This window comes from Salinisphaera sp. G21_0 (assembly GCF_017744115.1).
Lineage (GTDB): Bacteria > Pseudomonadota > Gammaproteobacteria > Pseudomonadales > Endozoicomonadaceae > Endozoicomonas.
On record NZ_JAGHQW010000025.1, the window covers coordinates 1 to 57,671 of the forward strand.

Annotated in this window: 51 protein-coding genes and 1 riboswitch (1 of these 52 running past the window's edge); of the genes, 29 read left to right on the top strand and 22 right to left on the bottom strand. The window is 49.1% G+C overall.

What is annotated here, in order from left to right:
- Window positions 1-98: 98 nt before the first annotated feature.
- Together J7439_RS12960 and J7439_RS12965 are read right to left on the bottom strand one after the other, a co-directional pair.
- Complete coding sequence (locus J7439_RS12960; RefSeq protein WP_209202214.1) at window positions 99-2,402, bottom strand: ankyrin repeat domain-containing protein; 2,304 nt, start codon at window positions 2,400-2,402, stop codon at window positions 99-101.
- Between the two features lie 296 nt (window positions 2,403-2,698).
- A complete protein-coding gene (locus J7439_RS12965) occupies window positions 2,699-5,164 on the bottom strand; it encodes an ATP-dependent helicase (RefSeq protein WP_209202215.1) in 2,466 nt (821 codons plus the stop codon).
- 170 nt (window positions 5,165-5,334) lie between these two features.
- On the opposite strand from J7439_RS12965, the gene J7439_RS12970 reads away from it, so the two are divergent.
- Window positions 5,335-5,922, top strand: coding sequence for a thymidine kinase (locus J7439_RS12970; protein ID WP_209202216.1), 588 nt, complete (start codon window positions 5,335-5,337; stop codon window positions 5,920-5,922).
- 87 nt (window positions 5,923-6,009) lie between these two features.
- On the opposite strand, the gene J7439_RS12975 is transcribed toward J7439_RS12970, so the two are convergent.
- A complete protein-coding gene (locus J7439_RS12975) occupies window positions 6,010-6,615 on the bottom strand; it encodes a MarC family protein (protein ID WP_209202217.1) in 606 nt (201 codons plus the stop codon).
- A gap of 354 nt (window positions 6,616-6,969) precedes the next feature.
- Here J7439_RS12975 and J7439_RS12980 point away from each other — a divergent pair, with 354 nt between their 5' ends.
- From J7439_RS12980 to J7439_RS12995, 4 genes are all read left to right on the top strand, one after another.
- Window positions 6,970-7,689 (top strand): sulfite exporter TauE/SafE family protein, encoded by a 720-nt coding sequence (locus tag J7439_RS12980; RefSeq protein WP_209202218.1) that lies wholly within the window; start codon window positions 6,970-6,972, stop codon window positions 7,687-7,689.
- 64 nt (window positions 7,690-7,753) lie between these two features.
- A riboswitch (SAM riboswitch) is annotated at window positions 7,754-7,829 on the top strand.
- 49 nt (window positions 7,830-7,878) lie between these two features.
- Window positions 7,879-8,931, top strand: a complete 1,053-nt coding sequence (locus J7439_RS12985) for a methionine ABC transporter ATP-binding protein (protein WP_209202338.1) — start codon at window positions 7,879-7,881, stop codon at window positions 8,929-8,931.
- Complete coding sequence (locus J7439_RS12990) at window positions 8,921-9,577, top strand: methionine ABC transporter permease (protein ID WP_209202219.1); 657 nt, start codon at window positions 8,921-8,923, stop codon at window positions 9,575-9,577. The genes J7439_RS12985 and J7439_RS12990 overlap by 11 nt, the downstream gene beginning before the upstream one ends.
- Before the next feature lie 74 nt (window positions 9,578-9,651).
- Window positions 9,652-10,476, top strand: coding sequence for a MetQ/NlpA family ABC transporter substrate-binding protein (locus J7439_RS12995; protein ID WP_209202220.1), 825 nt, complete (start codon window positions 9,652-9,654; stop codon window positions 10,474-10,476).
- Window positions 10,477-10,511: 35 nt separating this feature from the next.
- Here the strand turns inward: J7439_RS12995 and J7439_RS13000 are convergent, their stop codons facing one another.
- From J7439_RS13000 to J7439_RS13015, 4 genes are all read right to left on the bottom strand, one after another.
- Window positions 10,512-11,930, bottom strand: coding sequence for a hypothetical protein (locus tag J7439_RS13000; protein ID WP_209202221.1), 1,419 nt, complete (start codon window positions 11,928-11,930; stop codon window positions 10,512-10,514).
- Window positions 11,931-12,236: 306 nt separating this feature from the next.
- A complete protein-coding gene (locus J7439_RS13005) occupies window positions 12,237-12,947 on the bottom strand; it encodes a hypothetical protein (protein WP_209202222.1) in 711 nt (236 codons plus the stop codon).
- A gap of 361 nt (window positions 12,948-13,308) precedes the next feature.
- On the bottom strand, window positions 13,309-14,004 hold the full coding sequence (locus tag J7439_RS13010) for a hypothetical protein (RefSeq protein ID WP_209202223.1): 696 nt from the start codon (window positions 14,002-14,004) through the stop codon (window positions 13,309-13,311).
- Window positions 14,005-14,589: 585 nt separating this feature from the next.
- Entirely contained in the window at window positions 14,590-15,555 is a 966-nt protein-coding gene (locus tag J7439_RS13015) for a hypothetical protein (RefSeq protein ID WP_209202224.1), read from the bottom strand.
- 337 nt (window positions 15,556-15,892) lie between these two features.
- Between J7439_RS13015 and J7439_RS13020 the strand changes: the two genes are divergently transcribed.
- The 3 genes from J7439_RS13020 (at window position 15,893) to J7439_RS26525 (ending at window position 16,651) form a co-directional block, all read left to right on the top strand.
- Window positions 15,893-16,078, top strand: coding sequence for a hypothetical protein (locus J7439_RS13020; RefSeq protein ID WP_209202225.1), 186 nt, complete (start codon window positions 15,893-15,895; stop codon window positions 16,076-16,078).
- A gap of 53 nt (window positions 16,079-16,131) precedes the next feature.
- Window positions 16,132-16,290: a hypothetical protein gene (locus tag J7439_RS13025; RefSeq protein ID WP_209202226.1), complete on the top strand. Its 159-nt coding sequence runs from the start codon at window positions 16,132-16,134 to the stop codon at window positions 16,288-16,290.
- A 226-nt stretch (window positions 16,291-16,516) separates the two neighbouring features.
- Entirely contained in the window at window positions 16,517-16,651 is a 135-nt protein-coding gene (locus J7439_RS26525) for a hypothetical protein (protein ID WP_286196812.1), read from the top strand.
- 56 nt (window positions 16,652-16,707) lie between these two features.
- Here J7439_RS26525 and J7439_RS13030 read toward each other — a convergent pair whose 3' ends face one another.
- Together J7439_RS13030 and J7439_RS13035 are read right to left on the bottom strand one after the other, a co-directional pair.
- Complete coding sequence (locus J7439_RS13030) at window positions 16,708-17,520, bottom strand: hypothetical protein (protein ID WP_209202227.1); 813 nt, start codon at window positions 17,518-17,520, stop codon at window positions 16,708-16,710.
- Window positions 17,521-18,105: 585 nt separating this feature from the next.
- Window positions 18,106-18,981: a hypothetical protein gene (locus J7439_RS13035; RefSeq protein ID WP_209202228.1), complete on the bottom strand. Its 876-nt coding sequence runs from the start codon at window positions 18,979-18,981 to the stop codon at window positions 18,106-18,108.
- 337 nt (window positions 18,982-19,318) lie between these two features.
- On the opposite strand from J7439_RS13035, the gene J7439_RS13040 reads away from it, so the two are divergent.
- From J7439_RS13040 to J7439_RS13050, 3 genes are read left to right on the top strand one after another with little or no spacing between them, the layout of a single operon-like run.
- On the top strand, window positions 19,319-19,543 hold the full coding sequence (locus tag J7439_RS13040) for a hypothetical protein (protein ID WP_209202229.1): 225 nt from the start codon (window positions 19,319-19,321) through the stop codon (window positions 19,541-19,543).
- Window positions 19,544-19,578: 35 nt separating this feature from the next.
- On the top strand, window positions 19,579-19,845 hold the full coding sequence (locus J7439_RS13045; protein WP_209202230.1) for a hypothetical protein: 267 nt from the start codon (window positions 19,579-19,581) through the stop codon (window positions 19,843-19,845).
- A gap of 33 nt (window positions 19,846-19,878) precedes the next feature.
- Window positions 19,879-20,250: a hypothetical protein gene (locus J7439_RS13050; RefSeq protein WP_209202231.1), complete on the top strand. Its 372-nt coding sequence runs from the start codon at window positions 19,879-19,881 to the stop codon at window positions 20,248-20,250.
- A 240-nt stretch (window positions 20,251-20,490) separates the two neighbouring features.
- Here J7439_RS13050 and J7439_RS13055 read toward each other — a convergent pair whose 3' ends face one another.
- A complete protein-coding gene (locus J7439_RS13055; RefSeq protein ID WP_209202232.1) occupies window positions 20,491-21,624 on the bottom strand; it encodes a glycerate kinase in 1,134 nt (377 codons plus the stop codon).
- Window positions 21,625-21,881: 257 nt separating this feature from the next.
- Between J7439_RS13055 and J7439_RS13065 the strand changes: the two genes are divergently transcribed.
- Together J7439_RS13065 and J7439_RS13070 are read left to right on the top strand one after the other, a co-directional pair.
- Window positions 21,882-22,631: an SDR family NAD(P)-dependent oxidoreductase gene (locus J7439_RS13065; RefSeq protein WP_209202234.1), complete on the top strand. Its 750-nt coding sequence runs from the start codon at window positions 21,882-21,884 to the stop codon at window positions 22,629-22,631.
- 24 nt (window positions 22,632-22,655) lie between these two features.
- Window positions 22,656-24,137: a cryptochrome/photolyase family protein gene (locus J7439_RS13070; protein ID WP_209202235.1), complete on the top strand. Its 1,482-nt coding sequence runs from the start codon at window positions 22,656-22,658 to the stop codon at window positions 24,135-24,137.
- 57 nt (window positions 24,138-24,194) lie between these two features.
- Here the strand turns inward: J7439_RS13070 and J7439_RS13075 are convergent, their stop codons facing one another.
- The 3 genes from J7439_RS13075 to J7439_RS13085 all read right to left on the bottom strand — a co-directional run bounded on the left by J7439_RS13075 (window position 24,195) and on the right by J7439_RS13085 (window position 26,954).
- Entirely contained in the window at window positions 24,195-24,758 is a 564-nt protein-coding gene (locus J7439_RS13075; RefSeq protein WP_209202236.1) for a C2H2-type zinc finger protein, read from the bottom strand.
- Between the two features lie 358 nt (window positions 24,759-25,116).
- A complete protein-coding gene (locus J7439_RS13080; RefSeq protein ID WP_209202237.1) occupies window positions 25,117-25,959 on the bottom strand; it encodes a hypothetical protein in 843 nt (280 codons plus the stop codon).
- A gap of 137 nt (window positions 25,960-26,096) precedes the next feature.
- The gene (locus tag J7439_RS13085) at window positions 26,097-26,954 is read right to left on the bottom strand and encodes a hypothetical protein (protein WP_209202238.1); all 858 of its coding nucleotides are present in this window, start codon (window positions 26,952-26,954) and stop codon (window positions 26,097-26,099) included.
- A 172-nt stretch (window positions 26,955-27,126) separates the two neighbouring features.
- On the opposite strand from J7439_RS13085, the gene J7439_RS13090 reads away from it, so the two are divergent.
- Window positions 27,127-27,534 (top strand): hypothetical protein, encoded by a 408-nt coding sequence (locus J7439_RS13090; RefSeq protein WP_209202239.1) that lies wholly within the window; start codon window positions 27,127-27,129, stop codon window positions 27,532-27,534.
- On the top strand, window positions 27,531-28,562 hold the full coding sequence (locus J7439_RS13095; RefSeq protein ID WP_209202240.1) for an ankyrin repeat domain-containing protein: 1,032 nt from the start codon (window positions 27,531-27,533) through the stop codon (window positions 28,560-28,562). Before J7439_RS13090 ends, J7439_RS13095 begins: the two co-directional genes overlap by 4 nt.
- A 152-nt stretch (window positions 28,563-28,714) precedes the next feature.
- Here J7439_RS13095 and J7439_RS13100 read toward each other — a convergent pair whose 3' ends face one another.
- The 3 genes from J7439_RS13100 to J7439_RS13110 form a co-directional block, all read right to left on the bottom strand.
- The gene (locus J7439_RS13100; protein ID WP_209202241.1) at window positions 28,715-31,123 is read right to left on the bottom strand and encodes a M26 family metallopeptidase; all 2,409 of its coding nucleotides are present in this window, start codon (window positions 31,121-31,123) and stop codon (window positions 28,715-28,717) included.
- A gap of 407 nt (window positions 31,124-31,530) precedes the next feature.
- Window positions 31,531-32,844 carry an RNA ligase (ATP) gene (locus J7439_RS13105; RefSeq protein ID WP_209202242.1) on the bottom strand — a complete coding sequence of 438 codons (1,314 nt, stop codon included), beginning with the start codon at window positions 32,842-32,844 and terminating at the stop codon, window positions 31,531-31,533.
- A 91-nt stretch (window positions 32,845-32,935) separates the two neighbouring features.
- A complete protein-coding gene (locus J7439_RS13110; protein WP_209202243.1) occupies window positions 32,936-34,066 on the bottom strand; it encodes a DUF3080 family protein in 1,131 nt (376 codons plus the stop codon).
- Window positions 34,067-34,156: 90 nt separating this feature from the next.
- Here J7439_RS13110 and pdxB point away from each other — a divergent pair, with 90 nt between their 5' ends.
- On the top strand, window positions 34,157-35,317 hold the full coding sequence (gene pdxB, locus J7439_RS13115) for a 4-phosphoerythronate dehydrogenase PdxB (protein ID WP_209202244.1): 1,161 nt from the start codon (window positions 34,157-34,159) through the stop codon (window positions 35,315-35,317).
- Between the two features lie 32 nt (window positions 35,318-35,349).
- Here the strand turns inward: pdxB and J7439_RS13120 are convergent, their stop codons facing one another.
- Window positions 35,350-35,715 (bottom strand): YacL family protein, encoded by a 366-nt coding sequence (locus J7439_RS13120; RefSeq protein WP_209202245.1) that lies wholly within the window; start codon window positions 35,713-35,715, stop codon window positions 35,350-35,352.
- Between the two features lie 133 nt (window positions 35,716-35,848).
- The gene (locus tag J7439_RS13125; protein WP_209202247.1) at window positions 35,849-36,538 is read right to left on the bottom strand and encodes a hypothetical protein; all 690 of its coding nucleotides are present in this window, start codon (window positions 36,536-36,538) and stop codon (window positions 35,849-35,851) included.
- A 397-nt stretch (window positions 36,539-36,935) separates the two neighbouring features.
- Between J7439_RS13125 and nirB the strand changes: the two genes are divergently transcribed.
- From nirB to J7439_RS13155, 6 genes are all read left to right on the top strand, one after another.
- Window positions 36,936-39,473: a nitrite reductase large subunit NirB gene (gene nirB, locus J7439_RS13130; protein WP_209202249.1), complete on the top strand. Its 2,538-nt coding sequence runs from the start codon at window positions 36,936-36,938 to the stop codon at window positions 39,471-39,473.
- The gene (gene nirD / locus J7439_RS13135; RefSeq protein ID WP_209202251.1) at window positions 39,473-39,829 is read left to right on the top strand and encodes a nitrite reductase small subunit NirD; all 357 of its coding nucleotides are present in this window, start codon (window positions 39,473-39,475) and stop codon (window positions 39,827-39,829) included. The genes nirB and nirD overlap by 1 nt, the downstream gene beginning before the upstream one ends.
- Window positions 39,829-41,085 (top strand): NAD(P)/FAD-dependent oxidoreductase, encoded by a 1,257-nt coding sequence (locus tag J7439_RS13140; RefSeq protein WP_209202253.1) that lies wholly within the window; start codon window positions 39,829-39,831, stop codon window positions 41,083-41,085. The genes nirD and J7439_RS13140 overlap by 1 nt, the downstream gene beginning before the upstream one ends.
- A gap of 23 nt (window positions 41,086-41,108) precedes the next feature.
- The gene (locus J7439_RS13145; RefSeq protein WP_209202255.1) at window positions 41,109-43,811 is read left to right on the top strand and encodes a nitrate reductase; all 2,703 of its coding nucleotides are present in this window, start codon (window positions 41,109-41,111) and stop codon (window positions 43,809-43,811) included.
- Window positions 43,812-44,060: 249 nt separating this feature from the next.
- Entirely contained in the window at window positions 44,061-44,564 is a 504-nt protein-coding gene (locus J7439_RS13150) for a hypothetical protein (RefSeq protein ID WP_209202257.1), read from the top strand.
- A gap of 196 nt (window positions 44,565-44,760) precedes the next feature.
- A complete protein-coding gene (locus J7439_RS13155; protein WP_209202260.1) occupies window positions 44,761-45,465 on the top strand; it encodes a hypothetical protein in 705 nt (234 codons plus the stop codon).
- Here the strand turns inward: J7439_RS13155 and J7439_RS13160 are convergent.
- Together J7439_RS13160 and ddpX (J7439_RS13165) are read right to left on the bottom strand one after the other, a co-directional pair.
- Entirely contained in the window at window positions 45,462-46,358 is an 897-nt protein-coding gene (locus J7439_RS13160; protein ID WP_209202262.1) for a cation efflux transmembrane domain-containing protein, read from the bottom strand. The two genes, J7439_RS13155 and J7439_RS13160, sit on opposite strands and share 4 nt — an antisense overlap.
- 227 nt (window positions 46,359-46,585) lie before the next feature.
- Window positions 46,586-47,314, bottom strand: a complete 729-nt coding sequence (ddpX, locus tag J7439_RS13165) for a D-alanyl-D-alanine dipeptidase (RefSeq protein ID WP_209202264.1) — start codon at window positions 47,312-47,314, stop codon at window positions 46,586-46,588.
- A gap of 62 nt (window positions 47,315-47,376) precedes the next feature.
- Between ddpX (J7439_RS13165) and J7439_RS13170 the strand changes: the two genes are divergently transcribed.
- Together J7439_RS13170 and J7439_RS13175 are read left to right on the top strand one after the other, a co-directional pair.
- Window positions 47,377-48,321 (top strand): hypothetical protein, encoded by a 945-nt coding sequence (locus tag J7439_RS13170; RefSeq protein WP_209202266.1) that lies wholly within the window; start codon window positions 47,377-47,379, stop codon window positions 48,319-48,321.
- 129 nt (window positions 48,322-48,450) lie between these two features.
- Window positions 48,451-49,788 (top strand): protein kinase domain-containing protein, encoded by a 1,338-nt coding sequence (locus J7439_RS13175; protein WP_209202268.1) that lies wholly within the window; start codon window positions 48,451-48,453, stop codon window positions 49,786-49,788.
- Between the two features lie 46 nt (window positions 49,789-49,834).
- Here the strand turns inward: J7439_RS13175 and ddpX (J7439_RS13180) are convergent, their stop codons facing one another.
- Together ddpX (J7439_RS13180) and gltA are read right to left on the bottom strand one after the other, a co-directional pair.
- On the bottom strand, window positions 49,835-50,401 hold the full coding sequence (gene ddpX / locus J7439_RS13180; RefSeq protein WP_209202270.1) for a D-alanyl-D-alanine dipeptidase: 567 nt from the start codon (window positions 50,399-50,401) through the stop codon (window positions 49,835-49,837).
- A gap of 191 nt (window positions 50,402-50,592) precedes the next feature.
- On the bottom strand, window positions 50,593-51,885 hold the full coding sequence (gene gltA, locus J7439_RS13185; RefSeq protein WP_209202272.1) for a citrate synthase: 1,293 nt from the start codon (window positions 51,883-51,885) through the stop codon (window positions 50,593-50,595).
- Window positions 51,886-52,347: 462 nt separating this feature from the next.
- On the opposite strand from gltA, the gene sdhC reads away from it, so the two are divergent.
- The 5 genes from sdhC to J7439_RS13210 all read left to right on the top strand — a co-directional run.
- Entirely contained in the window at window positions 52,348-52,722 is a 375-nt protein-coding gene (sdhC, locus tag J7439_RS13190; RefSeq protein ID WP_209202274.1) for a succinate dehydrogenase, cytochrome b556 subunit, read from the top strand.
- On the top strand, window positions 52,716-53,084 hold the full coding sequence (gene sdhD / locus J7439_RS13195; RefSeq protein ID WP_209202276.1) for a succinate dehydrogenase, hydrophobic membrane anchor protein: 369 nt from the start codon (window positions 52,716-52,718) through the stop codon (window positions 53,082-53,084). Before sdhC ends, sdhD begins: the two co-directional genes overlap by 7 nt.
- Before the next feature lie 3 nt (window positions 53,085-53,087).
- Window positions 53,088-54,860, top strand: coding sequence for a succinate dehydrogenase flavoprotein subunit (sdhA, locus tag J7439_RS13200; protein ID WP_209202278.1), 1,773 nt, complete (start codon window positions 53,088-53,090; stop codon window positions 54,858-54,860).
- A gap of 13 nt (window positions 54,861-54,873) precedes the next feature.
- Complete coding sequence (locus J7439_RS13205; protein WP_101746869.1) at window positions 54,874-55,578, top strand: succinate dehydrogenase iron-sulfur subunit; 705 nt, start codon at window positions 54,874-54,876, stop codon at window positions 55,576-55,578.
- A 381-nt stretch (window positions 55,579-55,959) separates the two neighbouring features.
- Window positions 55,960-57,671, top strand: partial view of a 2-oxoglutarate dehydrogenase E1 component gene (locus tag J7439_RS13210; protein ID WP_209202280.1) — the 5' portion only. 1,123 nt of this gene lie beyond the right edge of the window; only the first 1,712 of its 2,835 coding nucleotides appear in the window; its start codon is at window positions 55,960-55,962; its stop codon lies off the right edge, out of view.

The following is a 57,671-nucleotide window of genomic DNA, read 5'->3' on the forward strand; positions in this document are numbered from 1 at the left end:
AAATAGAACCACTATTCACTAAAAATTTCCGACTTTTTATCCTCAATTTTCTGCCATCCTCGCTACGGGCGCTATTCTCGGTCAGCCTCCTAGTCCCGCTAATTGGTTGGCAGGCGTACCTTTTGCCAGGCCCCGTTTACTATCAGGAGTTCCATGCACGCGCTGTGGCCATTGCTGGCAGCTAAGCTCAGAGCTGTCCAGCCATCGTCAGTCTGCTCATTGATCTGGATGCCCGGAGTGGCCAGCAACGCTTCGACACACTCTGCGTTGCCGCATATTGCCGCTATGTGGAGAGCAGTCCTGCCTTCAACCTTCTCATTGACCTGGATGCCGGGAGCGGCCAGTAACATCCTGACGGACTCTGTACTATCGTATTTGGCAGCGATGTAGAGAGCTGTCTTGCCACTGTCAGTCTTCTTATTGACCAGGATGTCGGGAGCGGCCAGTAACACCCTGGCGGTCTCTGTACTATCGTATTTGGCAGCGATGTGGAGAGCTGTCCAGCCCTTGTCAGTCTTCTGATTGACCAGGATGCCGGGAGCGGCCAGTAATGCCTTGGCGGAGTTTGTCATATCTTCTTTGGCGGCAAGGTGGAGAGCTGTCCAGCCCTTGTCAGTCTTCTGATTGACCTGGATGCCGGGAGCGGTCAGAAGCACCTTGAGGGACTCTGCGCTGTCACAATCGGCTGCTAAGTGGAGAACCGTCCAGCCACAAACATCCTTCTCACTGACCTTGATGTCGGGAACGGCCAGTAACGCTTTGACGGACTCTGCACAGTCGTCTAAGGTAGCTAGCTCAAGAGCCGTCCAGCCATAAGCATCCTTCTCATTGAACTGGATGCCCGGAACGGCCAGCAACGCTTCGACACACTCTGCGTTGCAGTATTTAGCAGCGATGTGGAGAGCTGTCTTGCCACTGCCAGTCTTCTTATTGACCCAGATGGCGGGAGCAGCCAGTAACACCGCGAGGGACTCTTTACTGCCGTATTTGGCAGCGATGTGGAGAGCTGTCTTGCCCTTGTCATTCTCCTTATCGACCCGAATGTCGGGAGTGGCCAGCAATGTTTTAATGGACTCTGTACTATCGTGTTCGGCAGCGATGTGGAGAGCTGTCCAGCCCTTGTCACTACTCTTGTTGACCCGGATGCCGGGAGTGGCCAGTATTGTCTTGACGGACTCCATACTATTGTATGCGGCAGCGATGTGGAGAGCTGTCCAGCCCTTGTCATTCTTCTTATTGACCTCGATGCCGGGAGTGGCCAGAAACACCTTGAGAAACTCTGCACAGTCATAACTGGCCAAAAAGTGGATAGCCATCCAGCCCAGGTGATCGGTGACATTGATATTTGCTCCTGCGTCGAGCAGACATTTCAGATGCTCGGATTTGCCCCATAATGCGGCGATCATCAGGGGCGTGACGCCCTCGTTATCAAAGGCATTGATATTCACTTCGCTGTTAGCAAGCAGCTCTTTTATACACCCAGTGTCGTTTTCTTTTTTGCTGGTATAGTGTTCGAACATCCTGTCGTCATCGAAGCTTCCATCGATATTTCTGCCGATGGCAAGTTTTTGACGGGCCTCGATTATGCCGATTTTGGTGGCCATATGCAGGGGCGTTTCGCCGTTTTTATTGGTGGCATTGACACTTGCTCCATGTGTAACCAGCAGTTTCAGGCACTGGACGTTACCGTTTTCAGCCGCGATGTGCAGGGGTGTCTGACCATCCTGGTCAGCGGCATTGACACTTGCTCCATGGGTAACCAACAGTTTCAGGCACTGGACGTTAGGGTTCTCAGCCGCGATGTGCAGGGGCGTCTGACCATCCTGGTCAGCGGCGTTGAGACTTGCTCCATGGGTAACCAACAGTTCCAGGCACTGGACGTTAGGGTTCTCAGCCGCGATATGCAGGGGCGTCTGACCATCCTGGTCAGCGGCATTGACATCGGCCTGATGGTCGATCAGCGTTTGGGCGCAATCCATTTGGCCGCAGTCAATGGCGATAGCTAACGGGTGTGCCGGCTGACCGGTGAGCACCGAGCGGTACGTCCGACTTGCCAGACTGGCATCATAGACCAGCAGCTTGATCAGCGTTTTCAGATCCCCGGTACGGCAGGCATGAAGCATCAGGGATTCACAATAAGGTGATTCGTCTGCCAGGATGCGGCTCCCGTTCAGACGAACCAGCGGCAGTGCCGGTTGTTTGCATTCACAGCATTGGCGTTGATCGAGGCTTTTTCTATTTTGCTGGTCACCGTCAAGCCATTCGGTGATGCATTCCAGGTGGTAAATATGAGGTTTTGGTTGGCAGGAAGTTCCGACCAGTGTTTGCCCTGTGAACCCGTTGTTATCAAGGCAGATAGGACAGGTAAATGAGAAATCTGTGTTGTTGCTGACACTATTCATCGCTTTGAGCTGTTTTGATACAGATGCTGGGTAAGACTGAAAACAGCAGGGAAAATTCCATAAAACAGCATTTATGGACAAGGCGTTTCTGGATAAACGTTTTTAGTCGTATAAAAAGCAGTCACGAATTGCCGCGCTGGGCACACTATTCCCGGATAGCATCCAGGTGCAGCTAAGCTCTGATATACATACACAGGCACCTCCCACGGCCTCCGTGGGAATGCATACCCAAAACTCGCCGTCAATGCAAAGTTCACATTAAGTAGTTGGTTAACTACTTAGAGCCCCACGATAATTCAGACCGGGAGGACGCTGAACAGATGGCGAACCTCTTCAATTCTGGCAAACCGTTTGACACCGTGTTGGCGACTGTCAAAACGGATGGAGAAATTACGGTCATTAACCTCAATCACTTCTCCGCGACCAAAGATGGCATGATCAATAATGGCCTTGAGCTGCCATGGCGCGTCGGCGTCGGAGGCTATGTACCTGGCATTACTGGCTCCTGTGTTGGCAGAGCCTGTGGATTCGTCGTTTATCGCAAGGTTGGGCACTGCCTTCAGTCTTTCGGTCAGTGCCGGGCGAGCTGAGCAGACGTAACGTCTTGATACTGGCGTAAGACCAGTTTTATTGATGGCTTCAGCCAGGTCGTCATCGGCATCTTCATGGAGCAGGTTGCCCAGGGATAAGACATGGGGCAGGTTCATTTCCAGTAAAAAGGGGCTGATGCTGTCCTGGCGATCTTTTCCGGCCAGGGGTTGGTCATTAGCTGACCATAAACGTTTGCCGGAATCTTTTCTGGTGTCTTTTTTGGAATGAAAGGTAAGCTCGCCCTGCGCGGTGAACAGGTGTAATTGCTGTCTGGCACGGGTCATGGCGACATAGAGCAGGCGACGCTCAGACTCAATAGCATTACTGGTCCTGGCCGACAGGTTAGCTATTTCATCTTCCCTGAGGAACGGCCAGTATTGGCGGGTCAGTCCGGGGATTAACACAACCGGCCATTCCAACCCCTTGGAGCGGTGGCAGGAGCTGAGCTTGATGCCGTGACTGGATCGTTGTCTCTGATCTTTCTGTTGCTTCTGCCTCTCGATTAATTCAGCAATATGCAGGCAACAGTGGGCGGTGTCTTCGTTCAGCTGTTTGAGGAAGCGATGAAAACCTTTGATCGCCAGAATCTGTTCATCCGTTCTCTGTTCATTGAGGCTCATGGATTTGAGGCTGTCGTATATTTCGGATTGTTGAATATACCGGGCAATCAGCGTATGGGCCTTGTGTTTGTTGCCATTGTGCTCCAGCCATGAGAACAGCTCTGCCCTTTGTGTCAGTTTTCGCACCTGAAAGTCACTGATGTCTTTGATGTTGGCTGCCAGCTTGCCCAGGGTTTTACCCAATTGGTGGCTCTGGTCCTTCAGCTGCTGGCAAAGCCAGTCAATATACTGTTGTTTAAGGCCGATATGGGGCAGGGTCAGAAGTCTGGCCAACTTATGGTAACGAACCTCTGGCAGTAGCCCGGCAAAGCCACCACTGGCCAGGGTCATGGCGTCGATCAGTGAGGCAATTTCTGGCCTTTGAAACAGGGAGGGGCCATCACTGCTGTAGGGAAGGCCCATTTCCAGCAGGTTCAGCTCAATGGGAACGGCCTGGGCCCAGACCCGCACCAGAATGGCAATATCTTCCGGTGGTGTTCCGGATGCCAGATATTCGGTCAGCGCCTCAACCACAAAACGACTGTCGTCGGCACCCGGTTGGCTGATGCGTATCAGGGAGGGCGCGTTGTCCGGGTGGGCAATACAGAGCACATTTTTACGGGACCGGTTCTGGCTGATTAAATGGCTGGCAGCCAGGGCAATACTGTGACCATAACGGAAGGTGTGGGGCATGGTGAGTTCTTTAACGTCACCGGTAGTGCCATAGTCCTGCTGAAAATGGTTCAGAATGTTGTCGATATTGGCACCGGCGAATTCGTAGATCGTCTGGTCGGGATCGCCAACGGCAATCATTCGGGCCCGCTGTCCGGCAATCAGCCGGGTAAACTGATGCTGAAGGGTTGAGGTATCCTGGTATTCATCAACGATGATAAAGTCCATTTTATCAGCCACTTTGGGCTCCAGTTCCGGATGTGCCCGGATCAGTGTCACCGGGTCGTACAGCATATCGGTGAAGGTGATTGATCGCTGTTGATGGCGCCACTGCTCAAACTGATGAAACAGTTTGATGAAAAAGCGATAGTCATCGGTATAACCGGATTGCTCAAACCATAGCTCAGGGCTGGTTAAATGGGCTTTGACCGATTCAATAAAGCTGATGGCCGCTTCGATCAGACGGGCGGCATCCGAGCGCATCCGGTCCTTAATGGTTTCCGGTGCCAGTTTCAGGATCAGTGTCCTGACCTGTAGCTCAACGACTTTCTCCGATAACGGTTGTTTGTTGTAGGGGGTTCTGATTTGCCAGCCTTCCAGGGTTCTGAGCAGTTTCAGGCCTGTGGCGTGGTAGGTTCTGATTTCCGGGAGCTGGCGCTGGTTTTCCGGCAAGTCTGCTAACGGACCACTGGCCAGGGTGCGAAGCTTTTTGGAAAAGTCGATCTGGGCCGCTTTGTTAAACATCATCACCATCAATCGACGCGGGTCAGCCCCTTTGTGCAACAGGTTGCTGACCAGTTGTGCCAGGGTTGAGGTTTTGCCCGAGCCAGCCACGGCAATGCAGAGGGCATGGTCTTTATCGTGGTCGGCAACTGCTTGCTGGTGGGGCGTCAGTTTCATTCAGTCAGTTGATGTTGATAGCGTTTGGAAAGTGCAAGGCTAGCAAAATTTGCGCGACTTCTACAGATAGCGCACGCGTCATCTTCCGAAGCTGGGGTACGGAAATTTCGGTGGAGATAAAGCGACAATGACGGAATAATTAGGCCATCAACACCAAGGATCACCGTGTAATGGCTTCACTTTATTTCTATTTTTCTTCCATGGATTCAGGCAAGAGTACCTACCTTCTGCAGTCAGCTCATAATTATGAGAGTGCCGGTAAACGGGTGTTGTTGCTGGCTCCGGTGATTGATAACCGTTTTGGTGTCGGCAGAATAACCTCAAGGATTGGCCTGCAAAGTGAAGCGGTGGCCATTTCCCGGAATGATGACCTGAAGCAGCAAATCGCCAGAGAGCACAGTGAAGACTATATCGCCTGTGTTATGGTCGATGAAGCACAGTTCCTGACCCCGGAGCAGGTGTGGCAACTGTCCGATGTGGTGGATGTGCTGGGTATTCCGGTACTTTGCTTTGGCCTGCGCACCGATGCTTTTGGTAAGGCGTTTGCGGGCAGTGAAGTGCTGCTCAGTATTGCTGATGAACTTACCGAGCTGAAAAGCATTTGCAAGTGCTGTGAGAAAAAGGCCAATATGCAGCTGCGTCTTGACGGTGACGGTAAGCCGGTAAAAAGCGGCAGCCAGGTGCAGATAGGGGGCAATGACCGCTATCTTTCTGTTTGTCGAAAGCACTATAAGACGATGATGGGGCTTGGGAGCTAAGCGCTTCCCGCTGCCCGCAAAAGCATAAGCGGCTTGTCTTTTTCGGGCAGCGGGCAGCGGGCAGCGCTTATTGCTTATTGACCATTCCTAACCCATCCAGCGCTGAACCCCAAGAGCGGTCATCACCAGTTCTACCGACAGTGCCGCCAGTATCATGCCCATTACCCGGATGATAATGGCCGAGCCATTGTGGCCAATCACCCGAAAGATCCGGTCGGCAAACAGCATCAGGCCACAGGTGACCAGAAGCACCAGCGTCATGGCACCGGCGGTCATGGCCTGCTGGCTGAAGGTTTTGACGTGATTGTCGGTCAGTACAATCACCGCCATAATGGCCCCGGGGCTGGCAATGGAAGGGACCGCCAGAGGGAATACGGCCAGTTGATGACCGGGTTCCCTGGATCCGGAACTGTCTTCAGGGTCAGAAAAAATCATCTGCAAGCCGAACAGGAACAGGATGATTCCGCCTGCCAGCTGCAGAGAGATCAGCTGAATGTTCATCGCCTTTAGAATAATCTGACCAAGAACCAGTGCCGAAAGGAGGATAACAAAGGCGTAAATGGTCGCTTTCAGGGCGACTCGGCGTTTTTGTGTTTCTGACAGTCGTGCCGTCAGTCCAGTGAACAGTGCCAGAGTGCCGACCGGGTCAATGGTGGACCAGAGCATGATAAAGTCTTTGAAGAAAAGCTCCATAATAGTACCTGCCCATGTTGGTTATGGGTGTTATAGGATGAAGCCGGGCAGCCATTACTGGGAATAGCGGTCAAACTGCGCAAATACCTGACGACATCTGTTCTTTATTTCATGGTTCCTGTACACATCCAATATCTGGAAAAATGGCAACCATGACTGAATAAAAATATTCCTTCTTCTTCAATTAAATAAGACAAACGTCAATTGTCCAGTGATTAGGTACACCGCAGGAAAAAAAGTGACCAGTACCTATGTTTTGGCTATCGCTAACTATATATAATTTATTCTTATTTTTTTATTCGAAAAAACAATATAACAGAGCCTGAGTTAATTTCTAAGGCTGGATGTCGTTGCATGGAACTGTCACTTCTGCAGGTTGTTGCTGCCATGGGGGTTGTGGGCCTGGGGGCTATTGTCCAGGGAACCATCGGCTTTGGCATGGCGGTTGTTGCCGCACCTTTTCTCTATCATATAGATCCTGCCCTGATACCGGGACCGCTGATTTTTTCCGGTATGGCGATCGGGGCGCTTTCTGCCCGACGTTATGCCAGCGAGATCGATGTTTCTATTCTGGGTTATGCCCTGTTGGGTCGGGTACCCGGATCCATGATTGGGGTGTTGATTCTGACGCTGGTCAGTATCCAGCACCTGAGTCTGGTGCTGGGAGGGGCAGTACTGCTGGCGGTGGTCGGCAGTCTTTTTCCTTATAAGTTGAAAACTACGCCATTCACTCTGTTCATTGCCGGCCTGTGCTCCGGGATGATGGGGACGGCGGCCTCCATCGGTGGACCACCGATGGCGCTGTTGCTACAAAACGAAAGTGGCAACCGGATCAGGGCCAATCTGGCGGTGTTTTTTGTGATTGGCAGCTTTATCTCTCTGGTTATGCTGGGTCTCAATGATCTTTTATCAACCGGGCAGCTAATCTACGGTGTGTGCCTTTTTCCAGCGGTGTTAACCGGCCACTGGCTGGCCAGCAAAATCGCTGCAAAGGTTGAAAAGGAAAGGATCCGCCAGATGATGCTGGTGCTGTGCAGTATTTCAGGCATAACCGCTATTCTGTCTGCCGTTTGAAGGTATCCGGCGGTGACACCGGGAGAGTGAGAAAGTTGACAGAAATCACTATTTTGGATAGTTTGTCACGCCATGCGCTGATTTGACCTTGGCTTGCGGGCGCATTACAAATTCCGCTAAAAGAAGGGTTTCAATTAAGAATTCCTTATGAAACCACTCTGTTAGCATCAGGGTGGTTTTTTTATGTATATGATTGAATTGAACAACCTGACCAAGGTGTTTGCCGCTGGCGACACCGAGGTCAAGGCCATTGACGGAGTAGATCTGTCGGTGCCTGAAGGTGCCATCTACGGTGTGATTGGCTCCAGTGGCGCAGGGAAAAGCACGCTGATTCGCTGCGTCAACTTACTGGAGAAACCGACTTCCGGCCAGGTGCTGGTGGATGGTCAGGACCTGACTCTGCTACCAGAGAAATTATTGCGTCAGGCCCGTCATAACATTGGGATGATTTTTCAGCATTTCAATCTGCTTTCCAGCCGCACTGTGTATGATAATGTCGCTCTTCCCCTTGAGTTGGCCGGTGCCAGCCAATCAGAAATAGAACAGGCTGTTCTGCCCCTGCTGGAACTGACCGGGCTGGACTCGAAAAGAAACAGTTATCCTGCCCAGCTGTCCGGCGGTCAGAAGCAGCGGGTGGCCATTGCCCGGGCCCTGGCCAGTAAGCCGAAAGTGCTGTTGTGCGATGAAGCCACGTCTGCACTGGACCCGCAGACCACCCGGTCAATTCTTGCCCTGCTGAAAGACATCAACCGTCAGCTTAAAATTACCATTCTGATCATTACCCATGAGATGGATGTGGTGAAAACCATCTGTGATCGAGTGGCCATTATGAGCTTCGGCCAGATCATTGAAGAGAATGAGGTAGAGCAGTTCTTTCTCAACCCCCGGACGGATCTGGCCAAAGAGTTTGTGCGCAGTGCGATTCATGAAAAGCCGGTGGCAGAAATTGAAGCCCGGTTCCAGTGCGAGCCTTGTGAGGGTGCCAGGCCGGTGGTGCGCATTACCTTTGTCGGGCAGGGGGTTGTGCAGCCGTTGATTACCAGGGCGGCAAGACAGTTCAATACGGACTTTAATATCCTGCAGGCGGATATTGAAACGGTCAATGAAAAAGCCATGGGCTTTTTGATGGTGGAAATTATGGGTGAGCCGGAAGGCATTGAGCAGTCGCTGCAGTTTCTGCAGGGCTTGCATAACTCACCTGACAATACGGTCCAGGTAGAGGTGATTGGTTATGTCAGCTGATGCATGGTCACTGTTGTTCAAGGCGCTCTGGGAAACCCTCTATATGGTGGCATTTTCCGGAGGCATCAGCTTTCTGCTCGGTATCCCGCTGGGAGTGCTGCTCTACGTGACCCGGGAAGGACGTATTCTGGCAAACCGCGTTGCCAACCTCGCTCTGGGCGGTATTGTCAATGCCGGACGTTCCATTCCTTTTATTATTCTGATGGTGGCTATCATCCCGTTGACGCGACTGCTGACCGGTACTTCCATTGGTACCACCGCCGCGATTGTGCCACTGACTGTGGCGGCGATCCCGTTTGTTGCCCGCATTGCCGAAGGTGCCTTGAATGAAGTGCCTTCCGGATTGGTGGAGGCCGCCCAGTCCATGGGGGCCAGCCCGTTGCAGATTGTTACCCGGGTGTTGCTGCCGGAGGCCAGGCCCGGGCTGATTAATGGCATGACCATTACGCTGGTGACGCTGGTGAGCTACTCGGCCATGGCCGGTGCCATTGGTGGCGGCGGTCTTGGTGACCTGGGCATCCGTTATGGCTACCAGCGGTTTGATGGGGTCATCATGCTGGCCACGGTGGTGGTGTTGATTGCCCTGGTGCAATTGCTGCAAATGGTGGGTGATCGCCTGCAGCACTATTATGATCGCAGTCACTAATAATCATTTGTAAGGTGGGAATCCATCAACGTCACTAATGTTGATGGCCTGTTGTTAAAGTCCGGGAGTAATCAATGACTTTTAATATTCTAAAAACAGTAAAAATCCTGGCCAGTTCGGCGGTATTGGCGTCAGCAGCATTGCTGGCAGGCTGTGGTCAGTCGGATGATCCAAATGGCCCGCTGAAGGTGGGGGTGATGGCGGGGCCTGAGGCCGATGTGATGAAAGTGGCGGTGGACATCGCCAGACAGGACCATAACGTGGCTGTTGAGCTGGTGGAGTTCTCTGATTATGTGTCGCCAAACGTAGCGCTGTCGGACGGCAGTATTGATGCCAATGCATTCCAGCACCGCCCTTACCTGGACAGTATGGTGCGTGACCGGGGCTTTAAGCTGGTTGCCGTTGGTAACACCTTTGTTTATCCCATTGCCGCTTACTCAAAGAAGCTGAAAGACATCAGTGAGTTGCAGGATGGTGCCAAAATCGCTATTCCCAATGACCCTAGTAATGAAGGCCGTACACTGATTCTTCTGCATCAGCGTGGCTTTATTAAGCTGAACGATGTGAATAACCTGGAAGCAACGCCGGCAGATATCATTGAAAATCCCCGTGATTTCCAGTTTATTGAACTGGATGCGGCTCAGCTGCCCCGCTCACTGGATGATGTGGATATGGCCTTTATCAACAACACCTATGCGGTACCGGCGGGTTACACCCCAACCCGTGATGCCCTGCTGGTGGAAGATAAGGACTCTCCCTATGTGAACATCATTGTCACCCGTGAAGATAATCAGGCAGACCCGCGCGTACTGGCTCTGGTTAAGTCGTATCAGACGGATGCGGTTGAAACCAGGGCTGCGGAGCTGTTTAAAGGGAGTTCTGTGGCTGGCTGGAAGTAAATGTTCTACATGCTGGAAGCGGTTTGCTTCCGGCATTATTTATGCTTTATGGCCTTGAGGCCGTTAATCAGCGTTACCCCTTCGTGTAAAGTGACCATCATCTGCCTCTTCTGGGATACTGATACCACTGGCCGGTTGATTTGCGTTTGCGTTTGCTTAAGACGCTCAAGGTTCTTTATGACTTGTTGAGAAAGATGGTTGACCTTTTGAATGGTTATTTCACTTTCACTTTCACTTTCACTTTCTTCTTCTCTTGTTTCTTTTTCTATAGAATGGCTTTGTGCAGTTTGGCTGCCAGTGTTGTCACGAGTGACCTCATTCGTATCATCAACAATTGATTCTTCGCTATCGTAATCAGTTGATTCATCGCTGTCGTAAACAGTTGATTGGTCGCTGTCGTAAACAGTTGATTCGTCGCTGTCGTAAACAGTTGATTGGTCGCTGTCACAAACAGCTGATTCGTCGGTATTGCTGCATGATGGCCCATAATCTTTGGCATTTATCTCTAAGAAGGTACTGTGGCTTTCTCTGCATGAAGAAGCTTCCAGCAAAGGTTCTTTATTGTTCTGGCTGGTTGGCTGTTCAATCCCGTCATCATGCTCAGCATCGTGCTGTGCTGAGGTTCTCTCTATATCTGATGGTTTTTGCGTATCGGCCGTTTTCTGTTGATTGTCTGGCAAACAATGATGATTGTTACCGGAACCTGAAAGCGTAATGTTTACGGCTGAGGAGTCCATTTTTTCTTCGACCCTCAATTTTTTGCGTGGTCGTGGTATGAGTATTTCAGGTGTTGGTTTTCGTTTATGTCTGTCAGGTCGACATTTTACTACGGCAAAATCTTTCCATTTAAACAGATCCTGTCTATGGAAGTCCGGTGACATTGCATTTGATAACTCAGCCCAAAGCGCCAAAAGGTAATAGGCATTGCGATCCGCTGAAATATTTGGCCCGTCTTTCATTCCCAGGGAAATATCTTGTAGAAACTTGAAGTGATCTCCGTCACTGTTCCTTTTTAAAAAATCCAGGAGTTTTTCTTTCTTTGGCCTGAATTTCCAGGCACTTTCCTCAATGAAATCGTGATACTTAAACGCTTTTCCAATCATTTCATAGGCAGCTTCCACCCTGATATTATCAGGCTGGCATATTTTCCTCAGAATGGGGGGAGTGAAAAATTTTTTGACCAGCCTGGGGGTTCTCTGATCCACGGTATTTTTTGTTAAACCAGTAAAACAGAAACGCTTGCCATCAAGGATGTAAATGGTTTGGTCATCCTCTTCACCTGGAGGAATTTTTTTGGAGCCAAAGTGGATATCAACATCCCGAAAGCCAAAGCTCCTGGCCTTTTTCAGTACGTCCTCAACACTGGAAGTAGTTTTGGTAGCAAAGTCCTCGAAAGTTTTGGGTTTGGAATATGTGTGATCAGTAGCAAATGCTTTGCCAGCACTCAGATCCATAATTTTATTCTCTTTAAATAGTCCGGAAAATCCCGGTTCAGAGCGGCAAGTAGTTGGTTAACTACTTATTACAGGCATGCTCATATCTTGCTGAATTGGAAAATGGTGTTATCTCCCTTAGGCGACGCTCCGGATAAGGTATTGTTTTGCCAAAGCCTGGCTGCAACTGCAGACAGTTTGAAACAGAGCGTGTGAAAAGCTAAATCTAGCTCTCGACTTTGTGGTTGACAAGGAATCAGAAATGGTTGAGAAGTGGTTTCGCAGTGTGCAGGTTCATCCAGGCAATACCCGGACATAGCAGAAGGATTAACCTTCTACCAGGTGGGTAAATGCTGCTAAAGCCTCCGGATCTCCACGTTTGATTTTATTCGCAATGACATAATGGAAAAAGTAATGGAAGTGTTCGTGATCCTGGGCCGCAAACAGGCACTCATCGCCCGGTAGTACCGGTGTGTTTTCGACCTTTTTATCATCGGCCACCATGGCCATGACCCGGCCATCATTGTACAAACGCCAGCTGGTTACATGAACCAGTACAATCGTTTTAAACTGGTCTTCGGTCAGAATGGCATGGGTACCAATGGTGTCGGGGATTTCCTGAATAATGACAGCTTCATCAGACTCTATGGGTGGGTAGTAATTGGCCGCGTTTTCCAGTTCCGCAACCTTGTGATCCGGTACGTCAAAAAATGCATGGTCGTGTATCTTGTCAAAGTAACCTTCCCAGTGGCCATTTAATGGGTCATTGAGCTCACGGGCAGGTACCACCTTATTCAGCCAGGGGATGAGGGCATCAACCGTGCCGTCTTTCATCATTGCCCAGCAGAGAATTTTCATGCTGAACAGCTTGCCCGGATTGGCATCATTGCTGTAAAGCATTTCCATACCATCCAGTTCAGGAGCAATGCGCACAATCTGATGAAGGTTAACCTCGTCCAGAGGCTTGCGGGTGAACATATCGATGACATTGCCACTGTTATCATCGGGCTGATTTTTATCTTCAGGTTCTTTGGCCATGAACAATCCCGGGTAAAGCTGAGTCTGGTAAAAATGAAGAAGGTTCATAGCCCATATCGGCATGGTCGTATCATCCTGCACTATTGGTTGCAGTGGGGGGGATTGTGTTGCGGAAACAGGAAGGTATGAATCCTGACTAAAAGACGTTTGCGGTGGCAGCAAATTGGTCTAAAAAGTCGGAAATTTTGAGCAAATAGAACCACTATTCACTAAAAGTTTCCGACTTTTTATCCTCAATCTTCTGCCATCCTCGCTACGGGCGCTATTCTCGGTCAGCCTCCTGGAAGCCACTGCAAAGATAATGACCACTGTCAGGCTCTGCACCATGATGATTGTGGCAGAGCCTAATTTTCATATTCCTTCAGCTTGAACACTGAAAAGTGGCAGGGAGAGTGCCATCTGAATTTTTACTGGAACTCTGGTTTGTTTCAACTGAATTAGAAGTCAGTGTTAATTCAACAGAGTTTCCAGCTGAATGGATTGACTTGAGATACTGCTTTTTTGCGATTTTCGCTTGCTTTGAAGCTTCTTCCTTGTTGGCGGTTTGTCTTTTGATTCTGTTGTAAGTATTCATATAAATTCTTTTCCCCTCTGCGAAGACGGGATCTTTGCGACGATCCCTTTGGTACTCCTTTTGGTACTCCCTATGGCGCTCTGCAAAATCGGGATCTGTCTGGTAGCGCTCCTTTTGGTACTCCCTTTGGTACTCCCTTCGGTGGTGGGCGTATGCGGGATCTGTCTGGTAGCGCTCCCTTACGCGCTCCCTTTTGCGCTCCAACCGAGAGGCTTTGTTGTCAGTTATTTTTTCTGGTGGGTTTGCAACAGACTTATTACCCAAGTTATCAGCGTGAATTATCGGGCTGATTTGCTCCACCACGTTAGAATACTGATGGCTGTTATTAACAGAGTGAGAACCGTCTTCACCAGCCATACTCCAAACTCGCACAATTTCTGATTCAGTGCCACGATCGCCTTTCTGAAATGTTTCTGGTCTTACGGATAATTCAAAGGACTCGTCCAGGCAGATCTCTTTAGAATCAAGAATAGTGATTGACATTTGTTTAATTCTTGAATCATCGAGTCGGTTATGGAGTCTATCCTCATCGGGTATTGAGGTGTTATTGATTGGGGCCGTTTGTTCCACTTTCTGACCGAACACTAAAGCATTTTTTTGTGTATAGCGATTGGAAAGTGACTTACCGCCGGACATGACAGCATCATATGCAGTGAGAAAATTCGAATAACAGCCTTGTAAGTTAAAATCTGGATCAGTCATTAATTCATAAATTCATTAAGTTATTGAATCACAGCTTAAGACTCCTGCTTCGTTACACAAGTTCCTTCCTGACACAACCCATTCACTATTTACATCAAAAAAAGCATAAGGATTTGATATGGCTATTAACCATGATGATGTGAAACTCTTCGAAAGCCAGCGCCTCACGGATGAGGAAGACGGAGGTGGTCGGGTGACTGGGCGGCTAATAAAACCATGACCTTGACGCTACCAGATAACCGGCAGTTCTCTATAATTTTGATCGCTCTAAATGGTGCTCCCGTAGAGGCAAATCAGGTTTTACCGTTTGCTTATCCGGAGGACAGTGACCAATACCTTATTACTCTTGGATTGCTGACTGTTCACTCAGGTTGAGACAGGCTCAATCGAGACGGTAAATACTCCGTCAGCTTGAAGACTGAAAGTGGAAGGGGGAGAGCCATCAGAATTTTTACTGGAACTCTGGTTTGTTTCAACTGAATTAGAAGTCAGTGTTAATTCACCGGAGTTTCCAGCGGAATGGATTGACTGGAGATACTGCTTTTTTGCGATTTTCGCTTGCTTTGCAGCTTCTTCCTTGTTGGCGGTTTGTCTTTTGATTCTGTTGTAAGTATTCATATAGATTCTTTGCCCCTCTGCGAAGACGGGATCTTTGCAACGCTCCCTTTGGCGCTCCCTTTGGCGCTCCCTTTGGCGCTCTGCGAAAGCGGGATCTGTCTGGTAGCGCTCCCTTTGGTGCTCCCTTTGATACTCCCTTTGGTACTCCCTTTGGTACTTCCTTTCGCGCTCTGCGAAAGCGGGATCTTTGCGACGCTCCCTTAGGTACTCCCTTTGGTACTCCCTTTGGTACTTCCTTTCGCGCTCTGCGAAAGCGGGATCTTTGCGACGCTCCCTTAGGTACTCCCTTTTGCGCTTCCTTTGACGCTCTGCGAAAGCGGGATCTTTGCGACGCTCCCTTAGGTACTCCCTTTTGCGCTCTGCGAAAGCGGGATCCTTGCGACGCTCCCTTTGGTGCTCCCTTTGGCGCTTCCTTCGGCGCTCCAACCGAGAGGCTTTGTTGTCAGTTATTTTTTCTGGTGGGTTTGAAACAAACTTATTACTCAAGTTATCAGCCTGAATTATCGGGCTGGGCTGCTCCATCACGTTAGAAAACAACTGATGGCTGTTATTAACAGAGTGAGAACCGTCTTCACCAGCGATACTCGAAACTCGCACAATTTCTATTTCTAATCCAGTGCCACGATCGGCTTTCTGAAATGTTTCTGATCTTACTGATAATTCAAAGGGCTCATCCGGGCAGATCTCTTTAGAACCAGGAATAGTGATTGACATTTGTATAAGTCTTGCATCACCGAACCGGTTATGGAATCTATCCTCATCGGGTATTGAGGTGTTATTGATTGGGGCCGTTTGTTCCACTTTCTGACCGAATGCTATAGCATTTTTTTTTGTACAGCCATTGGAAAGTGACTTACCGCCAGACATGGCAGCGTCATATGCAGTTAGAGCATTCGAATAAGAGCCCTGTAAGTTAAAATCTGGATCAGTCATTAATTCATAAATTCATTAAGTCATTGAATCACAGCTTAAGACTCCCGCTTCGTTACACAAGTTCCTTCCTGACACAACCCATTCACTATTTACATCAAAAAAAGCATAAGGATTTGATATGACTATTAACCATGATGATGTGAAACTCTTCGAAATTTCACGAATTGACCGGACCATTGGTGATGAGGCCTTGCGGAAGGCCTTTATCGGGATCAGCCATATGCCAGACAGGGAGCTGGGGAGAATAATGCCTACAGCCTCACTCAAGTACCGCTTGCCTGAATATCAAACACTTGTGCATTAGAAACTTGAGAGTTAAGTAATAATCAAAAAGCCAAAGCACTCCAAGAGAACCCGGTGAGTAAATCAGCCCTAACCACCCGAATTGCACAACCGGCACCACAGAAAATTATCCGGCTTGAATATCCCGGCGGCGCGGTCAATGCCGACATTAATTCAACGGACGAAACAAAACTGCTGGATGCCCTGAGAAACGCAGGCATGAGGACGGTCTGATGCAACTGGACACCATTACCGGATGGTCTTCTGTGGACAAATGAGTTTGAGTGGAACCCGGTTGAGCAGAATATTGAAAGAAGTCTAACCGGGGCTCTGTTAGTTCAGGAAGGGCCAGTCACTAATGGAAGGCCCATCGTTTTAACGGGTGGAAATGAGGCTGGTTGGGTTTCCCGGCTGACTGTAAAAAAAACTGTTTGCTCCCTCCAAAGCAGCTAATAAAACCATGAGCCTGACTCTCCCGGATGGTCGACAGTTCTCCGTTATCTTTGATCGCTCTAACGGCGCTCCCGTAGAGGCAAAGCAGGTTTTACCGTTTGCTTATCCAGAGGACAGTGATCAATACCTTCTTATCTCTTAGATTGCTGACTGTTCACTCAGGTTGAGACAGGCTCAATCGAGACGGTAAATATTCCTTCAGCTTGAAGACTGAAAAGTGGCAGGTGGAGTGCCATCTGAATGGATTGAATGGAGATACTGCTCTTTTGCGATTTTCGCTTGCTTTGAAGCTTCTTCCTTGTTGGCGGTTTGTCTTTTAATTCTCCTGTAAGTATTCATATAGATTCTGTGCCCCTCTGCGAAGACGGGATCTTTGTGACGCTCCCTTTGGCGCTCCCTATCGAGCTTCCTTTCGCGCTCTGCGAAAGCGGGATCTTTGCGAAGCTCCCTTTTGTACTCCGTTTGGTACTGCTTTTGGCGCTCTGCGAAAGCGGGATCTTTGCGACGCTTCTTTTGGTACTCCCTTTGGTACTGCCTCTGGCGCTCTGCGAAAGCGGGATCTTTGCGACGCTCTCTTTGGTACTCCCTTTGGTACTGCCTTTGGCGCTCTGCGAAAGCGGGGTCTTTGCGACACTTCCTTCGGTACTCCCTTTTGCGCTCCCTTTGGCGCTCTGCGAAAGCGGGATCTTTGTGACGCTCCCTTTGGTACTCCCTTTTGCGCTCCAACCGAGAGGCTTTGTTGTCAGTTATTTTTTCTGGTGGGTTTGAAACAGACTTATTACCCAAATTATCAGCGTGATTTATCGGGCTGATTTGCTCCACCACGTTAGAATACTGATGGCTGTTATTAACAGAGTGAGAACCGTCTTCACCAGCCATACTCCAAACTCGCACAATTTCTATTTCTGATTCAGTGCCACGATCGGCTTTCTGAAATGTTTCTGGTCTTACGGATAATTCAAAGGACTCGTCCAGGCAGATCTCTTTAGAATCAAGAATAGTGATTAACATTTGTTTAATTCTTGAACCATCGAGTCGGTTATGGAGTCTATCCTCATCGGGTATTGAAGTGTTATTGATTGGGGCCGTTTGTTCCACTTTCTGACCGAATGCTATAGCATTTTTTTGTGTATAGCGATTGGAAAGTGACTTACCGCCGGACATGACAGCATCATATGCAGTGAGAAAATTCGAATAACAGCCTTGTAAGTTAAAATCTGGATCAGTCATTAATTCATAAATTCATTAAGTTATTGAATCACAGCTTAAGACTCCTGCTTCGTTACACAAGTTCCTTCCTGACACAACCCATTCACTATTTACATCAAAAAAAGCATAAGGATTTGATATGGCTATTAACCATGATGATGTGAAACTCTTCGAAAGCCAGCGCCTCACGGATGAGGAAGACGGAGGTGGTCGGGTGACTGGGCGGCTAATAAAACCATGACCTTGACGCTACCAGATAACCGGCAGTTCTCTATAATTTTGATCGCTCTAAATGGTGCTCCCGTAGAGGCAAATCAGGTTTTACCGTTTGCTTATCCGGAGGACAGTGACCAATACCTTATTACTCTTGGATTGCTGACTGTTCACTCAGGTTGAGACAGGCTCAATCGAGACGGTAAATACTCCGTCAGCTTGAAGACTGAAAGTGGAAGGGGGAGAGCCATCAGAATTTTTACTGGAACTCTGGTTTGTTTCAACTGAATTAGAAGTCAGTGTTAATTCACCGGAGTTTCCAGCTGAATGGATTGACTGGAGATACTGCTCTCTTGCGATCTTAGCTTGCTTTGAAGCTTCTCCCTTGTTGGCGGTTTGTTTTTTGATTCTGTTGTAAGTATTCATATAGATTCTGTGTCCCTCTGCGAAGACGGGATCTTTGCGACGATCCCTTTGGTACTCCCTTTGGTACTCTGCGAAAGCAGGATCTTTGCGACGCTTCCTTTGGTACTCCCTATGGCGCTCTGCGAAAGCGGGATCTTTGCGAAGCTCCCTTTGGCGCTCTGCGAAAGCGGGATCTTTGCGACGCTCCCTTTGGTACTCCCTTTGGTACTCCCTATAGCGCTCTGCGAAAGCGGGATCTTTGTAACGCTTCCTTTTGTACTCCCTGTGGTACTGCCTTTCGCGTTCTGCGAAAGCGGGATCTTTGCGACGCTCCCTTTGGTACTTCCTTCGGCGCTCCAATCGTGAGGCTTTGTTGTCAGTTATTTTTTTAGATGGGTTTGAAACAGACTTACTACCCAGGTTATCAGCTTGAATTATCGGACTGATTTGCTCCATCACGTTAGGATACTGATGGCTGTTATCAACAGAGTGAGAGCCGTCTTCACCAGCCATACTCCAAACTCGCACAATTTTTATTTCTGATGCAGTGCCACTATCAGCTTTCTGAAATGTTTCTGGTCTTACGGATAATTCAGAGGACTCATCCAGGCAGATTTCTTTAGAATCAAGAATAGCGATTGACATTTGTTTAATTCTTGAATCATCGAATCGGTTATGGAGTCTATCCTCATCGGGTATTGGGGTGTTATTGATTGGGGGCGTTTGTTCCACTTTCTGACCGAATGCTGTAGCGTTTTTTTGTGTACAGCCCTTGGAAAATGACTTACCGCAGGGCATAGCAGCGTCATATACAGTTAGAACATTCGAATAAGAGCTCTGTAAGTTAAAATCTGGATCAGTCATTAATTCATAAATTCATCAAGTTATTGAATCACAGCTTAAGACTCCCACTTCGTTACACAAGTTCCTTCCTGACACAACCCATTCACTATTTACATCAAAAAAAGCATAAGGATTTGATATGGCTATTAATCATGATGATGTGAAACTCTTCGAAAGGCAGCGACTCACGGATGAAGAAGACGATGGCGGCCGGGTCACTGGCAGCGAGGTCATTGATGGCAACGTCAATAATCTCTTTCAGGATATTTCACGAATTGACCGGACCATTGGTGATGTGGCCTTGCGGAAGGCCTTTATCGGGATCAGCACCGATAACAATGACATCTATCTCGGCAGTCTTTGATCCTGACCGAGCCTCCCAAGGATAAGAATGTCTCGGTGTTACTGTTCAATACCGACAGTCAGACAGATGAGTGCCTCGATGCCAGAGACAGGATAGAAAGTTATGTGGTTCCTGGTATCAAGGCATCGTGGGAACTGGTCGGCGATCAGCTGGAAGGTCAGCGTTCCATTGTGGGCTATCAGCGGGAGGAATGGGCGGTTCCTGAAATTGGCGAGGTCTATAAGCTGATTACATCGGATGAAAAAATCAGCCAGTTTATCCGTATTACTGCTTTCAGGTCAGGGTACGGAAACAAACGATGATTTTACGCTACAGATCCGGGGGGATGCAGACTGATGCCTGTTACTTTTTACTCTTCAGAAGATCCGGGAGCGCCACAATTTGTTTATTCAGGGTCGAGCGGCAGCTATAAAATAGGAATTATTGAAATCCTGGATGCGATTCTTGTTAATGGCTATAGCGGCAAGACAGGTCTTGGCTGGACAAAAGTAATGACCAGTGCCGTTGCAGGGAGTGATCGCACCGTTTACAGAAACCAGTCAGCTTATGAATCGGATTGTCATTTGTTAGCCGAGAGCAGTCCAACTAATGGTGGCTGTTTTAAAATGCAGATTGCTGATGTTGTATCAACTCCTGAAGATTACTCCGGCTATAGTCAGGTGATTAATACTTATAAGTGGCTACAAATGGATGGCTGTTGGCGATAAGCGGAGTTTTATTTTCATTGCATTCCCTTCCTCTCTATACACAACCTTTAGCAGCAGTTTCCACCTTGTTGTGCCTTTGCCGTGAAAGAAAAATTGCCACGGAGACACAGGGGCACGGAGACACAGGGGCACGGAGACAAGACAAAGTTTTACCTCTGTGTCTCCGTGCCTCCGTGGCAAATCTTTCATACCAGAGGGTGACGAACAATCGTCATGAGTATTTGTGGTTAAGACAAAATATTACCGCAGGAGTATTAAGGCACTGGCCAGGTTTCTGGCTGCCCGGATCAGGTTCTCCTCACCTTTGGCCAGGGCCTCGGAAAGTGGGACTGCACCGTGAACAATCGGGAACAACGCATCAATGCCACAGTCATAGACCGCGTCAACATCGGAACCCACAGAGCCAGCCAGAGCAATCACCGGAAGATTGAACTGTTTGGCAATCCGGGCAACCCCCACGGGTGTTTTTCCCTGTGCGGTTTGTCCATCAATCCGGCCCTCTCCGGTAATCACCAGATCAGCACCGATCAGTTTCTCTGCCAGGCCGACGGCGTCCATGACGATGTCTATACCCGGTTTCAGTTCAGCGTCCAGAAACGCCAGCAGGGCAGCACCCATGCCTCCGGCAGCGCCTGCTCCGGGCTGTTGCCCAACATCTTTACCAAGGTCCCGTTGCAGAACGCTGGCATAGTGTTTCAATGCCTGGTCCAGTTGTTCGACCATCTCAGGAGTAGCCCCTTTCTGGGGACCAAACACTGCTGAGGCACCATTGGCTCCGGTAAGCGGATTGTCCACATCGCAGGCCGCAATAAACTCGATGGTCTGGAGTCGTCTATCCATCGGGCCGGTGTCAATGCGACACAGACGTGACAGCGCTGCACCACCCCGGGGCAGATCCCGGCCATCAGCATCCAGAAGTTTTACCCCCAGTGCCTGCATCATACCTGCGCCACCGTCGTTAGTGGCACTGCCGCCAATACCGACGATGATGCGTTTAATGCCCTGGTCCAGAGCGCTGAGAATCAACTCTCCACTCCCCCGGGTGGAACTGACCATCGGGTTGCGTTGATCCCCGGGTACCAGCTCAATACCTGAAGCCCCGGCCATTTCAATGACAGCGGTTTCACCATCACCCAGCAGGCCGAAGCAGGCCTGAACGGTCTCTCCCATTGGGCCGGTTACCGCAACATCCATCAGTGTGCCACCGGTGGCGTCCACCAGTGACTGCAGCGTACCTTCGCCACCGTCGGCAACCGGAACCTTGATACACTCTGCATCCGGCAGAACCTGCTGCAAACCGGTTTCAATGGCCTGTGCTACTTTGGCTGCGGTAAGACACTCCTTAAAGGAATCGGGTGCAATAACAATTTTCATGGTCTGTTCCCTCAGTATTGAAGAGTGCCGTAAATCAGTGTGGCGGCCCCGGAAAAGCAGCAAAAATAGTGCCTGCCTGGTCCATGACATTGACATTATACAAGGGGAGAATCATAGTCCGTTGGACGATCTGTTGAGTTACAGGCTCCGTAGAGAAGTTTCTATAGAAATAATCGGTTAAACGCAACGCCATTCAGCCTGTCTGCCTGAGGCTGTCTTCTAAATAAGGTTTTCTACCCAGATATATGGAGTGCTCCATGACAGAATTGAAACTGGACTCATTTGCCGAGGGCTTGCATGTTGCCGTCATCGGAGCCTCCGGTGCCATCGGCAAAGCCATGGTCCATTGGCTGGAGCAGGTACCAACAGTCACCAGAATTTATGCCTTATCACGCAGTGAGCCTGAGTTTGACCAGGTGAATAAAACCGTTTTTCACCCCATGGATCTTCTGGATGAAAACAGTATTGCCAGGGGGGCGGAGCAAATTTCGGAGCCGTTGGACCTGGTGTTAGTCACTACCGGTATCCTCCATGAGGGGGAAGGCCTGAAGCCGGAAAAATCCATCAAGGATTTCCAGCCCGATCACTTTGCCAGAATCTTCGCCGTCAATACCACCGGACCCGCCATGGTGGCCAAATATTTTCTTCCCAGGATGGCCAGAAACCGTAAGAATGTGTTCGCGGTGTTATCCGGCAGAGTGGGCAGCATTTCTGATAATCAATTAGGCGGCTGGTATGCCTACCGGGCATCAAAGGCAGCGCTGAATATGATTATCAAAAGTCTTGCTATCGAAATTGCCAGAAAAAACAAAGCATCGATTATTGCTGCATTGCATCCGGGCACGGTGGATAGTCATTTGTCCATGCCGTTTCAGTCCGGTGTGCCTGAGGGCAAACTCTTTTCGGCGGACTACTCAGCAGAAAGGCTCCTGCATGTGATTGATCAGTTGACACCAGCGGACAGTGGTCACATGTTTGCCTGGGATGGCGAAAAGCTGCCTTTTTGATGGTGCAAAATCTAAGGAGATAAGATGGTTATTATTCACTGGTTTCGTCAGGATCTCAGGTTGTCTGATAACCCCTCTCTGTTTGAGGCGGCTGGCAATGGCCAGGTGCTTCCGGTGTTTATTCTGGACGATCACTCTGCCGGTCAATGGGCTCCCGGCAGGGCCAGCCGCTGGTGGCTGCACCACTCACTGGCAGCATTAAACGACGCCCTGAATGGCCGACTGCTGGTGCTTCAGGGCGACGCAGCAAAAGTGCTCCCGGAAGTGGCGGCGGAATATAAGGTGGATGCCGTTTATTGGAACCGCTGCTATGAACCCTGGCGGATACAGCGGGATCAGCACATCAAGAAAGCTCTGCGAAATGACGGGCTGGAAGTCAAAAGCTTCAATGGTTCCCTGCTCTGGGAACCGTGGACAGTGCTGAAAAAGGATCGTACGCCCTACCGGGTATTTACGCCTTACTATCGCAAAGGGTGCCTGGTAGCTGAACCGCCCAGGGAGCCATTGCCGGTACCGAAAAAAATCCGGTGTGTTGCTACCACCTCGAAAAGTGACATCAATGACCTTGACCTATTGCCAGCCGGAGGTTTTGTTCCCGCCCAGAATCCTGAGTCTGCCGGTGAGGCAAAACAGGTGCGCTGGGACCATAATCTCTACGCCTACTGGTGTGAGCAGGGCAGGGGGGTCGGTGAGGCAGCAGCAAAAAACAAACTTCAGGATTTTCTGGGCGAGGGGCTGAATGGGTATAAAGTAGGGCGTGATTTCCCAGCCAGGCGCAGCATTTCACAACTGTCTGCCCATCTTCATTTTGGCGAGGTATCCCCCAATCAGGTCTGGTACGCGTCGGCGGCTGCAGCAACCGACAGTAATGTGGAGACGGACCTTGACTGTTTTCACTCAGAACTGGGCTGGCGTGAGTTTTCTTACTATCTGCTGTATCACTTCCCAACACTGCCGGAGCAAAATTTTCAGGCAAAGTTTGACGGCTTTCCCTGGCAGGATGATCCCGAAAAACTCAGGCGATGGCAGAAGGGACTGACCGGCATCCCCATTGTAGATGCCGGGATGCGCGAACTCCGGCAAACCGGGTTTATGCACAACCGGGTGAGAATGATTGTCGGCTCATTTCTGGTCAAAAATCTGCTGCAGCCATGGCAGCATGGGGAAGCCTGGTTCTGGGACTGCCTGGTGGACGCTGATCTGTCCAGTAATTCGGCAAGCTGGCAATGGGTGGCGGGTTCAGGTGCGGATGCGGCACCCTATTTCCGGGTTTTTAATCCGGTTACCCAGGGGCAAAAGTTTGACCCTGATGGCGAGTATATACGTCGATATGTACCTGAACTTTCCGGGTTACCGAATAAGTATCTGTTTGCGCCCTGGGAAGCCGGTGACAATGTTCTTTACCAGGCTGGTGTTATCCTGGGGGGAAATTACCCATCGCCTGTCGTTGATTTGAAAAAGTCCCGGGCTAAAGCGTTAGAGGCGTGGCAGGCCATTCGCACTTAATCAGTTTGTCTTGAATAGAAGCATATTTATGTGAATAGATTCTAATTCAAATGGCTTCTAACTCGTATGAACGCGTTTGTGTCTTTCCAGATTTGCCTTTCTGACAAATCCTTTTTTGCAAATCTCGCATTTATGCGGTCTCTCCCCAGTATGAGTGAGTTTGTGTCTTTTCAGATGATCATGGGTGGTAAATGTTTTACCGCAACCATCGAATAAACATCGATGAGTCTTGCGCTTTTCGGATGGTAGGGCTGCTTTACTGGACTGAAGGAACTGCTGTTCACTAGTTTGTGAGTTTTGACCGTAAAACCCAGTCGGGTGATAAAATTCGACACGTTGACATGCCTGACCTGACCCTGAAGGTTGTTGACCCTGTCCGCCAGCAACCTGTTTTTCAAGTGTGGTTAATTTGCACATTCTTTCACTGAGGTCTTGAGCGACAGACCTTTCCTCCCCCTGCTTCCGTTTTATGCCCAAGTCAAGAGGCTGGGCTTGAACTCTTACCTCTCTGTTAGAGGACGTTGTGCCCGATACTGGTTGCTCGGAACTGGCCTTGGTCAATAAATATGAGGCTATAGCCTCAATTTTTGCACCTGAAGCATTTAAATGTGCTGAATTCATGTGTTTATCATTTGTATAATAACCCTCCCGGGAGGCTGACCAATTTACTGTCGAGTAGGGTAGTCTATTATCGGTCAGCAACCCGGCTTTGACATATTTGTAGGTTTATGTTTCCCGTTCACAATCGTTCATTTGATTATATTCAGATACCTGTTTATATATGTTAAAGATGATTGCCCTATAATTTATTACACGTCTTAAGGCGTGTATTTAGCTGGATTAGATGATCAAAGGGGCATTTGATGAGATGTCTTCACTTGGGACATCGTACTGACAGGGAAGTTTAATGAGGTGGGTGACTTTTCTATTGCTCATGGTTTGAATTTTGCCGCCAGATTACTGGCGGCCATCTTTATAGTTACAGATTATCAACGGTGTTAAATAAGGTTCTTAATTGTGCGTCAAGTTCGTTAAAGTGACCAATGTCCGCCTTTGGCGTTTTTCCACCGGGTTCTGGTACATATTTGAGATTGCAAATGTCCCTGAAGTAAGGGGCATCAAATTCAAAACGACTTTCCAGTTGATGACCGCAGAGTTGCCATTTGTCCTTGTCAGCAGATTTGGTAGCAATCAGCTGATTAATTGTATGTTGTATAAGCTTAATGGGTTTAACTGAGTCATGAAGCTTATATTTTTCAGGACGAGTAGTATGGATCAACGATTCAAGCGGTTGCTGAAATTCTTTTAGAATTTTGATAAACTCAGCATTATTTGGTTGAGAATCTGGCGGAATATAAAAGAATTTATCACTAAAACCTAAATCCAGAGTGTTGTTAACTGCCTTTAAAATGATAATAGCCTTGTCAATGTTTTTCCTTTTGATTTTTGCAGGATCAACCTTAAGATTGCTGGAAATAATATTTTTGGCAATAAAGATATAGTAGGCCTTTTGTTTTAACTCTTCTAAAAGATTCAAGTAAAGGTTCAGGCAGTTTGTAAATGAGGTGTGCAAATTTTCAAGCACATCATCTTCTAGCTTTTCAGTTGAAACCGTACCAGTTGAAACCGTGCGTGAGTCCAGGGTTTTGTTGGGAGCTTGACTCTGTTCGGAGTTGTCTGATCTACAGGACAGGTAATTAAAGGCAGACGAAATCGCATTTACGACCCTGCCGAAGCAATAGCCGATCAGTTTAAACGGAGCTTTAATCGCCTCAATCAATATATTTCCGGCGGAAGCTGCAATTTCAGAAATACTTTTCATAGCTTGTTTTCCCTAAGTTATTTTCCATTGTCGAAGACTGAAATTTCAATAAATTTCCAGCAATGCATCGATAGAGATGCAATAGTTAAAACCTTTGGACATCGTTCTGATAAGAAAGTTCCATGAAAGTTGATTCATCAGAGATTATCAATTGTGTCAAATAATTCGCTTAATCGCGCTTCGAAATAGATAAATTGACCGCTGTCCGCCTCTGGAGCTCTCTCATCGGGTTCTGGTACATATTTGAGAGCGCAAAGTTCCCTGATGTAAGGCTCATCGAAGGCAAATTGCTCCTTCAGTCTTTCACCACAGCGTTGCCATTTATCCTTGTCGGCACAGTTTGTTTCAGTAAGCTGATCAATTTCCTGTTGCAATAACCGAACAGGATAATGAGAGTTAAAGTGTGAATATTTGTCTGGTCTATTAGCAGGGAGTAACGATTCAAGCTGCTGCTGAAATGTGGTTAGAATATTGATAAACTCAGCATTGTTTGATGGAGAATCTGGCGGAATAACAAAGAATTTATCGCTAAAACCTAAATCCAGAGTTTTGTTTACTTTCTTTAATAAGGTAATAGCCCTGTCAATGCTGTTCCTGGTGAGTTTTTCAGGATCAATATCAAGACGGCTGGAGATGACGTATCTGGCAGTATGGATCTGGTAGACCTTTTTATCCAATTCTTCCATAAGACTCAAGTAAAGCTCCAGGCAGTATGTAAATGCGGTCTTCAAATTACCATACACTCCTTCTTCCAGCTTTTCAGTTGAAATTTTGCCAGTTAAATCAGTATTAGTTGCAACCGTTCGTGAGCTGAGGGTTTTGCTGGCAGCTTGACTTTGTTCAGCATTGTCCGATCTACCGGACAGGTAATTAATGACCGACGAAGTGACCTGTACGAGCTTGCCGAAGCAACGGCCGATTAGTCTAAACGGAGCTTTAATTGCTTCGATAAACCTGTTATCGACGGCAGCAGCAATGTCAGAAATACTATTCACAGGTTGTTTTCCCCTGGCTATTTTTCATATGGTTAGATACTTAAGTGGGTATCTGATGCAATAACTATCTATATAGCTTCATATTTTGAATCAGGGAACTTTTGGATAACTTTTCGACACATAATATAAGATAAATGAATAACTAAAATAATTAACAAGTAAGGATAAACTGATGCCTCCATGCTTAAAAGTACACTTAACCGTAAACATAACGCTTCCTGCAACCTCTGGCTTGTACTATGAAATGAATCAAACCGATTTCACGGGTTATTTCCCGGGACTCGACAAAACCTGCGCTGGCCGCATTGATAATAAACTGCCAGTTATGGGTAAGCCTCCCTCTTGCGATTATTCAGGGGGTGTTAAACTTGCTGATCGAACGACGGCTGAATACAGTAACATGACCTCCCTGCTCACAAATGTGATGCTGCAGACAAGTCGAGGAAAAGAAACGCTCAGTAATAAAGTGTTGCTGGAAAGGATATTGCTTGCAGAAGATCCCTGCTCAGAAATTCAACTCAAAACAAGTCCTGGTTTCTGGAAGAAGCACAGGCAGAATGGATTGGTAAAAAAGCAGTGAGTGATTTCTTCAAAAATTCAACCCATGATTTTTCGCCTGTTGGCTCAGTTTGTGATTCACTGTCACAAGCCGAACAGCTGCTGGCTACGTTTGTCCGAACGAAATCTGGTAAAAGGCTGTACAGAAAAGCCGTTGCGAATAATCTGGTGGACCTTGAAAGTCTTTTGAGAAAGGCGGGTGTTGATATCAATCATCAAAGCCTTAAAAGTGGTAACACTCCAATAATGGCTGCAGCCCGGGAAAATCATTGGGAAATGGTTAGTTTATTGCTCAGTAAAAAAGTCCGCGTGGATACACACAACAAATCTGATTATCATTTATTGGAAATGATTTTTTGTGCCAGGATTAACAAAAAGATTACCGATAAGCAACAACATGATCTTACTTTAAAAGTCCTTAAGTCTCAGCCTGATGCCAGGATTAAGGTTGCTCAAGGCAAGGAGGAAAAGCTACTTGCCCTTTATGCCTTTCAATATGCAATCTCGGAAAAAAATTTCCCATTATGCAATGCTTTGCTGGAACAAAACGCTTCTCTGGTCACCGCATTACAACAAGAACCGATAAGATCCAAGATTATCATGGATGTAGTGACGGACTATTATGATCGGCCATTAACAACGACGTATCTGGTGAATTTGAAAAATAGTAAAGGGCAGCCACTGTTAAATCTCAACTGTAAGACATTTTATGGTGAAACGCTCCTGATGCTGGCATTAAAAAATGGCAAAAACAATACCGTGAGATCCCTTCTTAATACCCCGGGGGGAGTGCAAAATATTAATGAAACCGTCTTTTTTCGATCGAGAAAACCTAATCTGTGGTCAGCATATACTTATGCTCATTACTACAGTGACTACTATCAAAACCGCCATCTCCTCAAAGAGCTAATACAGCATGGTGCAATTCGGAGACCTGCCAATAGTTTGAAAGAAAGGCCATCAGATGAGAACCATAGTCATTCCTACCGTTTCGGTGGCCTTGTTGTCCTTGGTGGTGATGACGGTGGATGTGGCGATGGCGGTTGTTAGTTTTTTTGATTCCCTTTTTATTCGATAAAACTGTAATGATACTCATGTCATTTGGAACTGGTGATTTAGACAGTGAGTCATAAATAACTCAGGTGCCAGATCTTTTGCGGAGAGAGACCTGACGCCTGATTTGTGCTTTGATGAAATATAGCTTACAGACTGGTATCCTCTGCGCCCACTAAATCAGACGACTCCAAGCCTGCATCAGGGTTTGCGGTGGAAAAACGCTGACTTATGGCATCTTTGATCCGGGTAAGCGGGTAGATGGCCAACGCTTTACCCTTTAACCCTTGCCGGTAGCCCTGGTGCCACTGGTACAGGGCATAAAGGGTCACACCACCGGCAATCATTCCCCCGGCCACAATGCCGCCGGTCAGGGCCGCCGGAAAATCAACGGGAACTTCCTCGCTGTTATTATGAAGGGCAGAAGCCGTGCTGTTGATGGTCCCGTTACCGGGCGCAGCAGATAATGACGACCCATTTTGCCGGGAGGGTATTACGGTTGACGACATGTGTTTAATGGTGGCTGGTATCCGGTCACTGGTGGCTACAGTAGCGATGTCGGCTAATTCGGAGGGCTCAGAGTCGGCTCTGTCGGTTGCGGGGCAACTGGTATTATCGCAGGCAAGATTTACCGTGGTGCTGATACCATCAGCAAAACTGGTTAACTCAGTATTGCAGGCATATGTGTCGGAAAAGTTGCGAGAGTGATCACCAGCTGCTATTCCGGCGTGATACCCTTTGATTTCACCGCCACAGGCTTTGGTATCGCTAACTCTGCCAAAGTTATCATTGCGACCGGCAGCAACGCCGACCGCCGCACTTCCTGTATAACTGTTCGTGTCTTTTTTCCAGGCGAGTAGTCCACAGTCAACGGCGGTTGTTCGGTGGACTGTGGTGTTAGCATCGTTAAACGCCACAGCAATTGCAACGGAGCTGTTGTTCGTTTCAGCATCGATTATCGTCTCTCTGGCAGTTGTGTTATGAATGTTACAACCGTCGGCAACAGCCGCAGCAACAGCCGCATGGCCTCCCGAACCGCCTCCAAAGCTGCTGTGGGACAACTCCAGAGCAGAGTCTTCGTCCAGGGTATGTTTGATGGTGCTCTTGTGACAATCTGCGGTAACGATACCAACATGGACTGGTGAGATAGAATTAGCCCTTGCCTGCAGGTTGTTGTCGCAGGTGGTAGTATTCAGCACTGTGCATTGACGGGCATCAGCAACCACCATTGCCAGGCGTCCCTCAACCATGGACTGATAATTTATCTTGTTTTGACGGTGGGCCCGCGTACCCTCAATACGGGTATGCTCAGCCCTGCCAGCAACGCCACCGATATTGGCCCCGAAAATCTCCGAAGAGCTGTCAATTTTGTTATGAATCAATGTTGAGTTCTTGACGACCACGTCATGATGTTCGTTACCAACCGTTTTCCCTGCGATCAGTCCGATGTTGATATTGGTCTCGGCTTCGGGCAAACATCTGTTACGCAAGCCACTGCTACAGCCTGAGAGGGATACGTTGCAGTCTTTCACCTGGTTACTGTCTATGGTTGCTCTATCCAGCGCTTGCCCGGCCAGCATGCCGGCGTCAATCCCACTGCCCTGGATAGTAATGTTGACGTTGTTGATCTGGTTGTCCCTCAGTATGGCGCTGTCGTTCATCTTGCCCGCCAGCATCCCCAGCTGTCTGTGTTGTTTTACCCAGGGTTGTTCAGCTGTGACCTTGATCGTTGAATTTTCTACGACGATGTTTTCCTGCCTTGAGAACTCTGACATGGTACAGGCAACCAGTGCTGCACTGCCTGTGTCGTTAGCCCCGGGCAGCCCTGCACGGTCAATATGGCCATTAGTAATTGCGAGATTGCGGACTGTTCCATTACCTTCCAGGCTGTTAAACAGGCAGCCCTTGAGGTTGCTGATGGCATTGCCGTTACCGTTGTACTCACCGGTGAAGTGCGGGATAGGCGAGTGGTTGCCAGCATCAATATCAGTGGTCTGTGTGTAGTTACCACTGGCTGGATAACAGGAGTCCTTTCCGACTTTGGCCAGGACTGCGGCTCCATCAACAGGAATCGGTTCGCCCCTGCAGCCCGGTGTGGCGGTTGAGGCTGCCATGGTGGGTGTTGAACTTGTGTCAGGACTGCTGGCCCGCGTTGTTGGTTGGTTACTGCCAGTGGCGTTGACTGTGGCCGAACCATGAGTGCTGGCAGGATTGCTGCCCTCTGGAGAAGCACCGCCACAACCCGGCAGGCTGGCCAGCGCCATACAGGCCATGACGAATTGATTAATGGTATTCAGATAGCTATTGGACGGTATGGTTTTCTGGACCAGGCGCAAGGCCAGCTCTCTGGGTTGAATATTCAGTTGTATCCATGGGGTATCCGGCTGATCAGGCCCTTGATGGGGATCAAAGCCCGGATGGATGGATTTAGCTATCGACTTACTGACATTCCAGTAGCGTGACCAGCCAGAACCCTGCTCCGGCTCGGGGTTGCTATCAGTGCCAGCCGGATCAGACGTTGGCGTCATGGTTATACAGGAAGTAAGTATAGGGGGCATTGCAGGTATTCCCTGTTGACAAGATTCGGATTACAAATGTAGATAAAAATGAGAATGATTGATTTTTATTTTTGCAGTTCCGGGATTGTTGATAGTTCTTGCTGCCGATCCCCCGGAACTGCTAAAGAGCTGAAACGGGAAATCAGTGAAACAATTTCGTTCTTTGGCGGCAGGAGGCATGAAAGCTGTTGAAGAACTAGTTCACGGTTTCAATGCAATTGATGGATTTATTTATTAACCTCCAAACTCCGTTCGTCTTGAGCGGAGTCGAAAGGCGTAAACTCCATGCACTGAATACTGTGCCAATCACCGTGCATCCTGAGCGGAGCCGAAGGACGCTCAGGATGAACGGGGATAATAGACATCAAACTCATTGAAATGATGTATTAATGTACTATTAAGACGGTTTATTGTTTTAACAGATATTTGTTGGAAACCACTTTAAAAGAGATTCTTTCCTCCGGGTCGTTGCCGTCGAATACATAGACCAGACCTTCTCGTTTTTTCTGATTGTTTATCTTTGATTTTCCGTCAGCATCCACCAATACCTCATCAACAGTTGCAGCCAGCTCCTTGCTATTGGAAACAACAGGGCAGGTGGGTAAACCTATTTCCTGGCATATTTTTTCCATTTCATCCTTTTTTATATATGACTGTTTGTCAATATCATAGATATTAAACACAAAAAGCTGGTGTTCCTTGAGTTCGTATGGATTAGCTTCTATTTTGGGACCAACGACTTCAGCCTGTATCGCTATATTTTTTCCCAGGCTCCTGAGTTTTGATTCAATGTCATTCTTACTTGCTACCTTACCTAGTGGGTGATCTCTATCTGTTTTCAGTTCGTAGTTCTTTGAGCAAATACCGAAATCGTTATTTCTCAAATAAAATGTTGAACTTGTTCCGTTCAGTTTCTCTGAGACATAGAAATTTTTATCTTTGAGGGAATGAAAAACAGATGGCAGGTTTTGTATTCTTTTTTCATCGGTCTTTGGAATAAAAAAGGGAAAGTAACCTTTGATAAAGTCACGGTCCGATAAGCTTCCCGGCCGTTCATATTTTTTAATATTGAGATTTGCGGTTACATCATCCCCCAGATTAACAGTTACATCATTTCCTAATGTTGAAAGCGGCAGCACCAGGCCTTGTGACAGCTGACCAAGGAATTTCATGGTTTTCAGGCGAAAACCTTTACTGCCATCAGGCAAGGCTATATGGGAGGTTTTCTTGAGAAACTCGAACTCCTCCCTGTCCGGCAAGACGCTATCAATTTCGCAAAAAATAACCGGTTGGCCCGGTTTAAATTCTGATTTCTCAACAACTACTTTCCAGCCATCGACCGTAGCAACTTCAATCTTATCGGCATTTTTAATAGGCTGTATGTCTGAAATGGTTCTAATGGTTGCTAACTGTCTTTCTTTATCAGGGATGCCCGTATTGGCCGATAGCTGGGGAGCGTCAGACTGACTTGCCGCAATCGATCGATCAATAATAGACGTTGACTCTTTTGGAATGTCTGGTGCAAAACCCGGGGGCTCCGTGTTGACCGGTGGTAATTGTGGTAAAAATTCACCTTTCTGACCAGAATCAGCTACGGTCTTACCGGAAAAAGTCGAATTGTTTGCAGAAGCACTGCTATCAATATTCGATTGCACGGAATCACTGCCGGGAACAGCAAAGTTTGCAGCACCTCTGGTGAGGCTATCGGAGGGCAAGGACACTGGATAATACTCCTGATAATTAATTGATCGGGTTTTCTGACATAAATTGACCATTTGTTTTAATAAAAGTTTCCTTTCCATGTCGTGGGGATCAATTTCCGAAAGCCTTCTGGTTAATTTGTAACGCCGGTGCTTTGCCACATTGATCCAGAAATTCTGCCCAGATGTTGGTATGGTGCTTAATGCTCTGTTCCAGCTGATACCAGGGGCTGTGAATGTTTGACGCTTGCGTGATCAGGCTGAGATAGCGTTGAATGTCATCCCGGGGTGCAGCTGGCAAGAGGGAGAGCAGACGCTTGAAGTCATTCCGGATAATGATTCCTTCCTGGTCAACCCTGGCAAGATAGGGCTGAATCTTTTCCCGATAAAACAGTCTAAAGACATTGTGTAGCCTTTCTGCTTCCGCCGGGTCAGCAGCAGGGCAAACAGGCCCTTTTTCCAGACGAAGCAGCAGTATATTGGCAGCATGGTTTAGCGTCTGACTTAACAGGGTGGCTGAGTAAATGAGTTCTCCCAGGTACCGGTTGGCGGCAACCTGTTGCAAGTGACGCTCCAGATCAGTGGAGGTATAGGGGGGCTCAAGTAATTGATCGGGCAGTAATCGGGTGAGGTAGTTAAGTGCTTCGCGGGTTCCCTGAAAATTCGCCTGATCGTCAATGGCGAGCAACCTGCCCTGACTGTGCAACTGTTTGCTGAATTCGGTATTGGCAAATACCAGATTCCACTCAATGGCTGGAAACGTTGCCTGTTTTTCGCTGAGTATCTCTTGAAGTTTGGCAATGACTTCCCGGTTTTCATCGGTTTGTCGTAAAGAGCCGATGCATTGGGGAATCAATGATAACAGGGTTTTCTCATAGAAATAGTGTTGCGAGGGGAGCATCTGTTTGCCCAGGCTGCTGTTTCTGTAGGCCACAGCCTGACTGAGGGCAGGGCATTTGAGCAAATCCAGTGCTTCCAGTGCTTTTATACGGAGATCTGGTGCCGGGTAAGCGCGTTGTCTTAACGGGGGCAGTGTGGGTATGGCGATCTCTGGTTCAGGGATATCGATACCGGTAACCCGGCTGAGTCGATGGGTGTATTCCTCAAGAAAATACTCAGGCGAGGTGTGGTCTGAGCATCCGGATAGCATCAGGGCAAAGACAAATAACAGGGTTGGAAACCGGTCTACCGTTATCTTGATCACTGGACCCTCAGGCAGGGATGCTGTTTTTGAGGCTTTCATGTTGGTATAACATAGCCAGTTTATTATTTTTAGCTTTTTTTAAGGTTCAGCGCTGGCTGTTAATGACAACAATTTTATGAAACATCGTGTATGAAAATAGTGGCTGATGAAAATATTCCCTTGCTGATGGAGTGCTTTGGGGCGATGGGGGAGGTGGTTGCTCTGCCTGGCCGGAACATTTCACCGGAGGATGTGCAGGATGCGGATGCTTTGCTGGTACGGTCGGTGACTAAAGTAAGTCGGCAACTGGTGGAAAACAGTTCACTGAAGTTCGTCGGCACTGCCACAGCAGGTTTTGATCATATCGATCGGGAGTATCTGGTCAGTCGGGGAATTGCTTTCAGTCATGCGCCGGGTTGCAATGCCACGGCAGTGGTTGAATACGTTCTGGCTGCTTTGGATATTCTGGCAGAGCGTGACGGTTTTGAACTGCATGATCGAACAGTCGGTATTATTGGCAAGGGGCAGGTGGGTGGTCGTCTGTATCAGACGATGGAGCGGCTTGGGGTAGAAGTGTGTGCCTGCGACCCATGGCTGGCATTGGCAGAAGGCAACAGTGGTCGTTATGTCAGTGTTGATAAACTGATTGCATGTTCGGATGTCATTTGTCTGCATACCCCACTGATAATGGATGGCCCTTATCCAACCCATTATCTGATCGGTGAGCAGCAGCTTAAGGCAATGAAGCCGGGAACGGTGTTAATTAACGCAGGGCGGGGGCCTGTGATTGATAATGTCGCTTTAAAGCAGTGTCTGGGCGAGCGTGAGGATCTGACAGTTGTGCTGGATGTCTGGGAGCATGAACCCGATGCCGACCCGGAGCTGATGGCTCGGGTCGATATTGCTACCCCACATATTGCCGGATACAGCCTGGATGGAAAGATTCGCGGTACGGAAATGATTTACAAGGCACTGTGCCAGCACTTTGGGCTTCCTGCCAGGGTTCGTCTGCCTGCGATTACGCCATTGCCGGTACTGAAACAGATGAAGTTCAGTGAGGGAATGACCTTTTCAACCACCTGTTCCAGGGCGATCCGTTCTGTTTACGACATTCGTCGTGATGATGCGGCGATGCGCAAAGGGCTGATAAGGGCTGAGGAGTCTCAACGCAAGCTGACGTTTGATTTGCTGCGAAAGGATTACCCGGAACGTCGGGAGTTCAGTACACTGCGAGTGGAGTTGAAAGACTGTGCACCAGAATTAGTGCATATCTTTCAGGCATTGCAGTTCAAGATTGGTGATGAACTCTGAATGGAGTTCATTCTGCCCTACTGACTTCAGCACTAAATATTCAGAAAGTCCTGCCAGCAAACCAGAAGGGTTTTAAAATCATCCAGCCCACAGTGGCTGATGGATTCATGGTCGTAATAGTCCAGGTCTTCCATCTCTTCACAGTCCATTTCGGTATCCAGCAGGGCGGCCCGAACTTCGGCGTGATCCCGGGTCAGATGAAGGCGATAGTCTGTGCCATCATCAAAATATTCCCAGCGCTGTCCTTTCTCCAGACTTTCAACCACCAGTAACAGGTGCTCCAGCTGTTGCCTGTTACTGCCCAGCTCATCGGTCAGCCAGATGCCCATTGCTTCATGGTCCATGGAGAACTGAGCTTCGGGACGACCGGAAAAGTTGTGCTGGAAATGATAGTCCATAGTTGTGTGATATCAGAGAAACCAATAAAAACGGGAAAGCTATTTTAGAAGGCTGCTCAGGTTTGCCAATAAGTAGTTCAATCAAAATTAATCAATATACTCTATATTTGTGACAAGTTTTCATAATGACTTGCTATTGCTGCCCGGGCCTGGTCGGAAGCCTCAGGTTTCGGGTGATATCCGCCCTGGCATCCTGAAGAGCAAAAACAACCATCCCCTGGTTGCTGTGATATTTCTCCCATGTATCCGCCATCTGTTTTGCTGCTTCAGTATTGCCGAGCAGTACGTGGTATGTGATTCCAGCTTCAATCAACTCGATCAGATCCCGTGGGGAAATCGCCTGCAATTTACTACCTTCCCCGAATTCCCCGTCCAGAGAGAGATGGGCTTCTACTTCGGCCAAATTTAATATCACCTCTTCTGTAAACCAGTTCACCGCATCGGGTGCCAGATGCTGCAAGGCTCTGGCAAAAGCGACCGGATACCGGTCTTCGCCATTAATGTGCTGCTGATACCATTGCGGCATCCTGTTAATGAATATTTTCTGTTTTTTGCAGGCAGTCCTAAGCTTCATGCGTACATCGCCACACACCCTGTCAAAGTCTTCGAGCACTCTTCTGCATGGCTTGGTGGGGGTAGTCTTAACTTTCCTGTCGCTTATGTTCTTTACGGAAGAATCAGAGTGATAGCCCTCATCTTCAGACACCTGACTCGTGTAACGAACGAATTCAGTCGGCTTTGGAGACTCCCGCTCTTTATCAACACTATTATCACCTTGGTGCACTAATGGTTTTGGGCCAATGCCCGGGGCCGAATTGGCCATATCAACACTCCCTGTATTTTTTCACAGCAAGCTTGCACAACACCGTATCAATCAGGTTTTGATCGACCTGAATTCCCTGAAACTTTAAAAGCCTGCCGGACAGATTCCTATGGGCCAGGTCAACTGGCAAGCGGGTGTGAGTTCTGAAGAGTTCTTTTGCAGTAATGCCTCAAACCGGTGTGATGCACCAGAATTATTCCCTGAATGTCGTTCACCTGCGTTTTTGGTCTTATTTTGGTGCATGGATTATCGATGACCGGAAACCTGAGAGCATTTTGCCACCGGCAACAGGCTACCGGTCCGGCAAATCCTGTTGTGACAACGCTTTGCGTGTTTTGGCATATCCCCTGCATGTGGGGAGGAAGAATTTGGTTCATCAAAAGGGGAATTAGCCGAAATGAGCGGGAAACAAACCCTGGTAGTGGTCGGTAATGGCATGGTTGGCCATAGCTTTATGGAAAAGCTGGTGGCTGCTGGTGGATTAGAGCAATACCAGGTGGTTGTTTTTGGTGAAGAGTCACGCCCTGCATACGATCGTGTTCACCTGTCCGAATTTTTCAGTGGTCGAAGTGCAGAAGACCTGTCCATGGTGCCTGAAGGTTTTTATCAGAAAAACGGCATTGACTTGATTCTGGATGAAGCGGTTATTGCCATTAACCGTGATACCCGGGAATTAACCACCAATAAAGAGAGAAGTATTCATTACCACAAGCTGGTGCTGGCTACCGGTTCTTATCCTTTTGTGCCGCCGGTACCGGGACATGAGCGGGATAACTGTTTTGTCTATCGCACCATTGAGGATTTGCAGGCCATTGCCCAAGCGGCTGGCAACAGCAAGGTGGGCACCGTGGTTGGTGGCGGGTTGTTGGGGTTGGAAGCCGCCAAAGCGTTAAAGGATCTTGGCCTTGAAACCCATGTTGTTGAGTTTGCGCCCCGGTTGATGGCGGTCCAGGTGGATGATGGCGGTGGTGCCATGCTGCGACAGAAAATTGAAGCGTTGGGTGTGCAAATCCATACCGGCAAGAATACACGGCTGATTACGGATGGTGAGGGGGCTGTCCACCAAATGCAGTTTGCTGATGGTGAGGTTTTAAACACCGATATTGTGCTGTTCTCGGCGGGTATTCGCCCTCGGGATGAACTGGCAAAACAGGCCGGGCTGGTGATGGGGGAGCGAGGGGGGATCGTTATCAATAATGACTGTCTGACCTCGGATGAGTCGATTTACGCCATCGGTGAGTGTGCGTTGTGGGATAACCGGATTTTTGGCCTGGTCGCTCCCGGTTACCAAATGGCCCAGGTGGCCGTTGATCATATAACCGGTAAAGGCAGCAGCCAGTTTGCCGGCGCAGATATGAGTACCAAGCTCAAATTGATGGGGGTGGATGTTGCCAGTATTGGTGATGCCCATGGCAATACGAAAGGCTCGCTCAGCTATCAGTTTATCGATGAGGAAAAACAGGTTTATAAAAAACTGGTGGTTTCCAAAACCAAAAAGCGGGTATTGGGCGCGGTGCTGGTGGGTGATGCAGACGACTATGGCACGTTATTGCAAATGATGTTGAATGGCATTGTGCCACCGGCCAATCCGGCTGAGTTGATTTTACCTCAAAGCGATGGCAGTGCCAGTGCCGGACTGGGTGTTGCGGCACTGCCGGAGACTGCCCAGATCTGTTCCTGCTTCAATGTCAGTAAAGGCGATCTGGTCGGTGCAGTGGCCGCAGGTTGTCAGGATATTGCCAGCCTCAAAGGGTCAACCAATGCCGGAACCGGCTGCGGTGGTTGTGCGCAATTGGTAAAGCAGGTGCTCGACCATGAATTGACGCAGCTGGGTGTCGAAGTCAAAAAAGATATTTGTGAACACTTTCCCCATTCAAGACAGGAGTTGTATCACCTGGTCAGAGTGGGCGAGTTGGCAACGTTCTCTCAGGTGATCGAAAAGCATGGTCGTGGAATGGGCTGTGATATCTGCAAACCAACCATTGGTTCTATTCTGGCTTCCTGCTGGAACGATTACATTCTGAAGAGTGACCATGCTCCGCTGCAGGACACCAATGATTATTTTCTGGGGAATATCCAGAAAGACGGCACTTACTCCATTGTTCCTCGGGTGCCCGGTGGTGAAATTACCCCTCAGAAGCTGATTGTTATTGGCGAGGTGGCCAGAGACTTTAACCTTTACACCAAAATCACCGGCGGGCAGAGAATTGATCTGTTTGGTGCCCGGGTGAATGAGTTGCCCGCTATCTGGCAGCGGCTGGTGGACGCCGGGTTTGAAACCGGACATGCCTATGGAAAATCCCTGAGAACGGTTAAATCCTGTGTCGGCAGTACCTGGTGTCGTTATGGTGTTCTGGACAGTACCAGTATGGCCATTGCCATTGAGCACCGTTATCGCGGGGTGCGTTCACCCCATAAAGTCAAAATGGCCGTTTCGGGATGCACCCGGGAATGCGCTGAAGCCCAGAGTAAGGATGTTGGCGTTATTGCCACCGAGAAAGGCTGGAATCTTTATGTTGGCGGTAATGGCGGTATGAAACCCAGGCATGCTGACCTGTTTGCCACCGAACTCGATGATGAAACCCTGGTGAAATATATTGACCGTTTCATGATGTTTTATATTCGCACCGCTGACCGGCTCCAGAGAACCTCGGTCTGGCTGGTTAATCTGGAAGGCGGTCTGGATTATCTCAAGTCAGTGATCATGGATGACAGCCTTGGCATTAATCAGGCATTGGAAGATGAAATGACCCATCTGGTGGGCACCTATCAGTGTGAGTGGAAAACGACACTGGAGAGCCCTGAAAAACTCAAGCGTTTCAGCCATTTTATCAACAGTGACCAGCCAGACAGCAATGTTGTTTTTGTCGATGAAAGGCATCAGATACGACCAGCAACAAAGCAGGAAAAAATACAGCTGAAGGAGGTTATCTAATGAGCCAGTGGACGACGATCTGCCAGGATGAACAACTTTCTGCAAACCTGGGCATCTGTGCCCTGGTGGGTACCCATCAGGTGGCGGTATTCCGGGTAAAGGATCAGGTGTTTGCCCTGGATAATTTTGATCCATTCAGTGGTGTCAATGTGATCTCCCGGGGCATTGTGGGGGATCTGCGGGGGCATCTTGTTGTGGCATCGCCTATTTACAAACAGCATTTTGATTTAGCCACCGGACAATGTCTGGAAGATGATACCGTCAGCCTCAATGTATTCCCGGTGCGAGTCCATGAAGGTGCCATACAGGTGAAGCCTGCACCGCTGGTGAGACACATTGCTGAGCAGGTTGCCTGATGAGCCATTATCAACCGCCGGGTGGTCGGCAAAAACTGGTGGTTATTGGCAACGGCATGGGCTCGGTCCGATTTCTTGAACATCTATTTAACGGTGGTCAGTGCCCTTTTCATGTGACCGTGCTCTCGGAAGAGGGCTGCCCGGGGTATAACCGGATTCAGCTGTCCAAATTGTTGGCGGGCAGTGTCGATCTGGATGGGATTGCGCTGAAAAGTGCCGCCTGGTATCAGCAGCAGGGTATCGAGCTACTGATGGGCGAGAACTACAAAGCGATCCGGATTGATCGCTCATTAAAGCGGGTAGTCACCCACGGTGGTGATACGTTTGACTATGACCGTCTTGTTCTTGCCACTGGTTCTTTGCCCAATCAGATTCCGGTGCCAGGGGCGGACCTTCAGGGGGTTCTGGCCTTTCGCAGTCTGGCCGATGTCAATCTGATGCTGGAAGCGGGTCAGGGTCGGGCCGTGGTGATTGGCGGTGGTTTGCTGGGGCTGGAGTGTGGCAGTGGTCTGGCCAAACGGGGTATGTCGGTGACTATCGTCGATAATATGCCCATTCCCATGGCCCGTCAGCTGGATCAACATGCCGGTGGGCTATTGCGCAAGGAACTTGAGGGCAGAGGCATTGCTTTTCGCAGCAGTGCCACGCTGCAATCCTACCGGGGCGTTGATGGTCGGGTTTGTGGTGTGCAGATTGACGGGGAATATCTACCCGCATCGCTGGTGGTGGTGACTGCCGGTGTCCGGCCTAACATACAACTGATGCAGGAGGCGGGCCTGAAATGCGACCGTGGGGTTCTGGTCAATGAACGGCTGCAGACCTCTGATCCGGATATCTTTACCGTGGGTGAATGTGCGCAGATGCAACTGACTGACGGGCTGAAAACGCAGTCATTGTTGTTTGGTCTGGTTGCTCCGGTTTATCGGCATGCAGAAATTGTTGCCGCATCGTTGCTGGGGGACCATGGTCAAAGGTTTACGCCAGTCCCCATTCCCACCAATTTGAAAGTTGATGGTATCAACCTGTTTTCCAGTGGTGAGTTCAATCCGTCTGACTCTGATGAAATGATTGTACTGGATGCCTCAGAGGCTGGAATCTATCGCAAGCTGGTACTTCAGAATAATCGCATCAAAGGTGTGCTCCTGTATGGCGATGTAACTGATGGCCTTTGGTATCAAGAGCTGATGGAGTCAGGCACTGACATCACATCCATCCGGCAACAACTTATTTTCGGGCAGCGTTTTCTGGCTGCATGACGGTTCTGATTCAGGCAAACATCATGGCAGTAAATCAATTGGCAAAGGCTATCAATACAACATGTGCCTACTGTGGTGTGGGTTGCGGTATTTCCGCCAGGGTGGTTGATCCTGAGTTGCATCTGGTGGAGATTAGCGGGCGGGAAGATCATCCTGCCAATTATGGTCGGCTCTGTTCCAAGGGCAGCGCCCTCGGGGAAACGGTATCACTGGACGGACGTCTTCTTTATCCAAAGGTTCATGGTCGTCAGGTAGTCTGGTCTGAAGCGCTGGATCAAGTGGCTTCACGGCTACAGGAAACCATTGAACAGTATGGGCCGGACTCTGTAGCCATTTATGGCTCAGGTCAGCTGCTGACAGAAGACTACTATGTCGCCAATAAACTGATGAAAGGGTTTATCGGCAGTGCCAATATGGATACCAACTCACGGCTCTGCATGGCTTCCACCGTGGCTGGCCAGAAGCGTGCGTTTGGTTCGGATACCGTACCGAATACTTATCAGGATCTGGAGCTGGCTAATCTGCTGGTGCTGGTGGGGTCCAATACGGCCTGGTGTCATCCTGTATTGTTTCAACGTATCCGGGCGATGAAAGAACAGCGGCCGGATATTAAAGTGGTGGTGATTGACCCGAGACGCACAGAAACCTGTGATATTGCTGATCTGCATCTGGCGATAAAACCGGGGGCGGATGTATTGCTGTTTAATGGTCTGCTTACCTGGCTTGCCGATCAGGGTGCTTTGGATCAGGACTATATTGATCAACACTGTCAGGGCTTTGATCAGGCGCTGGAAGTGGCCAGGTCCTGTGTTGGTGATATACAACAGCTGGCGGATGCCTGTGGTGTAGAGCAAAACGAACTTATTCAGTTTTATCACTGGTTTTGTGCCACCGATAAAACCGTGACGGCCTGGTCTCAAGGGGTAAACCAGTCAGCAGCCGGCACGGATAAAGTGAATGCCATGATCAACTGTCATCTGGCTACCGGCCGTATCGGCCGTCCCGGCAGTGGTCCATTGTCACTCACCGGGCAGCCCAACGCCATGGGTGGCAGGGAAGTGGGTGGGCTGGCCAATCAGCTGGCTGCGCACATGGAGTTTACGCCTGATGATATCGCCAGAGTCGGGCGTTTCTGGCAGGCAGCCAATATGGCACAGTCCCCGGGCAAGACGGCGGTTGACCTGTTCAAGTCAATGGATCGGGGTGAAATACGTTTTGTCTGGATTATGGGGACTAACCCGGTTGTCAGTTTGCCGGACAGTAACCGGGTGATAAAGGCTCTGAAAAAGTGTCCGACAGTGGTCGTTTCAGACTGCATCGAACACACGGATACGGCTGAATTTGCCGATATTTTGTTGCCAGCAGCACCCTGGAGTGAAAAGGATGGCACGGTAACCAACTCTGAGCGGCGAATTTCCAGACAGCGCGCGTTATTTCCCACGGCCGGAGAAGCCAGGCCGGACTGGTGGATGATCAGTGAAGTGGCAGGCCGTCTGGGGTTTGCCGAGGCGTTTAACTATTCCGGCAGTGCCGATATTTTCCGTGAGCATGCGGCACTGTCAGGCTATGAAAATAACCGGGAAGGAAAAGTCCGGGATTTTACCATTGCCCCCCTGGCCAATATCACTGACTCAGAATATGACGCTTTGGAACCGTTTCAATGGCCATTATCAGCGGTTCTGGGTGATGGTTCCGGGGCGCTGTCTGATACGCAGCCAGTAATATCAACAACAGCAAGCAAGACACGATTTTTTAAGGATGGCGGCTTCTTCACCGGGAATGGCCGGGCCAATTTTATTGCCACTGAAGTTCTGCGCCCCCTGAATGCTCCCGGAAAGTCTTATCCACTGTTGCTGAATACCGGACGGGTGCGTGATCACTGGCATACGATGACCCGAACCGGGCTTTCAGCCCGGTTGAATCAGCATACCGATGAGCCGTTTCTGGCCATACATCCGAAAGATGCTGAAAATTACCAGTTGCGTGATCAGGCGTTATGTCAGATTTCATCGGAATTTGGCAAAGCGGTGGTGCGAGTGCAGGTTTCTGAAGCTCAACGGCCTGGTGAAGTGTTTATGCCCATGCACTGGACACGCCAGCACAGTGATACGGGCTTTTCCGGGGTGCTGGTGAATCCGGTGCTTGATCCGGTGTCCAAACAGCCGGATCTGAAGTATACGCCGGTGGCTGTTGAACCTTACCACACTGAGCGGTATGGCGTGCTTATTACCCGGGAGAGAGTAGCTTTTGGCGACATTGGTTATATGACTGAGGTCCGTATTGAAAATGGCTATCGCTATGAAATGGCGGGTAGCAACCTGGACCAGCTATCACTGTTCTCAGGGCTCAAGGGCTATCAAAAGGTTGAATTTACCGACAATACCGTTGGTGAGCGTCGGGTGGCCTGGTTTAGTGATGCTCAGCTTCAGGCTATTTGGGTATCAAGTCAGGCGATATCTTCCTGTGATCGGCAGTGGTTACAGTCCTGGTTTTGTCAGGCGGCCTCAATTGAGGAAGCCTGGTGGGTTCTGTCCGGCAAGCCTCCCCGGGGAGAAGATGCCGGCAGGCAGGTTTGTGCCTGCTTTGGAGTTGGTGAGAAGACCATCTGCCGGGCCATTGCTGAACATGGGTTGACCGATCCTGTGCAAGTGGGAAGTCATTTGCAGGCGGGAACGAACTGTGGGTCCTGTATTCCTGAAATCAGAGGGTTAATCAAGAGAGGTTGATAATAGCCTTTTCCACTTGTTTTACATCCGGCAAAATCCCTGGGCACCCCTGGTATTGCCGTACCGGTTATTACAGTCGACTGAGCCAGTATCCTCACGTCGCGTATTAGCCTTGGAATTCCGGACATAGGTGCAACAACAAAACAGGTAACAGGGCATGGAACTAAAAGAACTTTGGTTAGTCTCATAGCAATAAGGATAATCCGCAACAGGATTGCGCTATTGAGAGAACTCAAGAGGTTTATAATTATGAGTAACCCTTTAAATAACCCACCATCACTATACATTGGGAGTGCATCGCCACGTCCACCGGGACCGGGCCGACCTGATGGCGCGGCAAGAGGAGCAGACCCCGGATTCCCCGATAGAGCCCAAGATGGTATTCCCCGAAATTTTCGCGGCAGAGGTACTACCATCGCCGAGCAACACCCATCATCGGTACAGCGAGGGAAATTGACAATCGGTAATGAGGGAGGTAGTTACATTGGTACTCATTTACCAACCGGCCCTATGGCGTTCTTTCCACCAGATCGCGTCATCCGTGAAATTAACAACCCTTCTTGGCTGACCAATTCTCCCAGTGCCGTTTATACACCAGAATCTGGAGGAATGGCTGGACCTTCCCGTAACCCTGATGCCCCCGGCTTCAGTTCTGAGATTCAGGTGCCGGATCATTGGGTGAATCCGGGGGGTATGCAACCGTTTGCGCCTCCTTCCGATGGTCCCAAATTACCAAAACCCAGAACTCTTTAGAAAAGTTACAAGCCCTGCCATGCTCAATTCTAAGAGCTGTCGGTGTTTTTTAACACCAATTGCATTTTCTAAATATCTGTTGGTTTATGACTTGTCAGACAGTGATAGAATAAATGGTACGGGCTAAAAACAAATAAAAATACGGATATTCCTGTGCCTGAATGGGCATGGAAAAACTATAAAAATGAAAATTTACTTGGAAACAATCCAGGATATAAAAGTACTTGTTGAACAGAATGAAATCAGAGACAAGCAGGATATTGCACAATATCTGGACCGCTGTTCAGAGCTTGATCCTGTGGCAGAAGGTGTTTATGCCACGGTTTATAACCTGCCCGATGAACCGGATAAGGTGGTCAAGGTGTGCCCTGACAAAAAAGATGGCTATTACCTTTTTGCCCGGTGGTGCATGACACCGGAAAACCAGAGCAACCCACACCTGCCTGTTATTCATCGTGAAGATGTCATTACCTTACCCTGCGGGATGGTGGTTCGGGTTTACGTGGTGGAGCGTCTGTCAGACTTTATGGATGATGGGTCGCGGGCAACAGAACCCCGGCACTTTCATGACTATGACTTTGGCCTTTTATGGGGTTCCTGTAAGGCGGTCATGCAGTCTTTTGGTGTGGATAACAGTGAGTTTCCCGAGGAAATCAAAACACTGGAAGTGTTTGTTGAAAAGATAAAAGTATCCAGTTCTGATTTGGTGCAACGAGCAGGCAACAATATCTCCGATGTGGTTGATGACGGTATCATTGAATCCCATGAAGACTTTCTGCAAACACTCTTTGATGTATTGACCCAACTGTCAACGGTGGGCTCAATGGACCTTCATGGCGGTAACTTTATGCTTCGTGGTGATACGGTTGTGATTACTGACCCAATTGCCCACAGGTATTAAGTGCTGTTCTGAAAACTGAAGCTGAACTGAAGACGATAATATTGACATATTGAGCTGATAGCGTGTTCTGCTTTAGCCCTGATACTCTCAAACTCCTCTTTAGTTGGCAAAGTATCGTTATGGATGGTTATCTCTACATTGACCCATAACCATCTGCCGAGCCAGATCATGCAGATATTGATTTGCTGGGCGTCCCATTGTTCTGCGATGACTTTTTTTGTCGATTCTAACAGCTCTGGTGTTACCACATCTTTTAATAGCAATTGTTTAAAGTTTTTGTGCAGTGTCTTGAGGGGGAGCCCGACCAGAAACAGCAGTAGCCCTATGGTGAGTATGGAGTCAATAAAAGGGGTAATCGGGTGACTATTTCCTAACCGGTAAGCTATGGCAAACGCTGCCGTGGCCGCTGCACTGACGGCAGAGTCAACCAGCCACTCCTGGCATTCAAAATAGATCAGCGGGGAGGGTTTTGAACGATGAAGCAGAAAAAAAAGCGTGGCTGTAGCTCCCCCGATGATCGTTGAAAAAATCTCGTAAGCCAGGGCAAGGTCAAACTCCGGTATATACCCACCGGTGATGAGTTTGCAGATAGAAAAAGACAGTAAGGCAAGGCAAAGTCCCAGTAAAATAATGCCTTCAAAAAAAAGCATTAATGGCTCAAGGGTTGGGTAACCATAAGGGCTTTCAGGGGATGGCGGCAGCTTGACGATCTGGGATATCCTGACGTTTGCCATCATCGTCAAGGTACAAAGCAGGGAATAACAACCATCCAGCAAAACAGCGTTTGAGCGGCTGTAGAAGGCTACGAGAATACCTGTCACTCCAAAAAAAAGTTCCAGCACAACAGAGTAGCGCAGGATGTTGAGCTCATTTAGCTGTAGCCAGTGATACATATTGTGCTCATCATACATCTTTCAGGAGCGTTAGAATTTGCTCTTTACCATCTTTGTTGATGACTAAGCTATGAGACATTGCGCAGTCTCGAATGAAGCCATTAATTCCCGGATTTTTAAGTTGGTAATTATCAGGGTTCGCTTAAAGGCAATCATGGCAAATCAGGTATGATTTATAGCAAATCACAGAGCCACGTGTGCTTTAATCTGTGCCGAAAAGCAGGGAGTTACATTATCCCTTCAGGTGTCTCAGCTTCAGGGATTAAGGGATAACTCTCCACGTTGGGTAGCTGGTAGTGCCACCACTCGGTTGCCAGGGGCTTAAAACCGGCAATATTCATTACGCCTGCCAGCATAAGCCGGTTGCGCTGTGCTTCTTCTGAAACCAGAGCGTTACCATGATGGGCCAGTGGACGAAAGTCATCAAATTGGCTGCCCATGTCAAGCTCTCTGCCAAAACGGTCGGTGATGGTGAGATCTACCGCAACGCCTCTGCAATGAGGGCAGGGGTCGGATTCCGGGTTGCCAACATAGTCAGGGTTCGGCATGTGATGAAACAGGATGTGCTGCGCCGACAATGGACGAAAGGCATCCCAGATTTTGAGCCGGAGATTCAGTGGCCTGAGCAGCTCGGTCGCTTTCAGCAGGCAAGTCAGTGCGTCAGTATGCAGGAAGCATTGGCTGCTTTGGTAAATGGGCTTGCCGGTAAAGTTGTTGCTACTGGCATAGGTAATATCAAGGGTAACGGGGTGGTGCTTTTCGCTAAGTAGAACCAGATTGCCATTACTATTTATTGTCGTCACTGGAGTCTCCATACCAAGGCAAATAGCAAGCATAGTCACTATTTCACAGGTTTCCTGTATTTTTAGCGGGATATGGGGATCTGTTCGTCCTGAGCCTGTGGAAAGGCGAGAACTCCGGCCCCTCATCTTGCCACTACCAGATAAACCAAACATATGAACTATCAGTAAATAAATCTGTCTTGTATGCAAAACCCTTTATTCAGGTCAGCATGTTTATGGAAAGTCTTCACCAGTCAATTCCCAGGTGTACGCCACTGACTCGTTGCGAGCAGAACTTTGATTTGCAATGGGGTCCACAGTGCAAGGTTTATGCCCTGGCCGTTGTGCACCATGTTTTATGTGCCTGCGGCCAGCTGCTGCCCTACAAAAATGGTGATGCGAGTGCATTAAGCGCACGTAAAATTGCCAAGTCCTGCGGTTCGGCCATCGGTGAGATTACCTCGCCCGAGCTGTTCCAGAAAGTGGCCTGCCGGATGGGAATGGCCACCAGTTTACGTGAATATAAAGACTCGGTTGAGATGGTGTCGCTGCTTGACCATGCCTTTCGAGCGGGACGCCATGTCATCGTTTTTGTCCAGATGGACCAGGATACCTACAGTCACCCGGCCTCGTCCGACTGCCACAGTCAGTGGCTTGAGCACGCCATTGTGGTTGTCGGTTGGAGTTCAGACACTCTGACAACGCTTAAAGCCGAGGGTGGTGTCAGTAAAGTGGAGTACAAAACGCTCAGCGTGACCTGTTTTAACCGATCCGGTGGTATAGAAGACATCAGCCTGTCCGAGATCTACAACAGCTCCTGTCAGGTGGCGGAACAGAGAAAGCCTGAGCGTTTCTACAAACATTTGACTGTCAAGGATCATGTGCCAGATCGTACTATCAAGGACTCCTGGCTTGGCATCTGCGATTCATATCGCAAAGGTAGGGGGTCTTGCTACTGGCACGATTTTGATTCCAGTTACCATCTTTGCCTCAAGCTTCATCGCGAAAAGTATCCGGATTTGTACATATCCTACGACTCGGATGCCTTGTTCGACAGGGCTGCATCCGGTCTTATTCCTGAAATTGTTACCCGCGAATCGTTTTCGGACAACGGCAGTTTCAGAAAGAAACTGGTCGTTGTCTCCTTGAAGACGACAGATGATACCCATCGTGCGTTCTGACTCCCGTGATGGGCATCGGATAACTTTGACGCTTGGCCGGGCTTTTGGCGTGCGTTATTAAGCTTGTATCGATTATCAGCTGCGCTGGTCGAAAAAAACTGAAGATATACAAGATCTTCAGGTGCCTTTATGGATGGCGTATCCGGGAATGGGAGCAATCGGCCTGTGGATGTTGCCGGTCAGGATAACAAACCGATTTCATCGGGACAGCAAGTTGGGAGCGTGGTGGATAATGCTGAAAAGGCATTACCTGAGTCTGAGCTCCATCACCATGAAACGGGTTTACTGGCACGAAGCGTAGCCGGGACGGATCTCTCTGTGGGTTGGTCTAGCGCAGATGAAGATGCCTCCAGCGGGGATGAGGGCAACTCTAGCGGGGATGAGGACAGCGCAGACAGTGTCAACGGTGATGAAGGTTTTGCTGATGTTGAGATTCCCGGTCTCAACAGTGGTCTGGATTCATCACCCCAGGCAGATGACGACGATAACGATATCATCTTCAGAGATGACAACTCATCCGGGATTGGAAGTGCACCAACGACTCCCAGCGAGAAACCTGAAGCCCCCTGGCCGGTGCCTGCCAGCGCCAAAGAAAAGTTACCCGGGCCGGTCTCCCTGGGGGAAAATCCAGATAAGTCCAACGCTACTGCCAGTGAAATCAGCTGCGATAATAATGCTGAACCTCCAGCCTGCGAGACGCTCGTGGTCAGGTACTCACCCCGGGCCCCGGCAAAGAAGCCATGGATAATCCGAAGCCGAAGTATTGATGCCAGTCATGAAGAGGCTAAGGCGGTTTATGAGGCCGATCATCATGAGGCTCTGTTGCTCAGGTCGCTGAGCAGTGATTTTATTATCGGTTTTATTGGGTTTAACGGAATCATTGACACAAAGGACTACACCACGGAGCTGGTTCTCGAGGATGGCGGACTGAATATGGCCCGGGCGATCACTCAGGTGCTGCCGGATGAACGCGTCCCGACCATCGTTTCCTGGCTGTATGATCTGGCTCGTGGTCTGACAGTACTGAAACAGAACCGCATTTTACACCGGGATATCAAACCGGAGAATCTGCTGGTTGATATGACTGCGAACCGTCTGCGGATCGCCGATTTTGGTAATGCCCACCAGGTGGTTGAGGACCGCTTTCCCTCCGATGCCTCAGGTTCTGCCCGCTATTCTGCGCCAGAAGTGAGAAAGTGCAAGCGACAGTATTACAGTGCTGATATTTACTCCGCTGGCATCTCATTTGTTGAGATTATGATGGATGCTGGCTTGTTAACCATGCATACCTGGCAGGAATTTTACCGGCAGGACTTACCGGTAACACTTGCTGAACCTCATTGTCAGCATCGGTCAGCTCCCGAGCTGACGACATTGGTCAACGGGATGATTGAAAAAAATCCCAATCGGCGACCCTGGGCGGAAACGATTGTGCACACACTGCAGGAGCATGGTTTGCAACCATAAGTACTCAGCAAATGAAACCGTGTTTTCTGACTTAGTGAGGATGAGGTTACGTCAGTGTCGATGGTTTCTGCTCCGGTTTAATAATCGGGTAGCTTTTAGCCTCCGGCAGTTGATAGTGCCACCATTCGGTATCTAAAGGGTCAAAGCCGGCAAGATTCATGACACCTGCCAGAAGTAAACGGTTGCGCTGCGCCTCAGCAGAAATCTGGTCATTGCCATGGTGTGCCAGGGGGCGGAAGTCATCAAATGGGGTTCCCATCTCAAGCTCATGACCAAAATGGTCAATGATAGTGAGGTCAATTGCTATCCCACGGCAATGGCTGCACAGGCCGCTCTCCGGGTCGGAAACGTAATCAGGATCAGGAAAAAACCGGAATAATTCTGCCTGAGCCGTTATTGGCCTGAAAGCATCCCATACTTTCAATGTCAAATTCAGTGGACGTAACAGCTCTGAAGCTCGTTTGATGCCTTGCGCAGCCAGTGGGTGAAGATAACAGTCGTGGCTTTTATAAATCGGATGTCCAGTAAAATTATTGCTGGTCGCATACGCCATGTCGATATCAATACCAAACTGTTCTGCAGTAATGAGTTTCAGTTCTGTGGGCGCTTTCATTAAGACGATCTCACGTTTAATAACAGGAGAATTGGCTGTGACCAGATAGAAAGAATGTATTGAACTCAGTGTTGGCTTTATACCGCAGGAGTTATTATTTATCTGAGTTTAGACGATGGGCTGAAGGGGAAAAGGTGTATAAGCCCGGTATCACTTTGCGAGAGATACCGGGATAGAAAAGCAGCTGAGGATTAACTGCGATCAGCTACAGCTATGTAGTCACGTTTCGTCTCACCGGTGTATAGCTGACGAGGACGCCCAATACGGTAATCACCGCTGATCATCTCATGCCAGTGGGCAATCCAGCCCGGAGTTCGACCGGTAGCAAAGATTACTGTGAACATCTCGGTTGGAATACCCAGGGCCTTGAGAATAATCCCGGAATAGAAGTCCACATTGGGGTAGAGCTTCTTCTTGATAAAGTACTCATCCTCCAGGGCAATTCTCTCCAGACGCTTGGCAATCCGGAACAGAGGGTCATCTTCAAGGCCCAGTTCCGTAAGCACTTCATCGCAGGTTTGCTTCATTACTTTGGCGCGAGGGTCAAAGTTCTTGTAAACACGGTGTCCAAAGCCCATCAGGCGGAATGGGTCGTCTTTGTCTTTTGCCTTGGCAATGTATTCATCGATATTGGCTTCATCCCCAATCTCGTTCAGCATAACCAGCACAGCTTCATTAGCACCGCCATGAGCAGGGCCCCAGAGGGCAGCGATACCGGCAGCAATACAGGCAAATGGGTTGGCTCCGGAAGAGCCTGCAAGACGAACGGTGGATGTGGAGGCATTCTGTTCATGGTCCGCATGGAGCAGGAAAATGCGATCCATTGCCTTGGCCAGAACAGGTTTGACTTCGTACTCTTCACAGGGCGTGGCAAACATCATGTGCAGGAAGTTGCCACCGTAGCTCAGGTCATTTCGTGGATAAACAAACGGCTGACCAATGGAGTATTTGTAGGCCATGGCAGCAAGCGTAGGCATTTTGGAAATCAGGCGATAGGCGCAGATTTCGCGATGCACTTCATTGGTGATGTCCAGTGAGTCGTGATAGAACGCAGACAGGGCTCCGACAACACCACACATAACCGCCATTGGGTGGGCATCACGACGGAATCCGGAGAACAGGTCGCTCATCTGTTCATGCAGCATTGTGTGACGCATGATGGTGTTTTCGAACTTTTCCTTTTCCTGACGGTTTGGGAGGTCTCCGTAAAGCAGCAGGTAGCAGGTTTCCAGATAATCAGACTGCTCGGCCAGCTGTTCTATTGGATAGCCACGATGCAGGAGGATACCTTTGTCGCCATCGATGTAAGTAATTTTTGACTCACAGGATGCAGTGGAAACAAAGCCCGGATCGTAGGTAAACAGACCGTTGGAAGTCAGCCCCCTGACATCAACAACATCAGGCCCGAGAGAGCCTGAATAAATGGGTAACTCCAGTGTCTGGTCCGTGCCGTCAATGGAGAGTAGAGCTTTCTTGTCAGCCATTTATGGCCTCCTGTCATGCCGTTTGGTCTCGTTATAGTTACTTTAGATGGATACTTTTTACAAAATGAAGCCGGGAAAAATCACAAATAAAGCCGGGAGTCTGTTTAAAAAATATTCAAATTAGTTGTAAGTAGCTCCCTTTTACGGTTTGACCACTATAGAGACATAAATTTTTTTGTCAAACGAACTGGTTATGAATGTAATCCGTAACAAAGATATGAAAAACGGCTTGGTTTTTAGGGGTAATTGCTTAATAAGGTGAGCAATTGTAATTACCTGTTAGAGTGTATATACTCCGATCCGAAGCCGTATGGGTTGGTTCTTCGGTCCACCGGCTTTAATTTGAGGGGAAATCGTATATTTCGCATTTAGCGTTTCTCCACTTGCTTGTCGTAGGGTCCAGAGAACCTGGATGTTCTTGCTGATTCTGCTGTGTACGCCACCGAGCGTTGGGGCAAAAGAGTGAATAGCAAAAGACCTGTCAATCTCGATATAACAACAATCAAATTACCCCTGCCTGCATACACTTCGATCTTGCATCGCATATCGGGTGTCATCCTGTTTATTGGTCTGGGTTTTCTTCTGTATGGGCTGGAATTGTCGCTTGCTTCCGAGGAATCATTTGACGCCCTCAAAGCCTTGTTGTCAGCTCCCCTGGCAAAATTCATAATCTGGGGCATTCTGTCTGCCCTGATTTATCATTTGATTGCCGGAGTGAAACATCTGTTGATGGATGTGGATGTGGGTGATGGTAAGGAGTCAGGAAGCCTTGGAGCTATTGTGACTCTTGTTCTGTCAACAGTGCTGATTATCCTTGCGGGGGTTTGGGTATGGTAACCAATATCACCAATTTGTCCCGCAGTGGGCTTTATGACTGGATGCTGCAAAGGCTGACGGCAGTGGTCCTTGGTGTCTATTCGGTGTTCCTTTTGGGCTATCTGGTCATCAATCCCGGTCTCCAGTTTGGTCAATGGGCTGAGCTCTTTGATGAAACCTGGATGCGGATTTTTACCCTGCTGGCGCTGATTTCTATCCTGGCTCATGCCTGGATCGGTATGTGGACGATTACTACTGACTATTTTAATGACCGCGCTTTTGGCAGTAAGTCCGTTCTTATCCGTTTTCCTTTGCAGATTGTGTGCTTTATTGCCCTGTTCAGTTATGTGATCTGGGGCGTGCAAATTCTTTGGGGGCTTTAACCGATGTCAGCACTTCGTACCCTGACCTATGATGCCATCGTTATAGGTGGTGGGGGAGCAGGCATGCGTGCCGCGCTCCAGCTTACCCAGGCCGGAATTAAAACGGCCTGTGTCAGTAAGGTATTTCCTACCCGTTCTCACACGGTATCCGCTCAGGGTGGTATTACCTGTGCAATTGCCAGCGCAGACCCAAAAGATGACTGGCGCTGGCATATGTTCGATACGGTGAAAGGCTCCGACTATATTGGTGACCAGGACGCTATTGAGTATATGTGCTCGGTGGGTCCGCAGGCGGTTTTCGAGCTGGAGCATATGGGCTTGCCATTTTCCCGGACTGAAGAGGGTCGAATTTACCAGCGTCCGTTCGGAGGTCAGTCCAAGGATTTTGGCAAAGGAGGTCAGGCTGCCAGAACCTGTGCAGCGGCAGACCGGACTGGTCACGCACTTCTGCACACGTTGTATCAGGCTAACCTGAAGGGCGGCACCACCTTTCTTAATGAGTGGTATGCCGTTGATCTGGTGAAGAATCAGAAAGGTCAGGTTGCCGGTGTTATCGCCATTGATATTGAAAGTGGCGAAACCGTTTATATCAAGGCAAAAGCCACCGTTATGGCCACCGGTGGTGCAGGCCGTATTTACGCTTCCACTACCAATGCCCTGATCAATACCGGTGACGGTATCGGTATGGCTTTGCGTGCCGGATATCCGATGCAGGATATGGAAATGTGGCAGTTCCATCCTACAGGCATTCATGGTGCGGGCGTGCTGGTGACAGAGGGTTGCCGTGGCGAAGGTGGTTACCTGATTAACAGTGAAGGTGAACGCTTTATGGAGCGTTATGCACCTAACGCCAAAGACCTTGCTGGTCGCGATGTTGTCGCCCGTTCTATGGTTATCGAGATTCTCGAAGGACGTGGTTGTGGTCCCAACAAGGACCACGTACTGCTGAAGCTGGATCATCTGGGTGAAGAGACGCTGAACCTGCGTCTGCCTGGTATCTGTGAGCTGTCTAAAACCTTTGCTCATGCAGACCCTGTGAAAGTGCCGGTACCTGTGGTGCCCACCTGCCATTATATGATGGGAGGGATTCCCACCAATGTTGGCGGACAGGCTCTGCGTCAGGATGGGGCCGGTAATGATGAAGTGATTGAAGGCCTTTATGCCTGTGGTGAAGCGGCCTGTGTTTCTGTTCATGGTGCCAACCGTCTGGGTGGTAATTCTCTGCTGGATCTGGTGGTCTTTGGTCGCGCTGCAGGCCTGCAGATTGAGAAAAACCTGAAAGATGGCTTTGACTCTGTGGACGCCTCAGACAGTGATGTGGAAGCAGCCTTGTCACGACTTGATCGCCTGAACAAATCAAGCAGTGGTGAAAGCGTTGCCAAAGTGCGTGCTGATCTGCAGAACACCATGCAGCTCTATTTTGGTGTGTTCCGTGAAGGTGAGAGCATGCAGAAAGGTCTCAAGCTTCTGGATGAGCTGGGTGAGCGGCTGGCCAATCTTCATCTGGAAGACAAGAGCCAGGCATTCAACACCGCCAGGGTTGAAGCACTTGAGTTGGAAAACCTGTATCAGGTGGCTTATGCAACAGCTGTTTCCGCCGAAGTCAGAACAGAGTCCCGTGGTGCTCATGCCCGTAATGATTACCAGGAACGGGATGATGAAAACTGGCTGGCGCACTCGCTATACTCACCGACTGATCAATCAGTAAGTAAGCGTGCTGTTAACTTTGCCCCGGCAACCATGGAGGCATTTCCTCCCAAGGCAAGAAGCTACTGAGGGAGAGAGGCTTATGAAGGTAAGTATCTATCGCTATAACCCGGAAGCCGACAAAAAGCCCTATATGATGGACTTTGATGTCGATATCCCGGAAGGCCGGGACCTGATGGTTCTGGACGTTCTGAATCTGATTAAAGAGCAGGATCCAACGCTGGTTTACCGACGTTCCTGCCGAGAGGGTGTTTGTGGCTCCGATGGCTTGAGTATTGGCGGTACCAATGGTTTGGCCTGCATTACCCCTTTGTCAGAAGCTGTCAGGGGAAATAAACTGGTGATTCGTCCGCTGCCCGGGTTGCCAGTAATCAGGGACCTGGTCGTTGATATGAGTCTGTTCTACAAACAGTACGAAAAGATCAAGCCATACCTGATTAACGATACGCCAGCGCCAGCCATTGAACGGCTCCAGTCCCCGGAAGACAGGGAGAAACTGGACGGTCTTTATGAGTGTATTCTTTGCGCCTGTTGCTCAACAGCCTGCCCTTCCTTCTGGTGGAACCCTGATAAATTTGTTGGCCCCTCCGGCCTGCTGCAAGCTTATCGTTTCCTTGCCGATAGCAGGGATACAGCGACAGAGGAGCGTCTGGCAGATCTTGATGACCCGTTCAGTGTTTTCCGTTGCCGGGGGATCATGAATTGTGTCAATGTCTGCCCTAAAGGCTTAAACCCGACACGGGCTATTGGTCATATCAGGCAGATGTTGTTTAAGAGTGCAACATAGTATAGCTGTGGGTCATTCCAACCTGTCGTTGCTGTTTGGTGATAAAAAAGTGCCCCTGTGAAGTCTTTTTTCGGGGTACTCAAGATCCATAGAGCTGAAAAGTCAGCTATGCTCTGTCAGGAGAGTGCAGGCGACCTCTGACAATACAAAGCCTGTAATTAAATATATTTTTAGACTTAATAAATTGTGCTGCTGCCATCTGGAATTATGGGGCCGCAATAGCTTGAACCAGCAGGGGCGGTCGGAAAACATCCGACCCTATCTGAGGGGGATTGTTCACTGACTGGCTATCGACATCATCAGTGACCTTTGTTTTTCAGCCATTCAGGGTTGTAAAAGCAGATTTCCCGGGATAAGCCCCAGACTCACGGGGTAAAGATCATGCAAGAAGGTGTAATGCAGCGGATGTGGAGTTCTTCCCACATTGCAGGGGGAAATGCTGCATACGTCGAGGATATGTACGAACGCTATCTGCGCGATCCCAACAGCGTAGAAGTACAGTGGCGTGACTATTTTGAAAAGTTGCCCCCGGTTAGTGGTAGCGGAGCTGACGTTCCACATTCTACCATCCAGGAAAATTTCATTCTTATGGCGCGTCAGCGTCAGACTACCCGCCCGATTCAGACTTCCTCGGTTTCCAGTGATCATGAACGCAAGCAGGTTCAGGTTTTGCGTTTGATCAGCGCTTTCCGGATTCGTGGTCATCAGCAGGCTGTTATCGATCCTCTTGGTGTGATGAAACGGGAAGAGTTTCCTGATTTATCCCTTGCATACCACGGTCTCAGTGAAGCGGATCTGGATATCGAGTTTCAGACTTCAACGCTGTTTATTGGCAAGGAACACGCCTCTCTGCGGGAAATATACGATGCCTTAAAAGCCACCTATTGCCAGTCAATTGGTGTTGAGTATATGCACATTCCCCAGACAGAAGAACGTCGCTGGTTTCAGAGTCGTATGGAAAGTGTTCGCAGCCGCCCGGAAGTAGGAGTTGAAGCCAAGCTGCACTTGCTGGAACGATTGACCGCAGCGGAAGGTCTGGAAAAATACCTGGGGACCAAGTTTCCCGGCACCAAACGGTTTGGTCTGGAAGGTGGTGAGTCTCTGATCCCCATGCTGGATGAGATTATTCAGCGCTCCGGCTCCTATGGTTCGAAAGAGCTGGTGATCGGCATGGCTCACCGTGGCCGCTTGAACGTGCTGGTCAATATTCTGGGTAAGAAGCCCGGTGATCTGTTTGACGAATTTGAAGGCAAGAAGCTGGTTGAACGAGGCTCCGGTGATGTGAAATACCATCAGGGCTTCTCTTCCAATGTGATGACGCCGGGTGGCGAGGTGCATCTTGCCCTGATGTTTAACCCATCCCATCTGGAAATTGTTACCCCGGTGGTTGAGGGGTCGGTCCGAGCCCGTCAGGACCGCCGAAAGGATTCAGTGGGCAACAAGGTGGTCCCTATTGCCATTCACGGTGATGCCGCTTTTGCGGGGCAGGGGGTTGTGATGGAAACCCTGCAGATGTCCCAGACCCGTGCCTATAAAACCGGTGGCACCATACATATCATCATTAACAACCAGGTTGGCTTTACCACCAGTTTTCGCGAAGATGCCCGTTCGACGGAATACTGCACCGATGTTGCCAAGATTGTCGGGGCACCGATCCTTCATGTTAACGGTGATGACCCTGAAGCGGTTCAGTTTGCCACTAAACTGGCCCTTGATTACCGGATGGAGTTCCATAAAGACATTGTTGTAGACCTCGTCTGCTACCGTCGTCGCGGGCACAATGAGGCGGATGAGCCATCCGCCACTCAGCCGATGATGTACAGCAAGATTAAATCCCATATGACTACCCGGGATCTTTATGCCAAGGTTTTGCTGGGCGAAGGTGTGATCAGTGAGGCGGCTGATAAAGAGCTGGTAGAGAGTTTCCGTAACGCCCTCGACAATGGTGAGCATGTGGTCAAGGCCCTGGTAAAAGAGCCTAATAAAGAGCTCTTTGTGGACTGGACACCCTATCTTGGTCACGAATGGACTGCTCGCCATGATACCCGTGTCGCCGTGGGAACACTGCAATCATTAGGCCAGAAACTGTGTGA

Bases quoted from the DNA above. Each gene is read 5' to 3' on its own strand.
- J7439_RS13065 (WP_209202234.1), top strand. From the start codon at position 21,882: ATGACAGAATTGAAACTGGACTCATTTGCCGAGGGCTTGCATGTTGCC.
- J7439_RS13205 (WP_101746869.1), top strand. From the start codon at position 54,874: ATGAAGGTAAGTATCTATCGCTATAACCCGGAAGCCGACAAAAAGCCC.
- J7439_RS13015 (WP_209202224.1), bottom strand. From the start codon at position 15,555: ATGTCAATCACTATTCCTGGTTCTAAAGAGATCTGCCCGGATGAGCCC.
- J7439_RS12990 (WP_209202219.1), top strand. From the start codon at position 8,921: ATGTCAGCTGATGCATGGTCACTGTTGTTCAAGGCGCTCTGGGAAACC.
- J7439_RS13000 (WP_209202221.1), bottom strand. From the start codon at position 11,930: ATGGATCTGAGTGCTGGCAAAGCATTTGCTACTGATCACACATATTCC.
- sdhA (WP_209202278.1), top strand. From the start codon at position 53,088: ATGTCAGCACTTCGTACCCTGACCTATGATGCCATCGTTATAGGTGGT.
- J7439_RS13010 (WP_209202223.1), bottom strand. From the start codon at position 14,004: ATGTCAATCACTATTCTTGATTCTAAAGAGATCTGCCTGGACGAGTCC.
- J7439_RS13175 (WP_209202268.1), top strand. From the start codon at position 48,451: ATGGATGGCGTATCCGGGAATGGGAGCAATCGGCCTGTGGATGTTGCC.
- J7439_RS12960 (WP_209202214.1), bottom strand. From the start codon at position 2,402: ATGAATAGTGTCAGCAACAACACAGATTTCTCATTTACCTGTCCTATC.
- nirB (WP_209202249.1), top strand. From the start codon at position 36,936: ATGAGCGGGAAACAAACCCTGGTAGTGGTCGGTAATGGCATGGTTGGC.
- J7439_RS12985 (WP_209202338.1), top strand. From the start codon at position 7,879: ATGATTGAATTGAACAACCTGACCAAGGTGTTTGCCGCTGGCGACACC.
- J7439_RS13170 (WP_209202266.1), top strand. From the start codon at position 47,377: ATGGAAAGTCTTCACCAGTCAATTCCCAGGTGTACGCCACTGACTCGT.
- J7439_RS12970 (WP_209202216.1), top strand. From the start codon at position 5,335: ATGGCTTCACTTTATTTCTATTTTTCTTCCATGGATTCAGGCAAGAGT.
- J7439_RS13030 (WP_209202227.1), bottom strand. From the start codon at position 17,520: ATGTTAATCACTATTCTTGATTCTAAAGAGATCTGCCTGGACGAGTCC.
- J7439_RS13075 (WP_209202236.1), bottom strand. From the start codon at position 24,758: ATGAATTCAGCACATTTAAATGCTTCAGGTGCAAAAATTGAGGCTATA.
- gltA (WP_209202272.1), bottom strand. From the start codon at position 51,885: ATGGCTGACAAGAAAGCTCTACTCTCCATTGACGGCACGGACCAGACA.
- nirD (WP_209202251.1), top strand. From the start codon at position 39,473: ATGAGCCAGTGGACGACGATCTGCCAGGATGAACAACTTTCTGCAAAC.
- J7439_RS13140 (WP_209202253.1), top strand. From the start codon at position 39,829: ATGAGCCATTATCAACCGCCGGGTGGTCGGCAAAAACTGGTGGTTATT.
- J7439_RS13125 (WP_209202247.1), bottom strand. From the start codon at position 36,538: ATGGCCAATTCGGCCCCGGGCATTGGCCCAAAACCATTAGTGCACCAA.
- J7439_RS26525 (WP_286196812.1), top strand. From the start codon at position 16,517: ATGAGCCTGACTCTCCCGGATGGTCGACAGTTCTCCGTTATCTTTGAT.
- J7439_RS13055 (WP_209202232.1), bottom strand. From the start codon at position 21,624: ATGAAAATTGTTATTGCACCCGATTCCTTTAAGGAGTGTCTTACCGCA.
- J7439_RS13070 (WP_209202235.1), top strand. From the start codon at position 22,656: ATGGTTATTATTCACTGGTTTCGTCAGGATCTCAGGTTGTCTGATAAC.
- J7439_RS13100 (WP_209202241.1), bottom strand. From the start codon at position 31,123: ATGCCCCCTATACTTACTTCCTGTATAACCATGACGCCAACGTCTGAT.
- J7439_RS13110 (WP_209202243.1), bottom strand. From the start codon at position 34,066: ATGAAAGCCTCAAAAACAGCATCCCTGCCTGAGGGTCCAGTGATCAAG.
- J7439_RS12975 (WP_209202217.1), bottom strand. From the start codon at position 6,615: ATGGAGCTTTTCTTCAAAGACTTTATCATGCTCTGGTCCACCATTGAC.
- J7439_RS13005 (WP_209202222.1), bottom strand. From the start codon at position 12,947: ATGGCCAAAGAACCTGAAGATAAAAATCAGCCCGATGATAACAGTGGC.
- J7439_RS13040 (WP_209202229.1), top strand. From the start codon at position 19,319: ATGGCTATTAATCATGATGATGTGAAACTCTTCGAAAGGCAGCGACTC.
- ddpX (WP_209202264.1), bottom strand. From the start codon at position 47,314: ATGTTTGGTTTATCTGGTAGTGGCAAGATGAGGGGCCGGAGTTCTCGC.
- pdxB (WP_209202244.1), top strand. From the start codon at position 34,157: ATGAAAATAGTGGCTGATGAAAATATTCCCTTGCTGATGGAGTGCTTT.
- J7439_RS12965 (WP_209202215.1), bottom strand. From the start codon at position 5,164: ATGAAACTGACGCCCCACCAGCAAGCAGTTGCCGACCACGATAAAGAC.
- J7439_RS13150 (WP_209202257.1), top strand. From the start codon at position 44,061: ATGAGTAACCCTTTAAATAACCCACCATCACTATACATTGGGAGTGCA.
- J7439_RS13050 (WP_209202231.1), top strand. From the start codon at position 19,879: ATGCCTGTTACTTTTTACTCTTCAGAAGATCCGGGAGCGCCACAATTT.
- J7439_RS13035 (WP_209202228.1), bottom strand. From the start codon at position 18,981: ATGTCAATCGCTATTCTTGATTCTAAAGAAATCTGCCTGGATGAGTCC.
- sdhD (WP_209202276.1), top strand. From the start codon at position 52,716: ATGGTAACCAATATCACCAATTTGTCCCGCAGTGGGCTTTATGACTGG.
- J7439_RS12980 (WP_209202218.1), top strand. From the start codon at position 6,970: ATGGAACTGTCACTTCTGCAGGTTGTTGCTGCCATGGGGGTTGTGGGC.
- J7439_RS13120 (WP_209202245.1), bottom strand. From the start codon at position 35,715: ATGGACTATCATTTCCAGCACAACTTTTCCGGTCGTCCCGAAGCTCAG.
- J7439_RS13020 (WP_209202225.1), top strand. From the start codon at position 15,893: ATGACTATTAACCATGATGATGTGAAACTCTTCGAAATTTCACGAATT.
- J7439_RS13080 (WP_209202237.1), bottom strand. From the start codon at position 25,959: ATGAAAAGTATTTCTGAAATTGCAGCTTCCGCCGGAAATATATTGATT.
- J7439_RS12995 (WP_209202220.1), top strand. From the start codon at position 9,652: ATGACTTTTAATATTCTAAAAACAGTAAAAATCCTGGCCAGTTCGGCG.
- J7439_RS13160 (WP_209202262.1), bottom strand. From the start codon at position 46,358: ATGTATCACTGGCTACAGCTAAATGAGCTCAACATCCTGCGCTACTCT.
- J7439_RS13090 (WP_209202239.1), top strand. From the start codon at position 27,127: ATGCCTCCATGCTTAAAAGTACACTTAACCGTAAACATAACGCTTCCT.
- ddpX (WP_209202270.1), bottom strand. From the start codon at position 50,401: ATGAAAGCGCCCACAGAACTGAAACTCATTACTGCAGAACAGTTTGGT.
- J7439_RS13145 (WP_209202255.1), top strand. From the start codon at position 41,109: ATGGCAGTAAATCAATTGGCAAAGGCTATCAATACAACATGTGCCTAC.